The 57381-nt window shown below is 72.2% G+C and carries 49 protein-coding genes (2 of these 49 only partly in view); 14 read left to right on the forward strand and 35 right to left on the reverse strand.

Features of this window, described 5'->3' with window-relative positions; translation table 11 throughout:
* Window positions 1-283, reverse strand: partial view of a glutamine synthetase family protein gene (locus ACSU6Z_RS04900; RefSeq protein ID WP_437043203.1) — the start only. It extends 1082 nt beyond the left edge of the window; the window shows 283 of its 1365 coding nt (coding positions 1-283); it begins with the start codon at window positions 281-283; the stop codon falls past the left edge of the window.
* A gap of 95 nt (window positions 284-378) precedes the next feature.
* Here ACSU6Z_RS04900 and ACSU6Z_RS04905 point away from each other — a divergent pair, with 95 nt between their 5' ends.
* Together ACSU6Z_RS04905 and ACSU6Z_RS04910 are read left to right on the forward strand one after the other, a co-directional pair.
* Window positions 379-1122, forward strand: coding sequence for a FadR/GntR family transcriptional regulator (locus ACSU6Z_RS04905; RefSeq protein ID WP_437043204.1), 744 nt, complete (start codon window positions 379-381; stop codon window positions 1120-1122).
* A gap of 100 nt (window positions 1123-1222) precedes the next feature.
* A complete protein-coding gene (locus ACSU6Z_RS04910) occupies window positions 1223-1924 on the forward strand; it encodes a gamma-glutamyl-gamma-aminobutyrate hydrolase family protein (RefSeq protein WP_437043206.1) in 702 nt (233 codons plus the stop codon).
* Between the two features lie 193 nt (window positions 1925-2117).
* On the opposite strand, the gene ACSU6Z_RS04915 is transcribed toward ACSU6Z_RS04910, so the two are convergent.
* From ACSU6Z_RS04915 to ACSU6Z_RS04935, 5 genes are all read right to left on the reverse strand, one after another.
* The gene (locus ACSU6Z_RS04915) at window positions 2118-3053 is read right to left on the reverse strand and encodes a LysR family transcriptional regulator (RefSeq protein ID WP_437043208.1); all 936 of its coding nucleotides are present in this window, start codon (window positions 3051-3053) and stop codon (window positions 2118-2120) included.
* A 231-nt stretch (window positions 3054-3284) separates the two neighbouring features.
* Entirely contained in the window at window positions 3285-4004 is a 720-nt protein-coding gene (locus ACSU6Z_RS04920; protein WP_437043210.1) for a helical backbone metal receptor, read from the reverse strand.
* Between the two features lie 11 nt (window positions 4005-4015).
* A complete protein-coding gene (locus ACSU6Z_RS04925; RefSeq protein WP_437043212.1) occupies window positions 4016-4585 on the reverse strand; it encodes a helix-turn-helix domain-containing protein in 570 nt (189 codons plus the stop codon).
* 401 nt (window positions 4586-4986) lie between these two features.
* Entirely contained in the window at window positions 4987-7602 is a 2616-nt protein-coding gene (locus ACSU6Z_RS04930; protein ID WP_437043214.1) for an ABC transporter permease/substrate binding protein, read from the reverse strand.
* Window positions 7595-8683: a quaternary amine ABC transporter ATP-binding protein gene (locus ACSU6Z_RS04935; RefSeq protein ID WP_437043216.1), complete on the reverse strand. Its 1089-nt coding sequence runs from the start codon at window positions 8681-8683 to the stop codon at window positions 7595-7597. Before ACSU6Z_RS04935 ends, ACSU6Z_RS04930 begins: the two co-directional genes overlap by 8 nt.
* 217 nt (window positions 8684-8900) lie before the next feature.
* Between ACSU6Z_RS04935 and ACSU6Z_RS04940 the strand changes: the two genes are divergently transcribed.
* From ACSU6Z_RS04940 to ACSU6Z_RS04950, 3 genes are all read left to right on the forward strand, one after another.
* Complete coding sequence (locus ACSU6Z_RS04940; RefSeq protein WP_437050181.1) at window positions 8901-9830, forward strand: 5'-3' exonuclease; 930 nt, start codon at window positions 8901-8903, stop codon at window positions 9828-9830.
* 103 nt (window positions 9831-9933) lie between these two features.
* On the forward strand, window positions 9934-10776 hold the full coding sequence (locus tag ACSU6Z_RS04945; RefSeq protein WP_437043218.1) for a siderophore-interacting protein: 843 nt from the start codon (window positions 9934-9936) through the stop codon (window positions 10774-10776).
* An 80-nt stretch (window positions 10777-10856) separates the two neighbouring features.
* Window positions 10857-11819, forward strand: a complete 963-nt coding sequence (locus tag ACSU6Z_RS04950) for an RluA family pseudouridine synthase (RefSeq protein WP_437043220.1) — start codon at window positions 10857-10859, stop codon at window positions 11817-11819.
* 87 nt (window positions 11820-11906) lie between these two features.
* Here ACSU6Z_RS04950 and ACSU6Z_RS04955 read toward each other — a convergent pair whose 3' ends face one another.
* The 16 genes from ACSU6Z_RS04955 to ACSU6Z_RS05030 form a co-directional block, all read right to left on the reverse strand.
* The gene (locus ACSU6Z_RS04955) at window positions 11907-13439 is read right to left on the reverse strand and encodes a cytochrome P450 (RefSeq protein ID WP_437043222.1); all 1533 of its coding nucleotides are present in this window, start codon (window positions 13437-13439) and stop codon (window positions 11907-11909) included.
* A gap of 62 nt (window positions 13440-13501) precedes the next feature.
* Window positions 13502-14122 carry a GTP-binding protein gene (locus tag ACSU6Z_RS04960; protein ID WP_437043224.1) on the reverse strand — a complete coding sequence of 207 codons (621 nt, stop codon included), beginning with the start codon at window positions 14120-14122 and terminating at the stop codon, window positions 13502-13504.
* On the reverse strand, window positions 14103-14525 hold the full coding sequence (locus ACSU6Z_RS04965) for a DUF742 domain-containing protein (protein WP_437043226.1): 423 nt from the start codon (window positions 14523-14525) through the stop codon (window positions 14103-14105). The genes ACSU6Z_RS04960 and ACSU6Z_RS04965 overlap by 20 nt, the downstream gene beginning before the upstream one ends.
* Entirely contained in the window at window positions 14522-14929 is a 408-nt protein-coding gene (locus tag ACSU6Z_RS04970) for a roadblock/LC7 domain-containing protein (protein ID WP_358783486.1), read from the reverse strand. Before ACSU6Z_RS04970 ends, ACSU6Z_RS04965 begins: the two co-directional genes overlap by 4 nt.
* Window positions 14926-16521: a sensor histidine kinase gene (locus ACSU6Z_RS04975; RefSeq protein ID WP_437043228.1), complete on the reverse strand. Its 1596-nt coding sequence runs from the start codon at window positions 16519-16521 to the stop codon at window positions 14926-14928. The genes ACSU6Z_RS04970 and ACSU6Z_RS04975 overlap by 4 nt, the downstream gene beginning before the upstream one ends.
* A 395-nt stretch (window positions 16522-16916) precedes the next feature.
* Window positions 16917-19769 carry a DEAD/DEAH box helicase gene (locus tag ACSU6Z_RS04980; protein WP_437043230.1) on the reverse strand — a complete coding sequence of 951 codons (2853 nt, stop codon included), beginning with the start codon at window positions 19767-19769 and terminating at the stop codon, window positions 16917-16919.
* A 106-nt stretch (window positions 19770-19875) separates the two neighbouring features.
* Window positions 19876-20820 carry a twin-arginine translocase subunit TatC gene (gene tatC, locus ACSU6Z_RS04985; protein WP_437043232.1) on the reverse strand — a complete coding sequence of 315 codons (945 nt, stop codon included), beginning with the start codon at window positions 20818-20820 and terminating at the stop codon, window positions 19876-19878.
* A 47-nt stretch (window positions 20821-20867) separates the two neighbouring features.
* The gene (gene tatA / locus ACSU6Z_RS04990; RefSeq protein ID WP_358783490.1) at window positions 20868-21152 is read right to left on the reverse strand and encodes a Sec-independent protein translocase subunit TatA; all 285 of its coding nucleotides are present in this window, start codon (window positions 21150-21152) and stop codon (window positions 20868-20870) included.
* 246 nt (window positions 21153-21398) lie between these two features.
* Window positions 21399-21629 carry a hypothetical protein gene (locus ACSU6Z_RS04995; protein WP_437043234.1) on the reverse strand — a complete coding sequence of 77 codons (231 nt, stop codon included), beginning with the start codon at window positions 21627-21629 and terminating at the stop codon, window positions 21399-21401.
* 88 nt (window positions 21630-21717) lie between these two features.
* Window positions 21718-22011: a hypothetical protein gene (locus ACSU6Z_RS05000; protein ID WP_437043236.1), complete on the reverse strand. Its 294-nt coding sequence runs from the start codon at window positions 22009-22011 to the stop codon at window positions 21718-21720.
* Window positions 22008-23108: a helix-turn-helix transcriptional regulator gene (locus tag ACSU6Z_RS05005; protein ID WP_437043238.1), complete on the reverse strand. Its 1101-nt coding sequence runs from the start codon at window positions 23106-23108 to the stop codon at window positions 22008-22010. The genes ACSU6Z_RS05000 and ACSU6Z_RS05005 overlap by 4 nt, the downstream gene beginning before the upstream one ends.
* A gap of 16 nt (window positions 23109-23124) precedes the next feature.
* On the reverse strand, window positions 23125-24102 hold the full coding sequence (locus ACSU6Z_RS05010) for a helix-turn-helix transcriptional regulator (protein WP_437043240.1): 978 nt from the start codon (window positions 24100-24102) through the stop codon (window positions 23125-23127).
* A gap of 178 nt (window positions 24103-24280) precedes the next feature.
* Window positions 24281-24652, reverse strand: a complete 372-nt coding sequence (locus ACSU6Z_RS05015) for an FKBP-type peptidyl-prolyl cis-trans isomerase (RefSeq protein WP_437043242.1) — start codon at window positions 24650-24652, stop codon at window positions 24281-24283.
* Window positions 24653-24712: 60 nt separating this feature from the next.
* Window positions 24713-25714 (reverse strand): FKBP-type peptidyl-prolyl cis-trans isomerase, encoded by a 1002-nt coding sequence (locus tag ACSU6Z_RS05020; RefSeq protein WP_437043244.1) that lies wholly within the window; start codon window positions 25712-25714, stop codon window positions 24713-24715.
* Between the two features lie 133 nt (window positions 25715-25847).
* Window positions 25848-27209, reverse strand: coding sequence for a Pup--protein ligase (pafA, locus tag ACSU6Z_RS05025; RefSeq protein ID WP_437043246.1), 1362 nt, complete (start codon window positions 27207-27209; stop codon window positions 25848-25850).
* A 9-nt stretch (window positions 27210-27218) separates the two neighbouring features.
* Window positions 27219-28472 (reverse strand): MFS transporter, encoded by a 1254-nt coding sequence (locus ACSU6Z_RS05030; protein WP_437043248.1) that lies wholly within the window; start codon window positions 28470-28472, stop codon window positions 27219-27221.
* Between the two features lie 67 nt (window positions 28473-28539).
* Here ACSU6Z_RS05030 and ACSU6Z_RS05035 point away from each other — a divergent pair, with 67 nt between their 5' ends.
* Complete coding sequence (locus ACSU6Z_RS05035) at window positions 28540-29601, forward strand: LacI family DNA-binding transcriptional regulator (protein WP_437043250.1); 1062 nt, start codon at window positions 28540-28542, stop codon at window positions 29599-29601.
* Between the two features lie 514 nt (window positions 29602-30115).
* Here the strand turns inward: ACSU6Z_RS05035 and prcA are convergent.
* The 5 genes from prcA to arc form a co-directional block, all read right to left on the reverse strand.
* Window positions 30116-30856 (reverse strand): proteasome subunit alpha, encoded by a 741-nt coding sequence (gene prcA, locus ACSU6Z_RS05040; protein ID WP_437043252.1) that lies wholly within the window; start codon window positions 30854-30856, stop codon window positions 30116-30118.
* Window positions 30857-30915: 59 nt separating this feature from the next.
* Window positions 30916-31761 (reverse strand): proteasome subunit beta, encoded by an 846-nt coding sequence (gene prcB / locus ACSU6Z_RS05045; RefSeq protein ID WP_437021053.1) that lies wholly within the window; start codon window positions 31759-31761, stop codon window positions 30916-30918.
* A gap of 271 nt (window positions 31762-32032) precedes the next feature.
* A complete protein-coding gene (locus ACSU6Z_RS05050; RefSeq protein ID WP_437050183.1) occupies window positions 32033-32251 on the reverse strand; it encodes a ubiquitin-like protein Pup in 219 nt (72 codons plus the stop codon).
* A 200-nt stretch (window positions 32252-32451) separates the two neighbouring features.
* Window positions 32452-33963 (reverse strand): depupylase/deamidase Dop, encoded by a 1512-nt coding sequence (gene dop, locus ACSU6Z_RS05055; protein ID WP_437043254.1) that lies wholly within the window; start codon window positions 33961-33963, stop codon window positions 32452-32454.
* Window positions 33964-34199: 236 nt separating this feature from the next.
* Entirely contained in the window at window positions 34200-35966 is a 1767-nt protein-coding gene (gene arc, locus ACSU6Z_RS05060; RefSeq protein WP_437021049.1) for a proteasome ATPase, read from the reverse strand.
* 243 nt (window positions 35967-36209) lie between these two features.
* On the opposite strand from arc, the gene ACSU6Z_RS05065 reads away from it, so the two are divergent.
* Entirely contained in the window at window positions 36210-36515 is a 306-nt protein-coding gene (locus ACSU6Z_RS05065) for a ferredoxin (RefSeq protein ID WP_358783503.1), read from the forward strand.
* Between the two features lie 36 nt (window positions 36516-36551).
* Here ACSU6Z_RS05065 and ACSU6Z_RS05070 read toward each other — a convergent pair whose 3' ends face one another.
* From ACSU6Z_RS05070 to ACSU6Z_RS05080, 3 genes are all read right to left on the reverse strand, one after another.
* Window positions 36552-37130 carry a hypothetical protein gene (locus ACSU6Z_RS05070; protein WP_437043257.1) on the reverse strand — a complete coding sequence of 193 codons (579 nt, stop codon included), beginning with the start codon at window positions 37128-37130 and terminating at the stop codon, window positions 36552-36554.
* Window positions 37131-37340: 210 nt separating this feature from the next.
* Window positions 37341-38243: a tRNA (adenine-N1)-methyltransferase gene (locus ACSU6Z_RS05075; protein ID WP_437043259.1), complete on the reverse strand. Its 903-nt coding sequence runs from the start codon at window positions 38241-38243 to the stop codon at window positions 37341-37343.
* Window positions 38244-38290: 47 nt separating this feature from the next.
* Window positions 38291-39943, reverse strand: coding sequence for a site-2 protease family protein (locus ACSU6Z_RS05080; RefSeq protein ID WP_437043261.1), 1653 nt, complete (start codon window positions 39941-39943; stop codon window positions 38291-38293).
* A gap of 172 nt (window positions 39944-40115) precedes the next feature.
* Between ACSU6Z_RS05080 and ACSU6Z_RS05085 the strand changes: the two genes are divergently transcribed.
* Together ACSU6Z_RS05085 and ACSU6Z_RS05090 are read left to right on the forward strand one after the other, a co-directional pair.
* A complete protein-coding gene (locus ACSU6Z_RS05085; protein WP_437043263.1) occupies window positions 40116-41090 on the forward strand; it encodes a RecB family exonuclease in 975 nt (324 codons plus the stop codon).
* A gap of 87 nt (window positions 41091-41177) precedes the next feature.
* Window positions 41178-41849: a response regulator gene (locus tag ACSU6Z_RS05090; RefSeq protein ID WP_437043265.1), complete on the forward strand. Its 672-nt coding sequence runs from the start codon at window positions 41178-41180 to the stop codon at window positions 41847-41849.
* Between the two features lie 72 nt (window positions 41850-41921).
* Here the strand turns inward: ACSU6Z_RS05090 and ACSU6Z_RS05095 are convergent, their stop codons facing one another.
* The 4 genes from ACSU6Z_RS05095 to metH form a co-directional block, all read right to left on the reverse strand.
* Window positions 41922-43502, reverse strand: a complete 1581-nt coding sequence (locus tag ACSU6Z_RS05095; RefSeq protein WP_437043267.1) for an ABC transporter substrate-binding protein — start codon at window positions 43500-43502, stop codon at window positions 41922-41924.
* 71 nt (window positions 43503-43573) lie between these two features.
* On the reverse strand, window positions 43574-45175 hold the full coding sequence (locus ACSU6Z_RS05100) for an ABC transporter substrate-binding protein (protein ID WP_437043269.1): 1602 nt from the start codon (window positions 45173-45175) through the stop codon (window positions 43574-43576).
* A 439-nt stretch (window positions 45176-45614) separates the two neighbouring features.
* Window positions 45615-46355, reverse strand: a complete 741-nt coding sequence (locus tag ACSU6Z_RS05105; RefSeq protein ID WP_437043271.1) for an HAD family hydrolase — start codon at window positions 46353-46355, stop codon at window positions 45615-45617.
* A gap of 161 nt (window positions 46356-46516) precedes the next feature.
* Window positions 46517-50032 carry a methionine synthase gene (metH, locus tag ACSU6Z_RS05110; protein WP_437043273.1) on the reverse strand — a complete coding sequence of 1172 codons (3516 nt, stop codon included), beginning with the start codon at window positions 50030-50032 and terminating at the stop codon, window positions 46517-46519.
* 756 nt (window positions 50033-50788) lie between these two features.
* Here metH and ACSU6Z_RS05115 point away from each other — a divergent pair.
* The 5 genes from ACSU6Z_RS05115 (at window position 50789) to ACSU6Z_RS05135 (ending at window position 57196) form a co-directional block, all read left to right on the forward strand.
* Window positions 50789-51553 carry an IclR family transcriptional regulator gene (locus ACSU6Z_RS05115; RefSeq protein WP_437043274.1) on the forward strand — a complete coding sequence of 255 codons (765 nt, stop codon included), beginning with the start codon at window positions 50789-50791 and terminating at the stop codon, window positions 51551-51553.
* A 296-nt stretch (window positions 51554-51849) separates the two neighbouring features.
* The gene (locus tag ACSU6Z_RS05120) at window positions 51850-52644 is read left to right on the forward strand and encodes an MIP/aquaporin family protein (RefSeq protein WP_437043276.1); all 795 of its coding nucleotides are present in this window, start codon (window positions 51850-51852) and stop codon (window positions 52642-52644) included.
* 133 nt (window positions 52645-52777) lie between these two features.
* Window positions 52778-54316: a glycerol kinase GlpK gene (gene glpK / locus ACSU6Z_RS05125; RefSeq protein ID WP_437043278.1), complete on the forward strand. Its 1539-nt coding sequence runs from the start codon at window positions 52778-52780 to the stop codon at window positions 54314-54316.
* Between the two features lie 29 nt (window positions 54317-54345).
* Window positions 54346-55962 carry an FAD-dependent oxidoreductase gene (locus ACSU6Z_RS05130; RefSeq protein ID WP_437043280.1) on the forward strand — a complete coding sequence of 539 codons (1617 nt, stop codon included), beginning with the start codon at window positions 54346-54348 and terminating at the stop codon, window positions 55960-55962.
* Between the two features lie 235 nt (window positions 55963-56197).
* Entirely contained in the window at window positions 56198-57196 is a 999-nt protein-coding gene (locus ACSU6Z_RS05135) for a PAC2 family protein (RefSeq protein ID WP_437043282.1), read from the forward strand.
* Window positions 57197-57261: 65 nt separating this feature from the next.
* Here the strand turns inward: ACSU6Z_RS05135 and mshC are convergent, their stop codons facing one another.
* Window positions 57262-57381: the 3' portion of a cysteine--1-D-myo-inosityl 2-amino-2-deoxy-alpha-D-glucopyranoside ligase gene (gene mshC, locus ACSU6Z_RS05140; RefSeq protein WP_437043284.1), read on the reverse strand. It continues 1110 nt past the right edge of the window; the window shows 120 of its 1230 coding nt (coding positions 1111-1230); its start codon lies beyond the right edge, outside the window; the stop codon is at window positions 57262-57264.

Consider the following 57381-nt stretch of genomic DNA (forward strand, 5'->3'; position numbering starts at 1 on the left):
GGGTGTCCGGGTCGGGGTGCAGGGCGAAGTCGCCGTAGCCGCGGTCCCAGGAGGACATGGCGTAGCCGTCGACGGTGTTCATCTCGGCGTCGACGGCGAGGAGGTAGTCGCAGCCCTCGGTGCCGTGGTGGAGGACCTCGTCGAGGAAGAAGCGCGCGGCGAACCGCTTGCCCTGGAGGCGTCCCTGCATGTCGGGGAAGGCCAGGACGACGGTGTCGATCTCCCCGCCGGCGACGAGGGCGTGCAGTTCCTCGACGCCGAGCGGCGCTGTGCGGTCTGCCACGGAGAGCCTCCTCGGGCCTGCTGCGCACTGGGCCGGCCGGCCAGGAGCCATAAGGTATTGCCGGGAACCATTGCTTGGGAAGGGGACGCGGCCGCATGGCGGAGGAGACCGGCGGCGGCACGGTGGCGGACCGGCTGGCGCCGGTGCTGCGGCCGGTGCGGGCGGGCAACGGCTTCGAGGAGGCGCTGGAGCAGATCCTCCAGGTCGTGCGGCTGGGGCTGGTGGCGGAGGGCGAGCGGCTGCCGGCCGAGCGGGAGCTGGCCGGGCGGCTGGGGGTCAGCCGGGTGACGCTGCGCGAGGTGCTGAGGGTGCTGCACGAGCAGGGGCTGGTGGAGTCGCGGCGCGGGCGGTACGGCGGAACGTTTGTGCTGCCGCGGGCGGACGCGGGCGGCGAGGACGAGCTGCGGCGCCGGGTCGCCGGGGTCGACCTGGAGGACGTGCTGCGCTTCCGGGAGGTGCTGGAGGTGGGCGCGGCCGGGCTGTGCGCCGCGCACGGCCTGGACGGGGGCCGGGCGAGGCGGCTGCGGCGGGCGCTGGCCGGGACGCGCGCGGCGCCGCCGGCCGGTTACCGCCGCGCGGACACGATGCTCCACCTCACCCTCGCCGAGCTGTGCGGATCGCCGACGCTGACCACGCAGTACGCGGCGGTGCGGGCGACGGTGAACGACCTCCTCGACTGCGTCCCCCTGCTGGTCCGCAACCTGGAGCACTCCCAGCGCCAGCACACCGCGCTGGTCGAGGCGGTGCTCGACGGGGACGAGGAGGGGGCGCGGGAGGCCATGCGGGAGCACTGCGCGGGGACGGCGGCGCTGCTGCGCGGGTTCCTGGCGGGAGCGTGAGCGCGAGGGCGGGTGCCGGGTGCTCCGCCACGCCGTGCGTCTTGCCGTGCCGCGGGCCCTTCGGTAAAGGTACGGGTCCGGTCCATTGCGGGGAGGGCGGATGACGGGCAGGCCGCTGATCGGCCTCAGTACGTACCTGGAGTCCGGGACGCGCTGGGGGGTGTGGGAGCTGGAGGCGGCGCTGCTGCCCGTCGGGTACCCGCGGATGGTGCAGCGGGCGGGCGGCCTGGCGGCGATGCTCCCGCCGGACGCGCCGGAGCACGCCGCCGCGGCCGTGGCCCGGCTGGACGGGCTGGTGATCACGGGCGGCCCGGACGTCGAGCCGGCCCGCTACGGCGCCGTACCCGGCCCGCGCACCGGCCCGCCCGACCGCGCCCGGGACACCTGGGAGCTGGCCCTGATCGACGCGGCCCTGGCACGGGGCGTCCCGCTGCTGGGCATCTGCCGGGGCATGCAACTGCTGAACGTCGCCCTCGGCGGCACCCTCGTCCAGCATCTCGACGGCCACGCCGGGACCCCGGGCGTCTTCGGCCGTCACCCCGTCGAGCCGGTCCCGGGCACGCGGTACGCCGCTGCCGTCCCGGAGGAGATCTCCGTGCCGGTCTTCCACCACCAGGCGGTGGACCGCCTCGGCACGGGCCTGGTGGTGTCGGCGCGCGCGGCGGACGGAACGGTGGAGGCCGTGGAACTGCCGTCCGGTCCCTGGGTGCTGGGGGTGCAGTGGCACCCGGAGATGGGTGAGGACGCACGGGTGGTGCGGGCGCTGGTGGAGGCGACCGGGGCGTCCCGGGTCCCGCGCTGAGGCCGCGCCCCTGCGCGGGCACCGCGTCCGCGCGCGGGCGCCACGGGCAGGCGCGGCGCCCGGCACCGCCCGCGGTCCGCTCCCGGCGCCGCCCGCGCCCCGCACCCGGCGCCGCCCACGACCCGCGCCCGCGCGGACCGCACGAGCCCCGACGCGAGTGGCGGACGCCATCCGCCGTCCCGCGTGCCGGTCCTCACCCGCGGGTCAGGGACAGCAGTTCCCGGGCCGGGCCCGCCGGCCGGTGGCCCGCCGGCCAGACGGCGCGCAGGTCGCGGGCGAGGGAGACGTCCGCCACGGGGACGCTCACCAGGCGCCGCATCGCCAGTTCCTCGCCGACGGCGAGTTCGCTGAGGACGGCCGGGCCGGCGCCGCCGACCGCCGCCGCCTTCACGGCGGTGGTCGAGGAGAGTTCGATCAGCGGGCGGGCGAGGCCGCCCAGGGCGGCGTCGAGGACCTGGCGGGTACCGGAGCCCTTCTCCCTGAGGATCAGCGGGGTCGACGCGAGCTCCTCGGCCGCCAGCGGGCGCCGGCGGCGGGCCCAGGCGTGGGTGGGGGCGGTGACGACGATCAGCCGGTCGTGGCCGATGACCGCGGAGTCCAGGCCGGAGGGGACGCTGAGCCCCTCCACGAACCCGAGGTCGGCCTCGTCGGCCAGCAGCCGCTTCGCCACCGCCGTCGAGTTCCCGGCCAGCAGCGACACCGCCGTGTCCGGCCGCTGGGCGCGCAGCGCGAGCAGCCAGCCCGGCAGCAGGTATTCGGCGATGGTCATGCTCGCCGCCACCCGCAGCCGCGAGTCCCTGCGGTCCTTGAGCGCCTGCGCCCCCGCGTCGAACGCCTCCGCCGCCTCCACGATCCGCCGCGCCCAGTCCGTGACCAGCGCACCGGCGTCGGTGAGCCGGGACCCGCGCGGCGAGCGGTCCACCAGGGCGACGCCCAGCTGGCGCTCCATGGAGCGGACGCGGCTGCTGGCGGCCGGCTGGGTGATGCCGAGCTCGCGCGCCGCACCGCCGAGGCTGCCCAGCCGCGCCACCGCCAGCAGCAGCTCCAGGGCTCCGAGGTCGGGCACCCGGTGGGCCAGCGAACCGGCGGGCGTCTGCGCGGAATCCTCCCGTTCTCCCGTGTCGCTCATAACTCCAGCTTATGCCCCGATGGGAACATGCTCCCTGCTCAGGAGGCCGGGAATCCGACACGGTGGGGTATGGCCACCGCAGTTCAGCCCCTCCCCGCCGCGGCGCGCCCGGCCCGTGCGGCGGCCGTCCGCCGTCTCGGCCCCAACCGGTACGCGCCTCGGCCGTCGGCCTGTACGCCGTCCTGGTCGCCGCGTGGGCCGCCGCGGCCGCGTGCACCGTGCGCGGCCCGGTCAGCGGCGCGCTGCTCGCAGCGCCCGCCCCAGCACCCGCGGCGCCTCGGCCAGCGACGGCCCGTACCACGTGAGGTGCCGTCCGCCGACCAGTGCGCAGGGCAGTGCGGGAAAGGCCTCGGGGCCGTCGGCGGCGGTGAAGCGGTACGGCTCGTCGGGGAGCACCACCAGGTCCGGGCGGGCCGCCCGCATCTCCTCGACGGGGACCTTCGGGTAGCGGTCGGGATGGCCGGCGTACAGGTGGTCGACACCGAGGCGGGCCAGGACGTCGCCCGCGAAGGTGTCCCGGCCCAGCACCATCCACGGCCGGCGCCAGATCGGCACCACCGCCGTCGTCCGGCGCGCGGGCGGCGCGAGGGCCGACCAGGTCTCCTCCGCCTCGTCCAGCCAGCGCGGCCGGGAGCGGGCGCCGCACGCCGCCAGCACCCGGGCCAGCTCCCCGAACGCCTGCGGCACGGTACGCACCTCGGTGACCAGCACCTCGATGCCCGCCGCGCGCAGGGCGTCCAGGTCCGGGGCGCGGTTCTCCTCCTCGTTGGCGATCACCAGGTCGGGGGCGAGGGCGACGATCCGTTCCACCTGCGGGTTCTTGGTGCCGCCGACGCGTACGGCGTCCAGGCCGGCCGGGTGCGTGCACCAGTCCGTGACACCGGCGAGCGCTCCGGGGACCGTGCGGGCCACGGCCTCGGTCAGGGAGGGCACCAGGGAGACGGCCCTCACGGGCGCGGCCTTCACGGGCGGGGCCGGTTGCGCACCGCTTCGATGTGCTCGGCGACCGCGACGACGATCAGCCGGGTCTCGGGCACCGTCGCCCGCCAGCGGTGCCGCACCCCGCCGGTGAGGTACAGGGTGTCACCGCGGCCCAGCCGGTAGGCGCGGCCCTCGGCCTCGATCTCCACGGCGCCCTCGGCGACGTACATCAACTGGTCGTTGCGGTACTGCAGTTCACGGCCCGCGTCGTGGTCCCCGGTGAACTCCGAGGCGTGCATCTGGTGGTGTCCGCGCACCAGGGACCGCACCTTGGGCTCGAACGGCGGCTCGGGGTCCTCGCCCCGCACCACGTCCACGCTGCACGCGGGGTCGGCGGCGGCCAGGAGCTCCACGGCGGTGGTGCGCAGGGCGTCGGCCACCTTCTCCAGCGAACCGGTGCTGGGGCGGGCCCGGTCGTTCTCGATCTGGCTGAGGAAGGGCACGGACAGGCCGCTGCGCTCGGCCACGACGGCGAGCGTCAGCTCCAGGGCCCGGCGCCGCCGCCGGACGGCCGCGCCCACCCGCAGGGGCTGCTCTTTGTGATCGCCCATCGCTCGGCTCCCTCCTCCGCCCGTCGCCGCGCTGCCGCCGCCCGCTGCCGGGCGGTCTCCTTCTGCCGGCTTCTCTGCACCCTACGCATGTTCGGCAAACCGTTTCATGCGCCCGTCACATCGACGTCACATCGCGGCGACCGGTACCTCACGGTTTCGCGCCACCCGATCGCCGTTCCGGCGCGGCACCGGGCACGCCCCCGGTTCAAGGAGCGGGCGGTCCCGTGTGTTCCCGCCCGCTCCGCGGACCCGGCGGCGCTCCGGTCCGGGTGGTGGCACGGCGCTTCGCGGTTGTCCGGATCCTTGCCGTGTCCCGCACCCGGTGGCCGTACGACGAAGGGTGGACCCCCCCATGCTCTCGCGGCACGGGCGGATCCACCCCTCGGGGCGGTCGGGCGGTGTTACCGGGGGGTCATCCGGTCCACCATGCCCGGGTGCTCCTCCAGCCAGGCGGCCACGGCCTCCTGCTCGTGCCCCTGGCCGTGGTCCTCGATCTCGCTCTCCAGGCTGCCGAGCTCCTCCTCGCTCATCCGGAAGTTCTTGATCCACTCCGTGAGCTGCGGGTACCGCTCGGGGAACTCCTCGCTGGCGATGGTGCGGATGGTGTTGCCCTCGCCCCAGAGCTTCTTCGGGTCCTTCAGCTTGGTGAGCTCGTACTTGCTGTACGCCCAGTGCGGCGACCACAGCGCGACCGCGACCGGCTTCCTCTCGGCGTAGGCCCGCTTGAGCTCGGCCAGCATCGCCGGGGTGGAACCGTCGACGACCTCGTACTCCTCGTCCAGGCCGTAGCCCGGCAGGACCTCGTCCTTGAGGATGCTCATCTGGCCGGTGCCCGGCTCGATGCCGATGATCTTCCCGTCGAACCGGTCGGCCTTGCCCCTGAGGTCCGCCATGGACTTCACGTCCTTGACGTAGGAGGGCACGGCGATCTCCAGCGAGGTCGGCTCGTACCAGGTGCCGAGGTCGGTCAGGCTGTCCTTGTGCTGGTCCCAGTAGTTCTTCTGGGCGTGCGGCAGCCAGGCGTCGAAGTTGAGGTCGATGTCGCCGGAGGCGAGGCCGGTGTAGACCGGGCCGATCTCCATCTGCTTCAGGTTCAGCTTGTAGCCGCGTCGCTGGAGGACGTTCTTCCACAGGTGGGTGACGGCGATGTCCTCGTCCCAGGGGAACCAGGCCACGTTCAGGGGCCGCTCGGCCTCGGCGGGGGCGGCACCGGCGCCGGAGGGGACCGGGGCGAGCTCGTCGACGAGGCCGGGGCGGTCCTTCAGCCAGGTGCGCACGGCGTCCTGCCGGTGGCCCTTGCCGACCTTGTTGATCTCGGCCTCCAGGCTGGTGAGCTGCTTCTCGTCCAGCTCGAAGTCCTTCAGCCACCCGGCCACGACCGGGTCGTCCTGCGCGAAACCCTTGCGGGACAGCGTGTGCACGCCGTCGCCCTCGCCCCAGGCGCCCTTGGGGTCCTTCAGCTTCTTCAGGTCGTAGTCGTTGTACGCCCAGTGCGGCGACCAGAGCGTGACGACGATCGGTTCCTTCTTGTCGTAGGCCCGCTTCAGCTCGGCCAGCATCGCCGGGGTGGAGCTGTCGACGACCTCGTACTCCCGGTCCAGGCCGTACTCCTTGAGGACCTTGCCCTTGAGCAGGCCCATCTCGCCGGCGCTGGGCTCGATGCCGGTGATCCTCCCGTCGAAGAGAGCGGCCTTGCCCTTGAGGTCGTCCAGGGAGTCGATGTCCTCCACGTACGACGGGACGCTCAGCTCCAGGGAGGTGGGGCCGTACCAGGTGCCGAGGTCGTCGAGCCGGTCGCCGTACTTCTTCCAGTACTGGGAGTGGGTCGTCGGCAGCCAGCCGACGGTCTGGAAGTCGACGCTGCCCTGGGCGAGGGAGGTGTAGAGCGGGCCGGCCTCGAACTGCTTGGCCTCGACCCGGTAGCCGCGCCGTTCGAGGATCTCCTTCCACAGGAAGGTGGAGGCGACGCCCTCGTCCCACGGGATGTAGCCGATGCTGACCTTCTTGCCGCGGCCGACGTCCCCGCCGTCGGCGGCGCCGTCCGGGTCCGAGCCGCCGCCGGACAGGCCCATGCCGCCCGCGACGAGCGCGAGGACCACGACGGCGACGACGGCGATCTGCGGGCGCGGCCGGTAGGACCAGAACTTCAGGCCCTGCGCGGCCCGGGCGCGGGCGGCGGCACGGCGGCCGAGCGGCGAGACCTGGGTGCCGAGGGCACCGGTCATCCGGTCCAGGTAGATCGCGAGGATCACGATGGCGACACCGGCCTCGGAGCCGAGACCGACGTTGAGCTGGCCGATGGCCTCGTTGACGTCGCCGCCGAGGCCGCCGGTGCCGACCATGCCGGCGATCGCGGCCATGGACAGGCCGAGCATGATCACCTGGTTGACGCCCGCCATCACGGTGGGCAGCGCGAGCGGCAGCTGGACGCGCAGCAGGGTGTTGCGGCGGGTGGTGCCGAACGCCTCGGCCGCCTCGACCAGTTCCCTGTCGACCTGGCGGATGCCGAGCTCGGTCATGCGCACGCCGGGGGCGAGCGCGAAGATCAGGGTGGCGACGATGCCCGCGGAGGCACCGGTGCCGAAGAAGAGGATCGCCGGGATGAGGTAGATCATCGCGGGCAGCGTCTGCATGAAGTCCAGCACCGGCCGGACCAGGCCGCTGACGCGGTCCGAACGGGCCGCCCAGATGCCCACGGGCACCGCGACGACCAGGGCGATGATCGTGGCGACGAGGACCAGCGACAGGGTCACCATCGCGTCCTCCCACAGTTCGAGGGAGTCGATGAACGCGAATCCCGCGAAGGCGAGGACACCGGCGAGCGTGCCGCGCAGCCAGAAGGCCAGCACCGCGAAGATGCCGGCGAGCAGCAAGGGCTCGGGCGCCTGGAGGACGGCGTTGATGCCCTCGTAGGCGCCGGTGAAGAGGGACTTGAGGAAGTCGAAGAGCCAGGAGACGTGGGCGAGCAGCCAGTCGACCGCGTCGTTGACCCAGTCGCCGAGCGGGATCCTAGGCACGGGCCATCACCTTCCCGCCGCCCCGGCGCCGGGTGGAGTCACAGGTGCCCGGGACGGCCCGCTCGTCCCCGAGGAAGCCGACCAGACGCTGTCGCGGGACCACTCCGACGAGTTCGCCGCCCTCGTCCAGTACGGCCACGGGGTGCGGCAGGCGGGCGCTGATGGCGCACAGCTCGACGAACGGGGTGGCCGGGGTGGCGGTCTCGCAGTCGCAGTCGGCCTCGTCACCGCGTACGTCGCGGTCCATGACGGCGCCGGCCGTCAGGACGCGGGAGCGGTCGACGTCCTGGGTGAAGGAGGCGACGTAGTCGTCGGCGGGGCGCATCAGGATGTCCTGCGCGGTGCCCAGCTGCACGATCCGGCCGTCGCGCATGACGGCGACGCGGTCGCCCAGGCGCATGGCCTCGTTGAGGTCGTGGGTGATGAAGACGATCGTCTTCTTCAGCGTCTTCTGCAGCTCCAGCAGCTGGTCCTGCATGTCGCGGCGGATCAGCGGGTCGAGCGCGCTGAAGGACTCGTCCATCAGCAGCAGGTCGGCGTCGGTGGCGAGCGCGCGGGCGAGGCCCACGCGCTGCTGCATGCCGCCCGACAGCTCGTCCGGCCAGGACTTCTCCCAGCCGGCCAGGCCGCACAGGGCGAGCGCCTCGTCGGCGCGGCGTTCACGCTCGGCGCGGGGCACGCCCTGCACTTCCAGGCCGTAGGCGGCGTTGTCGCGGACGCTGCGGTGCGGGAAGAGCGCGAAGTGCTGGAAGACCATGCTGATCTTCTTCGAGCGGACCTCGCGCAGCCCGCGGTCGCCGAGTTCGGTGAGGTCCTGGCCGCCGAAGCGGACGTGCCCCGCGGTGGGCTCCAGGAGCCCGTTGAGCATGCGCAGCAGCGTGGACTTGCCGGAGCCGGACAGGCCCATCACGACGAAGATCTCACCCGGCTCCACGGTGAAGGAGGCGTCGATGACGGCGGCCGTGGTCCCGTCGGCGCGCAGTTCCTCCCGGTCGGCGCCCTGGCGCAGCCGTTCGACTGCCTGGTCCGGTTTTCTGCCGAACACCTTGTACAGGTGCTCGGCCTCAAGCCTCGCTGACACGCTTACCTCTTGCCTCGGGGACAGGGACAGGGATACGAAGCCAGAGCAAAAGTTGAAACCTGCAACAAGCTTTGATCCGGGAGCGCGCCTGCCCCATCGCCCCCACCCCAAACACTCAAGTGATCCGGCTCACACTCCCCTCGCGCCCCGGGTCCCCACTCCCGGCCGGGCCCGCGCCTTCGCCCCGCGACCGGGACCGGCGTCCGCCTGCGGCATGATGCGTGGCGTGACCGGACGACTGATGCTCCTCGACACCCCGTCCCTCTACTTCCGCGCCTACTTCGGCGTCCCGGAGTCCGTGAAGGCCCCGGACGGCACGCCGGTGAACGCCGTGCGCGGCCTGCTGGACTTCATCGACCGGCTGGTGCGGGACCACCGCCCCGACCACCTGGTGGCCTGCATGGACGCCGACTGGCGCCCGCGGTGGCGGGTGGAGCTGATCCCCACCTACAAGGCGCACCGCGTCGCCGAGGAGCGCGCCGCGGGCCCGGACCGGGAGCAGGTGCCCGACACGCTGTCCCCGCAGGTGCCGGTCATCGAGGCCGTTCTCGACGCGCTCGGCATCGCGCGCGTGGGCGTGCCGGGGTACGAGGCCGACGACGTCATCGGCACCTTCACCGCCCGCGCCCGGGGCCCGGTCGACATCGTCACCGGCGACCGCGACCTGTACCAGCTGGTCGACGACGGGCGCGGTGTCCGCGTGCTGTACCCGGTCAAGGGCGTCGGCACCCTCCAGCTCACCGACGAGGCCGTGCTGCGCGGGAAGTACGGCGTCGACGGCCGCGGTTACGCCGACCTGGCACTGCTTCGGGGCGACCCGAGCGACGGGCTGCCGGGGGTGGCCGGCATCGGCGAGAAGACGGCCGCCAGGCTGCTCGCCGAATTCGGTGACCTGGCCGGGATCATGGCCGCGGTCGACGACCCGGCGGCGAGGCTCACACCGGCGCAGCGCAGGCGCCTGACCGAGGCCCGGCCGTATCTCGCCGTCGCCCCGAAGGTCGTCCGGGTCGCCGACGACGCACCGCTGCCGGACGTCGGCACCGCCCTGCCGCGCGCCCCGCGCGACCCCGCGGCCCTGGAGGCGCTGACGGCCCGCTGGGGACTGGGCGGGTCGCTGGAGCGGCTGCTGGCGACCCTCACCGCATAGGCGACCGGGGAGGGGTACACGAACCCTGTGGTTCCTGCGGCGCCCCACGGGCGGGAGATGCTAACTTAGGTAAACCTAAGTCCAGGGGAGCAGGGAGGCCGTCATGGCAGATCGACCGGTACGCAAGCCGCGGAAGCCCCACTCCGCGCAGGTCGTCCGCACCGAGCGGCTGACCCCGCACATGCAGCGCGTCGTCCTCGGCGGCGAAGGCCTCGCCGGCTTCTCGGCGGACACCTGCACCGACCACTACGTGAAGCTGCTCTTCCCCGCCGAGGGCGTCACCTACCCGGAGCCCTTCGACATGGAGCGGATCCGGGAGGAGTTCCCGCGCGACCGGTGGCCGGTGACCCGGACGTACACGGTCCGCCAGTGGGACGCCGAGCACCGGGAGCTGACCTTGGACTTCGTCATCCACGGCGACGAGGGGCTGGCCGGCCCCTGGGCGCTGCGCGTCCGGCCGGGCGAGACCGTGCGCTTCATGGGCCCCGGTGGCGCCTACGCCCCCGACCCCGCCGCCGACTGGCACCTGTTCGCCGGTGACGAGAGCGCGCTGCCCGCGATCGCCCGTTCCCTGGAGGCACTGCCCGGCGGCGCACGCGCGCACGCCTTCGTGGAGGTCGCCGGTCCGGAGGAGGAGCAGAAGATCGACTCCGATGTGGAGGTGGTCTGGCTGCACCGCGGGGACCGGCCCGTCGGCCAGGCCCTGGTCGAGGCCGTACGCGCCCTGGAGTTCCCCCCGGGGCGGGTGCACGCGTTCGTGCACGGCGAGGCGGGCTGCGTGAAGGAGCTGCGCAGGCTGCTCCGTGTGGAGCGCGCGATTCCCCGCGAGGACCTGTCCATCTCCGGCTACTGGCGCCTCGGTCACGACGAGGACGGCTGGCAGGCCTCGAAGCGGGAGTGGAACGCCCGGGTCGAGGCGGAGCAGGAGAGCGCGCCCGCGGCGTAGGGCACCACGGCGCCGTCCGGCGCGCGGTTCCGCGCACGTCCCGCCCGCCGCCGTCCGACGGCCTCGTACCCTTGCTCGCGATGAGACGCCGTACCCCTCCCCCGCCCTCCCCCCTCCCCCAGCGCCACGGGGTGGACCCCGTACGGGTACGGCTGCCCGCGGCCGGGCGGTGGGCCACGGTGCGCGAACACCTGGTGGAGCGGCTGTCCGGCGCGGGCGCCGGGGTCGTCGACGGGATGTTCGACGCCGGCCTGGTCGTCGGCGCGGACGGCCGGCCGGTGGCGGCGGACGCGCCGTACGAGCCGGGCCTGTTCGTGTGGTTCCACCGGGAGCTGCCCGCCGAGGTGCCGGTGCCGTTCCCGCTGGAGGTCGTCCACCGCGACGAGCACATCGTCGTCGCCGACAAGCCGCACTTCCTGGCCACCACCCCGCGCGGCGGCCATGTCGCCGAGACCGCGCTCGCGCGGCTGCGCCGGGAGCTGGGCCTTCCGGCGCTGACCGCCGCGCACCGTCTGGACCGGCTCACCGCGGGGCTGGTGCTGTTCACGGTGCGGCCCGAGGAGCGCGGCGCGTACCAGACGCTCTTTCGCGACCGGCGGGTGCGCAAGGAGTACGAGGCCGTCGCCCCGTACGACCCGTCGCTCGCGCTGCCGCGGACCGTGCGCAGCAGGATCGTGAAGGAGCGGGGGGTGCTGACCGCCCGGGAGGTCGCGGGCGAGCCGAACGCCGTCACCCGCGTCGAGCTGATCGGGCACCGCCCGGAACGGGGTACCGCACTGGGCCGGTACCGGCTGGTGCCCGCCACCGGCCAGACGCACCAGCTGCGCGTGCACATGAACGCCCTCGGCGTGCCGATCCTCGGTGACCCCCTCTATCCGGAGGTGGCCGCGCCCGCGCCGGCCGGCGACTTCCGTCGGCCGCTCCAGCTCCTGGCGCGGGAGCTGGAGTTCACCGATCCGGTCACGGGGCGGCAGCACCGGTTCCGCAGCGGGCGGACGCTGGACGCCTGGGTGGCGTACGACCGCTGGGCCGCACAGCGCTGACCGGCCCGGCGGCACGGCCGCGGGGAGCGTCCGCGCACCGCTGCCCGGGCCCCGCCGGCCGGGATGCCGTACTCTCCGGCCCGCGCGTCAGTGACCGCGCCACCGGCTCAGCGCGCGCTGCCACACCCCTGGCGGACGGTCCGCGGACGGCGCCGGCTGTGGCGGGGCGGCCACCCCGGGGTGCGGAGGAACGGGCGCGGGCTGCGGTTGCGGCTGTCCCCCGCTCGACGGCCCCGGCGGAACCGGCACGGCCGGCGGACCCACGGCGTCCGGCACGGCCGGCGGCCGCTCCGTCCCGACCTGCCAGGAGGCGCGCTGCGCCGGGATCGGGCGGTGGCTCGGCTGCTCCCGCACGCTCTGCTGCGGCTTCGGTTCGAAACGCACCGGCAGTTCCACCAGGTGGCGTGACGCGATCGACGACCGCCAGCGCAGCTCGTCCTCGTCGCAGTCGAGCTGCACGTCCGGCAGCCGCATGAGCAGCGCGTCGACGCCGGTGTCGGCGATGGCCCGGCCGATGTCCTGGCCGGGGCACTCGTGCGGGCCTCCGCCGAAGGCGAGGTGGGAACGGTTGCCCTGCATGTCGGCGTGCCGGTCGGGCCGCACCCGGGGGTCGACGTTGCCCGGCGCGATGCCGAGGAGCAGTCCGTCGCCCCGGCGGATGCGCCGGCCGCCCAGCTCCGTGTCCTGCTTGGCGAAGTAGGCGAAGATGGTGCTGAACGGCGGTTCGTCCCACAGGGACTGCTCGACCGCCTGGGGCACGGTCATCTGGCCGCCGCTGAGCTGGGCGCGGAACCGCGGGTCGGTGAGCACCACGCGCAGCACGTTGGAGATGAGGTTGGCGGTGTTCTCGTAGGCGGCGAAGAGGACCAGGCGCAGGTGCTCGCGGACCTCGTCGTCGGTCAGCCGGGCCGGGTGGGTGATGAGGTGGCTGGCGAAGTCCTCGGCCGGCTCGGCGCGGCGGCGCGCGGTGAGCCGCTCCAGGGCGTCCATGACGTAGGCGTGGCTGGCGATGGCGGTGTCGGTGCCCTTGAGCGCGTCGCGGGTGGCCTCCACCAGCCGGTCGTCGTACTCGCCCGTCATGCCGAGGATCTCGCACATGACGCCCATCGGCAGGTGCTCGGCGAACTGCCCGACGAGGTCGGCGCGGCCCTCCTGGCAGAACCGGTTGACGAGCCGCTGGGTGTGCCGGTTGATGTGGCGGCGCAGGTCCCGGAAGTCGATCGCGGAGATGGCGCCGGCGACCGCGCCGCGCAGCCGCTTGTGCTCGTCCCCTTCGGCGTGGGAGCAGATGGGCTGCCAGGCGATGTGCGGCATGAGCGGGTGGTCGGGCCGGACCATGCCCTCCTTGAGCGGGGTCCAGATGCGGCTGTCCCGGCAGAAGTGCGCGGGCGCGCGCACCATGTGCAGGTTCTCCGCGTGCCCGAGGACCACCCAGACGGGCACGTCGTCGTGGAGCAGCGCGGGTGCGACGGGGCCGTGCTCCGCCCGGAGTCTCTCGTACAGCTCTTCCAGGTCCTCCGCCGTGTGGAGCCGGTGCGGGTCCCCGTGCGCGGGGCAGCCGGGGGGCGGTGCGGGTGCGGGGTCGCCCGTTCCGGTCGGGGCGTGGGGTTCAGGCGTCACAGTGGTCGCTCCGAAACTGAAGGGGTCGGGGGAAGTCGGGGGCGCGCACGGGGCGTGCGGAGTCAGGCGGGCGCGCCCGTCAGGGAGAGCGAGTGCAGGAAGCGCATCAGGGTCATCAGGACGTCCCGGCTGGAGGCCCGGCGGCGCACGTCGCACTCCACGATCGGGATCTCCTCGGGCAGGTCGAGCGCCGTGCGCAGCTCCGGCAGGGGGTGACGGGGCGCGTCCGGGAAGGAGTTGACGGCGACCACGAACGGCACGCCGCGTTCCTCCAGCCGTCCCATGACGTCGAAGCTGACCTCCAGCCGGCGGGTGTCGACCAGCACCACCGCGCCGAGCGCCCCCTCGAACAGGCCGTTCCACAGGAACCAGAAGCGTTCCTGGCCGGGTGTGCCGAAGAGGTAGAGCACCAGTTGGTCGGTGATGCTGATGCGGCCGAAGTCCATGGCCACGGTGGTGGCCGTCTTGGACGGGGAGCCGAAGTCGTCGTCGACCCCGACGCCGGCCTGCGTCATGGTCTCCTCGGTGGTCAGTGGCCTGATCTCGCTGACGGAGCCGACCATCGTGGTCTTGCCGACCCCGAAGCCGCCCGCGACGATGATCTTCACGGCGGATTCGGCCGTGTGCGGCAGCCGGTCCTCCGTCCGTGGGCCGGGGATCCGGTCAGAGCTTTTGAAGTCCATGCATCACCGCTTCGAGGAGGGATCGGTCGGCGACCTTCTGGCGGACGATCGGGGCACGCGCCTGCACCAGGCCCATCGTCAGCAGCTCGGTGAGCAGGACGGTCACCACGCTGAACGGCAGGTTCAGGTAGGCCGACAGCTCCGCCACGGACAGCGGGGCGGTGCACAGCCGCAGGACGGCGGCCTGCTCCGGGGTGGCGGAGGCCGGCGGGTCGTCGGCGCGCGCCACGATCAGCGTCACGAGGTCGAGTTCGGCGCGTTCGCCGTCGGCGTCCCCACCGCCGATCACGTACAGCCGTTCGGGGTTCTTCTTCTCGCCCTCCTGCGGTGGTGCGTCCGGTGCGGAGGGCCGGGTGGGCGGCTGGGATCCGGGGAGTCGCCGCCGGCGTCGCGGAGGCGTCATACGGTCTGCCCGTCGTGCCGGGCCGGGCTGGTCAGGTGGGGTCCGATGCGGGCGACCAGGTCGCGCATGCTGTTGCTCATCCGCCCGGGCTCGCAGACGACGTCGGAGAGCACCGCCAGATAGGCGTTGGGGCCCGCGGCCATCAGGTAGAAGTAGCCGCCGTCGATCTCGATGATGACCAGTTTCATCCGGCCGTCGCTGTCCGGGATCTCCTGGGCGACGGCGCCCGCCAGGCTCTGCAGGCCCGCGCAGGCGGCGGCGACGCGGTCGGCGGCGTCGGGGTCTCCGGCGTAGCGGGCGATGCGCAGCCCGTCCGCGGAGAGCACCACGATCATCTCGATGCCGGGGACACCGTCGTAGAGCTGCTTGAGCATCCAGTCGAAGTTGCCTCGCTGCTGGATCACTTGGGGTCTCCCTCGTCATCGGCCGGAGTGTGGGCCGGCTCGTTGGGCGGCTGGGTGAACGCGTTCGGGTCCGGATCGCCTTTCAGGCCCTCCCAGAAGGCCTCGACCCACAGCCCCGGCGGGGGCTCCTCCTCGGCGGCCGGTCCGGGCTCGGGCCGGGACGTGGACCACGCGCCGTTGCGGGCCGCGCGTTCGGCCTCCTCCCGCTCGGCGGCGGCCTGTTCGGCGATCCGCCGGCTGAGCGGGGTCCTGACCCGGCTGCGGCGCTGCGGCAGGCCGCCGGCGGTCCACTCGGTGACGACGGGGAGGTCGTCCTCCAGGGAGACCGTGGCCGGGATGCGGGGGTTGGTGGGGCGGCGCTTCTTCGGCGGGCGCTTGGGACCCTCCAGTTCGTCGGGTCCTCGCGTGGGCACCGAGACGGCGCCGATGCCGTGGGCGAGTCCGACACCGGGCTCTTCGGTGAGCATCCGGCTCGGTACGACGAGGATGGCGCGGACGCCGCCGTAGGCGGAGGCGCGCAGCGAGACCTGCATGTCGAAGGCCGTGCAGAGCCGGCCGACGACGGACAGGCCCAGGCGCGGGCTGTCCCCGAGGTCCTGGAGGTCGGCACCGGCCTTGGCGCGCTCCAGCATGCCCTCGATCCGGGCGCGGGCCTCCTCGCTGAGGCTGACGCCGGCGTCCTCGATCTCGATGGCCACGCCGGTCTGCACCTCGGTCGCGGTGACGTGCACCTTGGTGTTGGGCGGGGAGTAACGGGTGGCGTTGTCGAGGAGTTCGGCGGCGGCGTGGATGATCGGCTCGACCGCGGTGCCCTTGACGTTGACCTTGGCGATGGAGGCCAGGTGGATGCGGCGGTACTCCAGGATCCGGGACATGGCGCCGCGCAGCACGCTGTACAGCGCGACCGGCTCGGGCCACTGACGGCCCGGCCGGCCGCCGCCGAGGACGGAGATGGAGTCGGCCAGGCGGCCGATCAGCGCGTTGCCGTGGTCGATGCGCAGCAGGTCGTCGAAGACCTCGGGGTTGCGGCCGTGGTCCTCCTCCATCTCGCGCAGTTCGCTGGCCTGCTGGTGGACGATCGCCTGGACCCGGCGGGCGATGCTGACGAAGGAGCGCTCGGTCGAGTCACGCAGGGTGTCCTCGCGGTCGATGATCTCCAGCATGATCCGCAACAGGCGCCGCTGCGGCTCGCCGAGCTGTCCGTAGGAGGGATCGATGGCCGTGAGGTTCAGCATCGTCTCCCGGGGGGTCTGCCCCCGGCGCATGTAGCGCAGCGCGGTGGGCAGGATCTCGCCGCCCAGGCGGGCCACCTCCTCCTCCTGGGTGGCGATCCGTCGTTCCAGGCGGGCGGTCTCACGGGCGTGCTCCGCGCGCAGGGCGCGTACGACGCGGCCACGGCGTACCGCTTCGGCGGCCGTCGCGGCCACGAGGAGCGTGGCGACGGCACCGCACCCGCCGACGGCGATCCGGGCCGGCTCCGTCACCAGCGCGGTGGCGGCCCCGGTCGCCGCGGCCATCAGTATGGCGGGCAGCAACAGCAGCGTCGCGGCGGGAAGTCCGCGGCGGCCGGGAGGGGAATCGACACTCACCATGTAGGCCCTCTGAGAACGAATCGGCTGGGATGGGGAAGCTTGCAGGGGGGTATGTCATGAGGTTGCCTGGATCTTCCGCACATTGGGAACAAACGCGCGAATTCACCTCAACTCGGCGCGCTGCGGGCGAGCTTAGTCCGACCGGATCATCGCCGTGTCATATTCGGCATCCCCCTGAAACGGGCACCGGTACGGGAGTACGCTCGGCTTATTTACACGTAAAGCCATCGATCGAACACGCTTCGTCAGCGCAAACGGGCACACGGAAATCGCTCCCCGGGCCGAGTGAACGGGGAGTCTGCTCCGTGGCCGGTCGGCCGGCCCGGCACGCGAAACGGGGCCGGACCGGCTGACCGGTCCGGCCCCGCGAGGGGTCGCTCGAAAGGGGCGGGGCGCTATCCCACCGAGGAGTAGGCCACCACGCCGCGCAGCAGCCCGTCGACGGCCTTGCGCGCGTTCCTCGGCACCGTGGAGCCCTCGGCGGGCGCGGCGGCCGCGATCTGGCCGAGGACGTCGATCACCTGCTTGCACCAGCGCACGAAGTCGCCGGCCGGCATCTCCGCCTCCCGCAGCACCTCGTCCAGGCCCTTGCCGGACGCCCACATGTACGCGGCCCAGGCGAACCCGAGGTCGGGCTCGCGCTGGCCCACCCCCTCGCTCTGGCTGATCCGGAACTCCTCCTCCAGGGCGTCGAGACGGCCCCAGATCCGCACCATCTCGCCGAGCGCGGCCTTCGCCTTCCCCGAGGGCAGCTTCGGCGCCATCGCGTCGTCGGCGACCCTGGCCTCGAACACCAGTGCCGAAACGCAGGCGGCCAGTTCGGCCGGGGCGAGCCCTTCCCACACGCCCTCGCGCAGGCACTCGCTGGCGAGCAGGTCCAGTTCGCCGTACAGCCGCGCGAGCCGCTTGCCGTGCTCGGTGACCTCGTCGGCGCGCAGGTAGTCCAGTTCCGTCAGCAGCGCCACGATCCGGTCGAAGGTGCGGGCGATGGTGTTCGTCCGGCCCTCGATACGGCGCTCCAGCTGCGAGGTGTCGCGCAGCAGCCGGTAGTACCGCTCCGCCCAGCGCGCGTGGTCCTCGCGGTCGCTGCACCCGTGGCAGGGATGGGCGCGCAGCGCCTTGCGCAGCCGGGCGATCTCCCGGTCGTCGACCGCCTGGGAGCGCCGCTTGCGGTGCCGCTCCGGCTCGATGTGCCCGGCCTTGGTGCGCAGCGCGGAGGCGAGGTCGCGGCGGGACTGCGGCGAGCGCGGGTTGAAGGACTTGGGGATCCGCATCCGCTCCAGCGGCTCGACGGGCACCGGGAAGTCGATCGACGCCAGCCGCTTGACCTGCCGCTCGGCGGTCAGCACCAGCGGGCGCGGGCCGTCCTGGTACTCCAGGGCGCGGTGGCCGTTGGTGCGGCCCGCGGGCAGGCCCGGGTCCAGGACCAGCGCCAGGCCCGCGTACTTGCCCGTGGGCACGTGGATGACGTCACCGGGCTTGAGCCTCTCCAGCGCGACGGCCGCCTCGGCCCGCCGCTGGGCGGCGCCCTGCCGGGCCAGCTCGGTCTCGCGGTCCTTCAGCTCGCGGCGCAGCCGCGCGTACTCCTCGAAGTCGCCGAGGTGGCAGGTCATGGAGGCCTTGTAGCCCTCCAGCCCCTCCTCGTTGCGCTGCACCTGCCGGGAGATCCCGACGACCGACTTGTCGGCCTGGAACTGCGCGAACGACGTCTCCAGCAGCTCGCGCGAGCGGTGCCGGCCGAACTGCTCCACCAGGTTGACCGCCATGTTGTAGGACGGTTTGAAGCTGGAGCGCAGCGGATACGTGCGCGTGCCCGCGAGCCCGGCCAGGTGCTCGGGGTTCATGCCGCGCTGCCACAGCACCACGGCGTGCCCCTCGACATCGATGCCGCGGCGGCCCGCCCGGCCGGTGAGCTGCGTGAACTCGCCGGGGGTGATGTCGGCGTGCTGCTCGCCGTTCCACTTGACGAGCTTCTCCAGCACCACCGAGCGGGCCGGCATGTTGATGCCGAGGGCGAGGGTCTCGGTGGCGAAGACGGCCTTGACCAGGCCGCGCACGAACAGCTCCTCGACGACCTCCTTGAAGGTCGGCAGCATGCCCGCGTGGTGGGCGGCGATGCCGCGCTCCAGGCCCTCCAGCCACTCGTAGTAGCCGAGGACGTGCAGGTCCTCGGCCGGGATGGAGGAGGTGCGCTCCTCGACCAGGGCGCGGACCCGTTCCCGCGCGTCCTCGTCGTTGAGCCGCAGGCCCGCGTACAGGCACTGCTGGACGGCGGCCTCGCAGGCGGCGCGGCTGAAGATGAAGGTGATCGCGGGCAGCAGCCCCTCGGCGTCGAGCCGTTCGATGACCTCGGGCCGGCTCGGCGTCCACACCCGCGAGCGCTGCCTGCGCTCCCGCTCCCGGTCGGCCTCGCGCATGGCCCGGCCGCGCCGCCGGTCCGGGTAGGACGGGCGGCTCGCCTCCATCCGCGCCATCCGCATCAGGTCGGGGTTGACGGCCTTCCGGTGGCCCTCGCCCTCCTCGAACAGGTCGTACATCCGGCGGCCGGCGAGCACGTGCTGGAACAGCGGCACGGGCCGGTGCTCGGAGACGATCACCTCGGTGTCACCGCGGACGGTGTCGAGCCAGTCGCCGAACTCCTCGGCGTTGGAGACGGTCGCCGACAGCGAGACCAGGGTCACGGACTCGGGAAGGTGGATGATCACCTCTTCCCACACGGCGCCCCGGAAGCGGTCGGAGAGGTAGTGCACCTCGTCCATGACCACGTAGCCGAGGCCGAGGAGGGTCTGGGAGCCCGCGTACAGCATGTTCCGCAGCACCTCGGTGGTCATCACGATCACCGGGGCGTCGGAGTTCACGCTGTTGTCGCCGGTGAGCAGGCCCACCTTGCCGGCGCCGTAGCGGCGGCACAGATCGGCGTACTTCTGGTTCGACAGCGCCTTGATGGGGGTCGTGTAGAAGCACTTCTTGCCCTGCCGGAGGGCGAGGTGGACGGCGAACTCGCCCACGATCGTCTTGCCGGAGCCGGTGGGCGCGGCGACCAGCACGCCCTTGCCCGCCTCCAGGGCCCGGCAGGCCTCTATCTGGAACGGGTCGAGGCCGAAGTCGTACATCTCGCGGAAGGAGGCGAGCGCGGTGGCCTGCTCGGCAGCGCGCCTGCGGGCCGCCGCGTACCGCTCGGCCGGTGAGAGATCCTCTGTCATCGTACTTTCGAGCGTACCGGGCACCACCGACAACACGACGATCATTAAGGGATCCGTCCCGGAGCCCCAGCGCCCCCAGGGCTCCGGCGGACGGCTCACCGGCCGGCCTCGGGGCCGGCCGGGCGGGGCGTCCGTGCCCCGCCCCACGGCCTCAGGTCACGTCGTCGTACCCCTCGACCCGGTCCCTGGTCGCCTGCTCGGGCAGGGCCGGGCTGGTGGCGACGGGCTCGATCTCGCCGATGTCCTCGGGCGTGAGGTCCAGCTCGGACGCCTCGTCGTCGGCGGGTCCGAGCGCCTCGCGGCGAGCCCTGCGGCGGTCGTTCAGCAGCGAGAAGGCGACCGCGACGAAGTACAGGACCCAGATCGGACCGGCCAGCCCGAGCATGGACACCGGGTCCGTGCTCGGCGTGGCGATGGCGGCGAACAGCGTGATGCCCATGATCATCGCGCGCCACCAGCCGAGCATGCGCTTGCCGCTGAGCACCCCGGTGAGATTCAGCATGATCAGCAGCAGCGGCAGTTCGAAGGAGAGGCCGAAGACGACCACCATGCGCGTGACGAGGTCGAGCAGGTCGTCCAGCGGCAGCAGGTTGTCGACGCCGACCGGCGTGAACTCCAGCAGCACCTGCGCGGTGGTGGGCAGCAGGTGGTAAGCGAAGAAGGCGCCGCCGAGGAAGAGCGGGACGCCCGTGCCCACGAACGCATAGGCGTACTTCTTCTCGTGCCGGTGCAGGCCCGGCGCGACGAACGCCCACAGCTGGTACAGCCAGACCGGCGAGGCCAGGACGACACCGGCCATCAGGGAGACCTTCAACGCGAGTGTGAAGGGTGTCAGCAGGCCGTTGACCGTGATCCTCGCGCACTGGTCGTGGGACGCCTCGGCCAGTTCCTCGAACGTCTTGGTGCAGCCGACGGAGTCGAGGATCGGCCGGGTGAAGAAGTTGATGATGTCGTTGTAGAAGAAGGCGGCGACGACCGTGACGACGACGATGGCCAGCAGCGCCTTCGCGAGCCGGTTGCGGAGCTCACGGAGGTGTTCCGCGAGAGGCATCCGCCCCTCGGGGTCCTTCTCCTTCTTGCGGGCAGGCTTCAGCAACCCACGTTCCCATCTCGTGCGGCGGGCCGGAGGTCACCGGCCCTGCGTCAGCGCTTGGTCGTGTCCGTCGGCTCGGTGACCGGGCGGGAGCTGGTCACGTCGCCGGGGGCGGCCTGGATGGTGCGCTGCGCGGGCGTCTCCTCGCCGTTCGGCGGACCCGCCGGGGCGGAGGACTTGCCGTCCTCCTTCATCGCCTTGGCCTCGCTCTTGAGAATGCGCGCGGACTTGCCCAGGGACCGTGCCATGTCAGGAAGCTTCTTCGCGCCGAACAGCAGGAGGATGACGACGAGAATGAGAATGATCTCGGGCGCTCCGAGCTTTCCACCGAACATAAGTCTTTAACCTTCTCACCGAGGCGGCTGGGGGGCGCTGTCCGACCGGCCGGACATTTGTCCGGTCGGTCGTGCTGTGCGGCGATCGTAACGCTCAGGGGTAAACGTGAGGCAATCCCCGTGCGTACTCCTGTCCGCGCCCGGGCCTCGTTTTCCGGACGCGTTCAGCAGCGTACCTGTCCGAACCTGCGCCATGACAAGACGGAGCGAACCGAAAACGCATCTCACAGGCGTCCGATATGTCACTCACAGCGTGTCCGCGCAGCGGGCCGCACCGGCCGCCGCACTCGTGGCCGCGCTGGTCGCCGCGCTGGTCGCCGCGCGTTCCAGATCCTCCGCGGCCCGGTTGATCCGGCGTGCCGCGTCCGTCACCTGCCTGCCCAGCCGCCGCGCCTCCACGAACACCCGTACGGCGAACACCGCCAGCACGGCGAGACCCAGGAATCCCACGGCAACCGCGAACATCGGCCAGAACATGACACCGAGCCTAGACGGTCGCGGCGGGAGCGTCCTAAACGGCCGGGGCGCTCCGAGCGGCCGGGGGGCGCCGGAGGGCCGGGGCCCCCTAAGCGGTGGAGTGCAGCCGCAGCGTCCGGACCCCGCCGCCCGTGAGCAGTTCCACGATCCGCTCCCCCGCCGGCTTGCGGACGGCGGCGCCGCACCCGGGGCAGGTGAACGAGTAGAACGTGGTGCGGCGGGTGGCGCCGATGGCGAGGCGCAGGGCGCTCGCGGCGAGCTCGAAGCGGCCCCGGCAGTCGGGGCAGCCGGCCCGGAACACCACCGGGGAGACGCTCCTCATCCCGGCGAACGCGGACGCCGCCGTCATCTCCCGCGCACCCGGCCCCGCCGACTCGCTCAAAGCCCTCGCTCCTGCCCGTCGTGGTGTCCGTCACCCGGCACGCCGTGCGCCCGCGGACCCGAGGGCACCGCCTGGGGCGCGCCGGTCCCCGCGGCCTCCTCCGCTTCCCCCGCCTCGATGCCGTCGTACGCCGCCAGCGCCTCGCGGGCCGCCCGGCGGGCGCTGTCGGCGAGCTCGCGCGGCGAGACGATCCGGCCGTCGCGCCCCAGGCGCAGCGCCAGGCGCCGCAGCGACGCCGGGTCGGGGGTGCGCAGGGTGATCCGGAGCCCGCCGTCCGCGAGCTCCTCCGCGCTGTCGTGCGGGTAGTACTCGGCGACCCACCGCCCGCCCGGGCCGACCTCGACGACGACCTCGGGGTCCTCGGCGGCGGGCTGCACGAGCCCTTCCGACAGATCCCGCAGCTCCGTCTCCGGCGGCGCGGACGGCGCGTCGAGGACCCTGATCTCGGCGACCCGGTCGAGCCGGAAGGTCCGCCGCGCCTCGGAGCGGCGGCACCAGGCCTCGACGTAGGTGTGGCCGACGCTGACCAGGCGGATCGGGTCGATCTCGCGTTCGGTGAGCTCGTCGCGGGCCGGCGAGTAGTAGCGGATCCACAGGCGGCGCCGCTCGGAGATCGCCCGGTCGACGTCGGCGAAGACGCCGCCCTCGGACTCGAAGGTCACCGACAGCCGGGAGCTGGCCCCGGCCGCCTCCCCGGCCGCGGCCTCCACCTTGGCCGTCGCCCGCAGCAGCGCCTGCCGGTCGCTCTCGCGCAGGCCGGGCAGGGTGGCCACGGCGCGCGCGGCGACCAGCAGCGCGGTGGCCTCGTCGGCGGCCAGCCGCAGCGGTTCGGCCGCCTCCGCCCCGAGGGCGGCGGGGTTGTGCCACCAGATGCGCTCGCCGTCGGTGTCGATGTCGAGCAGGTCGCCGCCGCGGAAGCTGGTGCCGCACATGGGCAGTACGTCGAGATCGGAGACCAGCTCCTCCTCGGAGATGCCGAAGGCGCGCGCGACGTCGGCGATCCGGGCGCCGGGACGTTCCTTGAGGTACGTCACCAGCGACAGCATCCGCCGGGTCTGGTCGATGGCGTTCACGGGCCGGGCCGGTTTGCCTGCCATGCTTGTCCGCTCCTCCTCAGCCCTTGGCCACGGCACGCAGCCGGTCCACCACGTCGGCCCGCAGCTCGGCGGGTTCCAGGACCACCACGTCGGGCCCGAACTCCACCAGCCAGGCGTCCAGCCCGTGCCCGTACGGGATCTCCAGCTCGTCCCAGCCGTCACCGAGCTCCCGCACCGCGGTCGCCCTCGCCCGCAGCGGGTAGCCGGCGCCCGAGCGCAGCCGGATCCGCGCGGAGCGGTCGGCGGTCTCCCCGGCCCAGCTCGCGACGGTCTCCCGGACGGTGACCACGTCGGGCACGGGGACGGTGTACCTGCCGCCCCGCGAGCGCACCTTGCCGGTGATCCGGGAGAGGCGGAAGACCCGCTCGGCACCGCGGTCGCGGTCGAAGCCGGCCAGGTACCAGTGGCCCCGCCAGCACTCCAGCGCCCACGGCTCGACGTGCCGCTGCTCGGGGCGGGCGGCGTTGGACTTGCGGTAGTCGAAGACGACCGGGCGGCGGTCCCGGCAGGCCAGCATCAGCGGTTCGAAGGCGGCCTCGTGCACCGGGATGCGGGGTTCGAGGGCGCCGTGGGCCTCGTAGGGGTCGACGTCCTCGGGCAGTCCGGCCGCGCGCAGCTTCTGCAGCGCGCCGCTGGCCGCGCCCGCGAGCCGCGCCTGCTGCCACACCTTGGCGGCCAGCCCCAGTGCGGCGGCCTCCTCGGCGTCGAGGGTGATGGGCGGGAGGCGGTTGCTGTCCCGGCGGGCCAGGTAGCCGACCTCGCCGTCGACGCTCTCGACGGTCTCGATGACCAGTCCGAGCTCGCGCAGGTCGTCCTTGTCCCGCTCGAACATGCGGTTGAAGGAGTCGTCCGAGCCCGCCGCGCCCTTCCCCGGTCCGAAGGCCTCGACGTAGGCCTCGATGGAGTCACGCAGCTCGCGCTTGCTGAGCGGGCGCCGCGTCCCGAGCAGACACAGCGCCAGATTCATCAGCCGCTCGGCCTTGGCAATGGCCATCGACGCCCTTCGCCTTCCCTATGGTGCTTCCGACCGATGACCGTACCGCTCCGCGGCGCCGTGGCAAAAGCCGAGGGCCCATGCCGGACAGGCATGGGCCCCAGGCGGTCGGCTCCGGTCGGATCCGGCACGCGGGACGCGGCGGACCGTCACGACCGTACGCCGGTTCCTGCGGTGATCAGACCCCGAGCAGGTCGACCACGAAGATCAGCGTCTCGCCGGGCTTGATCGCGGGGGTCGGGCTCTGGTCGCCGTAGGCGAGGTGCGCCGGGATGGTCAGCTGGCGACGGCCGCCGACCTTCATGCCCTGCACGCCGAGGTCCCAGCCCTTGATGACGCGGCCCCCGCCGAGCGGGAAGCGGAAGGGGGTGCCCCGGTTCCAGCTGGCGTCGAACTCCTCGCCCGTGCTGAAGGCGACACCCACGTAGTGGACGGTGACGGTCTGGCCCGCCTGCGCCACCGGGCCGTCGCCCTCCCAGATGTCCTTGATCTCGAGGTCCGCCGGGGGCTCGCCGCCCGGGAAGTCGATCTCGGGCTTGTCGATGCTCACGTGTTCAGCTCCTGCTCGTCTTGCGGAAAGGCGACGGGACCAGTCTTACATCCCGGCGGATCACATCTTCGCCAGGATGTCCACGGAGAACACCAGTGTGGCGCCCTTCCCGATGCCGCTGCCCTGCGGCGGGTTGTCGCCGTAGCCCAGGTCCGGCGGGACGACGATGAGGACGCGGCTGCCGACCTTCTTGCCGGTCAGGCCCTGCGACCAGCCCTTGACGACCTGTTCCAGCGAGAACGACGTCAGCTGCCCCCGCCCGTACGTGGAGTCGAACTCCTTGCCGTTCGCCCACTGCACGCCCTTGTACTGCACGAGCACGCTGTCGTCGGCGGCGACCTCGGCGCCGTCGCCCTCGATGACGTAGTTCGCCACGAGCTTCCCGGGGGCGTCGGACTTGGGGACCTCGATGGAGGGCGCCTTGCCGTCGGTGTTGGTTCCGACCTCGGGCAGGCCCTTGTCCTCCTGGGCGACCACGGTCCCCTTGGCGGAGCTCCTGGCGCCGAACGTGTCCTTCACGTCGACCAGGAACACCAGCGTGTCGTCGCCCCCGATGCCCGCCCGTTCGTTGCCCTGCGTGCCGTAGCCCCAGGTGGGCGGCACCGAGAACAGAACCCGGCTGCCGGTCTTCCTCCCGGTGAGCGCGTACCGCCAGCCGTCGATGATGGTGCCCTGGGCGAGCTGGACGGCCAGCGGGGTCTTGCGGTCGTAGGAGTTGTCGAAGACCTTCGCGGTGCTCCAGATCTGGCCCAGGTAGTCCGCCACGACGTAGTCGTTCTCCGCGACCGTCTTGCCGCCGCCGGCCACGACCGTCTTCACCGCGAGCTGCTTCGACGGCTCGCCGCTCCCCTTGGCGATCGTCGGCTTCTGCCCGAACCCCGTACCCGCGGTGATCGCCGGCAGCGGACCGTCGACGATCTTCGGCGTCGGCGCGGCGGAGGTGGCCGGTGCCGAGGGCGCCGCGCTGTCACCGGTTTCGCTCGTGCCGGACTCGTCGTCACCGCATGCGGCGAGCGTGACCAGTCCGGTGGGTACGGCGATGAGAAGTGAGCGTCGGCGCACGGTGGGGGCCTCGTAATCGGTCGATCCTGCGGATGGCGTGCGCGCAACTCTACGGCGTGAGAAGGGCGCCGCACGGTAAACGTACGGCGCCCGTGTTGCGTTCCGGCATTCCCTCGCGCGGTGGTGCGGAGCGTCACATGCCGGCGATCAGTTTCTCCACCCGGTCGTCCACGGAACGGAACGGGTCCTTGCACAGCACCGTGCGCTGAGCCTGGTCGTTGAGCTTGAGGTGGACCCAGTCGACGGTGAAGTCCCGGCGCTGCTCCTGGGCCCGGCGGATGAAGTCGCCGCGCAGCCGGGCCCGAGTGGTCTGCGGCGGAACGGACTTGCCCTCGAAGATCTTCAAGTCGTTGCAGACCCGGGCGGCCTGGCCTTTCCTCTCCAGCAGGTAGTACAGGCCACGACGGCGGTGGATGTCGTGGTAGGCGAGGTCTATCTGGGCGACCCGCGGATGCGACATGGTCATGTTGTGCTTGGTCCGGTACCGCTCGATGAGCTTGTACTTCATGACCCAGTCGATCTCGGTGTCGATGCGGTCGAGGTCCTCGGTCTCGATCGCGTCCAGGGTGCGGCCCCACAGCTCCAGCACCCGCTCGACGGTGCCGGTGCGGATGCCCCGGCGCTCGCAGAAGTCCACGGCCTTCTCGTAGTACTCCCGCTGCACCTCCAGCGCGGAGGCCTCCCGCCCGCTCGCCAGCCGGACCTTGCGGCGGCCGGTGATGTCGTGGCTGACCTCGCGGATCGCCCGGATGGGGTTCTCCAGGGTGAGGTCGCGCATCACCGTGCCGGCCTCGATCATGCGCAGCACCAGGTCGGTGGCGCCGACCTTGAGCAGCGTGGTCGTCTCGGACATGTTCGAGTCGCCCACGATGACGTGCAGGCGGCGGTAGCGCTCGGCGTCCGCGTGCGGCTCGTCGCGCGTGTTGATGATCGGCCGGGAGCGGGTCGTCGCCGAGGAGACGCCCTCCCAGATGTGCTCGGCGCGCTGGCTGACGCAGTACACGGCGCCGCGCGGCGTCTGGAGGACCTTGCCGGCGCCGCAGAGCAGCTGCCTGGTCACCAGGAACGGGATGAGGATGTCCGCGAGCCGCGAGAACTCCCCGTGCCGGGCCACCAGGTAGTTCTCGTGACAGCCGTAGGAGTTGCCCGCCGAGTCGGTGTTGTTCTTGAAGAGGTAGACGTCGCCCGCGATTCCCTCCTCGTGCAGGCGTCGTTCCGCGTCCACCAGGAGTCCTTCCAGAATGCGCTCGCCCGCCTTGTCGTGGGTGACGAGTTCGATCACGTCGTCACATTCGGGTGTGGCGTATTCCGGATGCGACCCCACGTCGAGATAGAGGCGGGCTCCGTTGCGCAGAAAGACATTGCTGCTGCGGCCCCATGACACGACACGGCGGAAGAGGTACCGCGCCACCTCGTCAGGCGACAGGCGGCGCTGTCCCCTGAACGTGCACGTGACGCCGTACTCGTTCTCCAGCCCGAAAATGCGGCGGTCCATGAGGGAACATTACGCCCGATCCCCCGAACTGAAACGGGGTTCGACAGCACGGTTCGGATCATTTTCCGAATCGGCCGCGATCACCGCGGTCGGCACGGGAGCCGCCAGTACCCGCCCGGTGGCGATCAGAACCAGCAGGGAGGCCGCCCCCGCCATACCCGGCACGGCGAACCCCCACACCGTGCCGCCCGCCTCGACGACCGGCCCCGCCAGCCCCGTGCCCACCGAGGCGCCCACGGTGAACGTCGTCACCAGCCAGGAGAACGCCTCCGTGACCGTGCCCCGCGGCGCGTGCCGGTCGACCAGGACGAACGCGCAGGCGATGGCCGGCGCGAGGAAGACGCCCGCGACCACGGTGAGCAACACCATGCCGACCGGGCCCGGCATCAGCAGCAGCGGCAGGTAGCACACTGCCAGAAGCGCCACCAGCGCCGTCAGCCGCCGGGCGGGCTCCCCGGCCCACCGCCGGGCCCCGTAGACGGCGCCGCCGATCAGCGCCCCGAGTCCCAGGGCTGCCATCAGCCAGCCGTACACGGCGTCACCGCCGTGCTCGTCCGCGTACGACACGGCGGCCACCGTGATCGACCCCAGGGCGCCGCCCACGAACAGGAACGCGGCCAGCAGCGCCAGCAGCCCCGGCGAGCGCAGCGCGCCCAGCCAGTGCGCCTCGCGCGGAGCCGACCGCCACGCGCGTGAGGGCGGCGACACCACCACGGACAGGGCGCCCAGGACGCCCACCGCGTTCAGCACCAGCAGCGCCACCTGCGCCGACCACAGCGACACGCACAGCGTCACGAGCAGCGGCCCGACGGTGAACATCACCTCCTGCGCCACGGCGTCCATGGCGTACGCCGTGTGCACCTGCCCCTCCTTGCGCAGCACGCTGGGCCACAGGGCCCGCAGCCCGCCCTCCAGCGGCGGCGTGAACAGCCCGGCGGCCGCCACCGCCGCGTAGGCGACCGGCAGCGCCCCGGCCCCGGCGAAGGCGAAGACCCCCATGGCCAGCCCCGACAGTACCGCGGCGGGCAGTTGCACCCGCGGCTGTCCGTACAGGTCCACCAGCCGCCCCAGCACCGGCTGTCCCACGGCGTTGGCGACGCCGTACACCGCCGCCAGCGCCCCCGCGAGGCTGTACGTGCCGCCCTCGGCCCGCACGAACAGCACGATCGCGATGGCGGCGGTGGCGTTGGGCAACCGTCCCACCAGCGTGCCGACGAGCAGCCGGGTGGCATGCTTCGCCCGGAGGATCTCCAGGTACCCCATGACCGGCCCCGCCTTCCCCCCGCCGACACGCGAGGTTTTACGTATAACTACCTCGCTCATACGTACCATGGCCGCTGTTCGCCAGTCCAGACGAGAGAGCAGGCCGACGGTGGCACGAGGCAGTACCCGCCCCACCAGCCGGGACGTCGCGCAGGCCGCCGGTGTCTCCCAGGCAGCGGTCTCCCTGGTGCTGGGCGACAAGTGGCGCGGGCGCGTGTCGGAGACCACGGCGCAACGCGTCCGCGAGGCGGCGCACGACCTCGGTTACCGCCCCAACCTCGCCGCGCGCAATCTGCGCCTGGGCCGCACCCGCACCGTCCTCCTCGTCGTCCCGGCCCTGACCACGGAGTTCTTCGCCGGCGTCTACACGGGCGCCGCGCGAGTCGCGGCCGAGCACGGCTTCGGAGTCGTCCTCTACCCCTCCCCCGAGGGCATCGGCCCCGCCCGCGACCCCTTCGCCTCCGCGCAGGCCGCCCTGGACGGCGTCATCGCCTCCTCCATGGCCGCCGACGCCCTCACCGCCATCCGCGGCGACCAGCTGCCGCTGGTGATGCTGGACAGCGACCCCGAGGGCAGCCTGGGCGCCGCCACGGTCAACCTGGACATCGCGGACGGCATCCGGCAGGCCACCGGTCATCTGCTCGCCCTCGGCCACCGCCGCTTCCTCCACCTCGCCGCGGACGTGGCCTCCTGGACCTTCGAGGTCCGCGCCCGGGAACTGGCGACGCGCCTGGCCGCCGTCGCGGACACCCGGCTCGACACGGTCCGCGCCCCCATCTCCATCGAGGGCGCCCGCACCGCCGCGGAGACCGCCCTCGGCCGCCCCGGTCCCCGTCCCACCGCCGTGGTCTGCGACGACGACCAACTGGCGGCCGGCGCCTACAAGGCGATCCGCCGCCTGGGGCTGCGCGTTCCCGACGACATCTCCGTCACCGGCGTGGACGACCTGGCGCTCGCCACCGCGATCGATCCCGAGCTCACCACGGTCCGCCTGGACGCGGAACTGTTCGGGGAGCGGGGCATGCTCGCCCTCCTGTCCGTCTTGGAGGGCCGCTCCCCCGAGGCCGGCGACATCCCGGTGCGTCTGGTGCTGCGGGGCTCCACGGCCCCGCCGAGGCGGGAGGGCTGACCGGGCGCCCGCGTGTCGCCCGGCACCGGGGCGAGCGACCGGGGCGCCGCTTCCCGGCCCCTGCGGGCAGGGGCGTCCACAGCGGTCACCCGTGTGCCGTCCCGAGGGGAACCTCCCGGGCCGGTCAGACGCCGAGGGCACGGGAACCACGCGGCACGGGCAGGGCTTTCCCGCGCCCGGACGACCGGTCGCACCCGCCGGCCCCGACCGGGGCGGAGCCGCGGCCGCCCAGGGGGAAAGCGATGTGCCGGAGGGGGTGTTCGCCCGCGGTGGTCGGCACGTCGCCCCGGACGCCTCGGCGAACGACCGATTCCGCGCCGTCCCGGGGACGGACACCCCCGGCACGACCCGGCCCACCCCCGGGGGAGGCGCTACGCGCACCCCGGCCAGGGCCGCGCAGGCGCCGCGGGGCACTCCCAGCCCCACCGGCCCGCACAGGCCGCCGCAGGCACCCGCGCCGCCACCGGACGGCACCCCGGCAGGCGCCGCAGGCGCCCCGAGACCGCTGCTCCCCCTACTCCTGCTCCTCCTCCGGCGCGGGCGTCCGGCCCGCGGCCCCCTGCTCCAGCAGCCGCGACAGCTGACTCCCCGTGATCCGCTTGAACTTCCGCTTCTGCGGACGCGTCCGGTCCAGCACCGCCACCTCCAGCCGTTCGGCGGGGATCTCCCGCTGACTGCCGTTGGTGTCCCGCGACAATGCCTGCACGGCCAGCTGCAACGCCTCCGCGAGCGTCATCCCGTCCCGGTGCCGCTGGTCGAGATAGCTGCTGATCTGCTCGGCGTTGCCGCCCACCGCCACCGAACCGTGCTCATCGACGATCGAGCCGTCGTGCGGCAGCCGGTAGATCTGGTCCTGCTCCGGGGCCTCCCCCACCTCGGCGACGACCAGCTCCACCTCGTAGGGCTTCTCCCCCGCACTGGAGAAGATCGTGCCGAGCGTCTGCGCGTAGACGTTGGCGAGCCCCCGCGCGGTCACATCGTTACGGTCGTAGGTGTAACCGCGCAGGTCCGCGTAGCGCACCCCGCCGATGCGCAGGTTCTCGTACTCGTTGTACTTGCCGGCGGCCGCGAAACCGATCCGGTCGTAGATCTCGCTGAACTTGTGCAGCGCACGGGACGGGTTCTCCCCGACGAACACGATGCCGTCGGTGTACTGCAGCACGACCAGGCTGCGGCCACGGGCGATGCCCTTGCGGGCGTACTCCGCCCGGTCGGCCATGGCCTGCTGGGGTGAGACATAGAACGGCGTCGACACCGGTTATCCGTCCCTTTCAATCGAAGTCACTGGATCACCTGACAACAACAAGGCGCCCACTACAGCAGCGCCGCCCGCGGCCCGTCCGGCTGCTCCAGCCGCCGTTCCAGGATCGACCGGGCGATCTCGGACGCCTCGTCGTCGGTGAGCCGGCGGAAGCCGTCCTCGGTGATCACGGTGACGATCGGGTAGATCCGGCGGGCGACGTCGGGACCACCGGTCGCCGAGTCGTCGTCGGCCGCGTCGTACAGGGCCTGGACCACCAGCGTCGTGGCCTCGGCCTCGCTCAGGTCGTCGCGGAAGAGCTTCTTCATGGCGCCGCGCGCGAAGATCGAACCGGAGCCCGTCGCCGCGTAACCCCGCTCCTCCGACCGCCCGCCCGTCACGTCGTACGAGAAGATGCGGCCCTCGCCGCGGTCCACGTCGTACCCGGCGAACAGCGGCACCACGGCCAGCCCCTGCATGGCCATGCCGAGGTTGGAACGGATCATGGTGGACAGCCGGTTCGCCTTGCCCTCCAGCGACAGCTGCGTGCCCTCGACCTTCTCGAAGTGCTCCAGCTCCAGCTGGAAGAGCTTCACCATCTCCACGGCCAGACCCGCCGTACCGGCGATGCCCACCGCCGAGTACTCGTCGGCCGGGAAGACCTTCTCGATGTCCCGCTGCGCGATGACGTTGCCCATGGTGGCGCGCCGGTCGCCGGCGAGGACCACTCCGCCGGGGAACGTCACGGCCACGATGGTCGTGCCGTGCGGCGCCTCGACGACCCCCTGCACCGGCGGCAGCTGCCGGTTGCCCGGCAGCAGCTCCGGCTGGTGCTCGGCGAGGAAGTCCATGAACGAGGAGGACCCCGGCGTCAGGAAGGCAGCCGGCAGACGCCCGGTGCTACGAGTGTTGGCTTCCACGCGATTCCTTCCACGTATGCAGCAGCCCGCCTTGTGACGTCGGGCCGATGGTTGAGAACTGCCCCAGCACGGCGTGCGGCTGGAGCACGGTACGCCACGGACCCTACCCCCCTTGCGGCAGTGGTCCACATACTCGGCGGGAACCCCGGGAAGGGGGCGCGGCGGGCCCCGGACGCGGTGCCGCGCGCGGCACGGTCCCACCGCACCGCGCGCGGCACCCCACGCACCACTCGCCCACCCGGCCGTCCGCCGGCCCGAAGGCCGGACCGGCCTACTGGCCGCCCTTTTGCACGAAGGACCGCACGAAGTCCTCGGCGTTCTCCTCGAGCACGTCGTCGATCTCGTCCAGCACGGAGTCCACGTCGTCGCTGAGCTTCTCGTGGCGCTCCTTGAGGTCCTCCGACGCCTGCGCGTCCTGCGCCTGCTCCTCGGCCTCCTCGGTGGACCGGGTGGCCTTCTGCTGTCCGCCGCCGGTGTCCTTGGTCGACATAACCCTCACCCCGCTCGGTTCGCCCGACACAGTTCGCTCGGTCAAGATCAGACCCTACAAGCCGGGTCTGACATCGGCCCCGCGGTCTCCCGACGCGCGGGGCCTACCTTCATGATTCCCAGCCACCGGGTTTTCCACCCCGTCCGGCCGTCCTCTCCTGGCATCCGCGTCCCCGCCCACCCGCGGGCACGCGCCTTCGCTCAGCTCCCGGACAGGACCCTGACCAGGTCCTCGGCCGTGCGGCAGCGGTCCAGGAGCTCCTTGACGTGGTGACGCGTCCCGCGAAGCGGCTCCAGGGTGGGCACCCGCTGGAGCGAGTCGCGGCCCGGCAGATCGAAGATCACCGAGTCCCAGGAGGCCGCGGCGACGTCGTCCGCGTACTGCTCCAGGCAGCGCCCGCGGAAGTACGCGCGGGTGTCCTCCGGCGGCTTCGTACGGGCCCGCTCGACCTCCGCCTCGTCCAGCAGCCGCTTCATCCGGCCCCGGGCCACCAGGCGGTTGTACAGGCCCTTCTCGGGGCGTACGTCGGCGTACTGGAGGTCGACCAGGTGCAGCCGCGCCGCGTCCCAGTCGAGGTCGTCACGGCGCCGGTAGCCCTCCATGAGCTCCCGCTTGGCGACCCAGTCCAGCTCGCCGGCCAGGCTCATCGGGTCGTTCTCCAGGCGGGTGAGCGTGTCCTCCCAGCGGCTCAGGACGTCCATGGTCTGGTCGTCGGCGTCCGCCCCGAACCGCTCCTCCACGTACTTGCGCGCCAGCTCGTAGTACTCCATCTGGAGCTGGACCGCGGTGAGTGTGCGGCCGCTGCGGAGCGTGACCAGGTGCTTGAGCGACGGGTCGTGCGAGACCTGGTGGAGGGTGCGGACGGGCTGGTCCACGGCGAGATCGACGGCGATGAAGCCGTCCTCGATCATCGACAGCACCAGGGAGGTCGTGCCCAGCTTCAGGTAGGTCGAGATCTCGGACAGGTTCGCGTCACCGATGATCACGTGCAGCCGGCGGTACTTCTCTGCGTCCGCGTGCGGCTCGTCGCGCGTGTTGATGATCGGGCGCTTCAGCGTCGTCTCCAGTCCGACCTCGACCTCGAAGTAGTCGGCGCGCTGGCTGAGCTGGAAGCCGTGCTCGTGCCCGTCCTGGCCGATGCCGACCCGGCCGGCGCCGGCGAAGACCTGGCGGGAGACGAAGAAGGGCGTCAGGTGGCGCACGATGTCCGAGAAGGGGGTCTCCCGCTTCATCAGGTAGTTCTCGTGCGTGCCGTAGGAGGCGCCCTTGTTGTCGGTGTTGTTCTTGTAGAGGTGGATCGGCTGGGCACCGGGAAGCTGGGCGGCCCGTTCCGCGGCCTCGGCCATGATCCGCTCGCCGGCCTTGTCCCAGAGGACCGCGTCCCGGGGGTTGGTGACCTCGGGGGCGCTGTACTCGGGATGGGCGTGGTCGACGTACAGCCGGGCACCGTTGGTGAGGATCACGTTGGCCAGGCCGATGTCCTCGTCGGTGAGCTGGCTGGAGTCGGCGGCCTCGCGGGCGAGGTCGAAGCCTCGTGCGTCCCGCAGCGGATTCTCCTCCTCGAAGTCCCAGCGGGCCCGGCGGGCCCGGTGCATCGCCGCCGCGTAGGCGTTGACGATCTGGGACGAGGTGAGCATGGCATTGGCGTTGGGGTGGCCGGGGACGGAGATCCCGTACTCCGTCTCGATGCCCATTACTCGCCGTACGGTCATGCGGCCCTCCTTGCCCGGCGGCGCCCTCGGTCGTGGGCGTCGCGCAGATACCGCTGGCGCTCGGTCGCGCGTGCGGTGCCCGTCCCCGCACCGCGCGACTCGGCGATACGGAAGAGCCTAGAACGCCTTTGCGCCGGTGGGGAGATCATTTGCGTCATTGCCTGCTCCAGCCGCGGGCCCCGAAAAAACAGTCGGCTGCGGGTACCCGGTGTGGGCACCCGCAGCCGCCCTGTGTTTTACAGGTACTGACCGGTGTTCGCCACCGTGTCGATGGAGCGTCCGGTGTCCGCACCCTGCTTTCCGGTGACGAGGGTGCGGATGTAAACGATCCGCTCGCCCTTCTTTCCGGAGATCCGGGCCCAGTCGTCCGGGTTGGTGGTGTTGGGCAGGTCCTCGTTCTCCTTGAACTCGTCCACGCACGCCTGGAGGAGGTGGGAGACCCGAAGGCCCTTCTGGTTCTTCTCGAGGAAGTCCTTGATCGCCATCTTCTTGGCGCGGCCCACGATGTTCTCGATCATGGCGCCGGAATTGAAGTCCTTGAAGTAGAGGACTTCCTTGTCGCCGTTGGCGTAGGTGACCTCCAGGAAGCGGTTCTCCTCCGATTCGGCGTACATTTGTTCCACCGCGGTCTGGATCATGTTCTGGACCGTGGCCGCCTTGTCGCCGCCGTGCTCCCTGAGGTCTTCCTCGTGCAGCGGGAGGCGCTCGGTGAGGTACTTCCCGAAGATGTCCTTGGCCGCCTCGGCGTCCGGACGCTCGATCTTGATCTTCACGTCGAGCCGGCCGGGCCGCAGGATGGCGGGGTCGATCATGTCCTCGCGGTTGGAGGCGCCGATCACGACCACGTTCTGCAGGCCCTCCACGCCGTCGATCTCGGCGAGCAGCTGCGGGACGATGGTGTTCTCCACGTCCGAGCTGACCCCGGAGCCGCGGGTGCGGAAGAGGGACTCCATCTCGTCGAAGAAGACGATGACGGGGGTGCCCTCGCTGGCCTTCTCCCTCGCCCGCTGGAAGACCAGGCGGATCTGCCGCTCGGTCTCGCCGACGTACTTGTTCAGCAGCTCGGGACCCTTGATGTTGAGGAAGAAGCTCTTGCCGGCCGCCTGGCCGGTGACCTCCGCGACCTTCTTGGCCAGCGAGTTCGCCACGGCCTTGGCGATCAGCGTCTTGCCGCATCCGGGGGGCCCGTAGAGCAGGACGCCCTTGGGGGGACGCAGCTCGTGCTCCTTGAACAGGTCCGGGTAGAGGTAGGGGAGCTCGACCGCGTCGCGGATCATCTCGATCTGGTTGCCGAGGCCACCGATCTGCTCGTAGCCGATGTCGGGGACCTCTTCGAGGACGAGTTCCTCGACCTCGCTCTTGGGGACGACCTCGTAGACGTACCCGGAGCGGGGCTCCAGCAGCAGGGCGTCGCCGGGACGGATGGTGACGTCCAGCAGCGGCTCGGCGAGCCGTACCACCCGTTCCTCGTCGGTGTGCCCCAGCACCAGGGCGCGCTCGCCGTCCTCGAGGATCTCCTTGAGGGTGACGATGTCGCCGACGCGCTCGAACTCCATGGCCTCGACCACGTTGAGCGCCTCGTTGAGCATCACTTCCTGGCCGCGCCTGAGCTCGTCGAGCTCGACGCTCGGGCTGACGTTCACCCGGAGCTTGCGGCCCCCGGTGAAGATGTCGGCGGTGCCGTCCTCGTTCGCCTGCAGGAAGACACCGAAGCCGGCCGGCGGCTGGGCGAGGCGGTCGACCTCCTCCTTGAGGGCCACGATCTGGTCGCGGGCCTCACGGAGCGTGTTGGCGAGTCGCTCGTTCTGGGCGGACACGCCGGCCAGGTTGGTCTGCAGCTCGACGATCCGCTCTTCGAGAATCCTCGTGTGTCGCGGAGAGTCGGCGAGCTTGCGTCGCAGGACGGCGATCTCCTGCTCAAGGTAGGCAATCTGCCCGGCCGGGTCGTCGGACCCGCGTCCCGGGCGGATGCCGCGGTTCATGTCGTCGTCGTGGGCTGCCACGGTCCTCACCTCCTCCAAGGGGAGCTGGACGCTTCCAGACCCTACCTGGGTGGGTGTCGATTGAAACCCCTAGATCACAAAGACGGTCGGGGTGTGTCCGATCTTCACCCTTGCGCTCTCCCTCACGCCAGGGGAATACCCACGGAACACGGTTGAAAAGCAGGCGGAGGTAGGGTCGAACCGTTCAACACCCGTCAGAGCTGGCCGGATTCCGTACGGCTCGACGCAGAAACGGCAGGAGAGATGAGCGTGCAGCAGGAGGCCGGAGTCGACGGCGAGGCCTTGGAGGTCTGGATCGACCAGGACCTGTGTACCGGCGACGGCATCTGTGCCCAGTACGCGCCCGAGGTGTTCGAGCTGGACATCGACGGTCTGGCGTACGTCAAGGGCGCGGACGAGGAGCTTCTGCAGGAGAAGGGGGCGACAACGCCCGTACCGCTGCCGCTTCTCACGGATGTGGTCGACTCGGCGAAGGAGTGTCCGGGCGAGTGCATTCACGTGCGTCGCGTTTCGGACAAGGTCGAGGTGTTCGGTCCCGACGCAGAGTGAGGGGATGCGGACGGACGGCGACCGATGTCTGTTCCCTCACACCGTCCGGGCCTGGGAGGGCGCCGAGCGGACGAACGCCCCGTCCTTCCACCGCCACTTCACGTCGTCCGTCACGTCCGGGCAGCAACTGGGCACGTCGGCCGACGAGTAGCCGAGCAGCGTGGCGAGGACGGCGCCGTCGCGCACCGCGAAGTCGGTGACCGTCCGGCGTTCCCGGGGACCGACGAGGGTGGCCACCACGCGGGGCCTGCCGTCGGCGCCGTGCGTGAGGACGTACACACCGTCGGGCGGGGTGCCCATGGGAGCGTCGCAGTGGACCACGGCCACCGTCTCGGGCCGGCCGTCGCCGTCGAGGTCGCCGGTGGCCTTCTTCTGCACGACCGCCTCGACCGGGCCGCACTCCAGGGGGAAGGCGGCCGCCGCCGGGTCGGGCGGCGCGGCGTCCGCCCGGGCGGCCTTCGCCTCCGGACCGGCGGCCGTCTGCGCCGCCGTCGCGGCGCCGGTCGGCAGGAGCGAGGAGAGGGCCACGACACCGGCGACGGCGGCGGCGGTGAGGATCCAGTGGACGGGGCGGGCGTGCGTGTGCGCCAGGTCCGGAACGGCGGAGTGCTGCACGAGGAGTGTCTCCTGTGAGGGCTGTGCCGGTGGGGTGGCCAGCATCGTGCCACACGTCACAGTGCGGCGGGACGGCGGGGTGGGCACCCGGCCCGGTTCACCGCTCCTCGTCCGGTGCCGAACCAACGCGACGACGCCGTGGCCCAGTTCCCGCATCCCTCGGGGAACTGGGCCACGGCGTCGTCGCGTTGGCCGCGGCGGAGGGCCGGCTCAGCGGCCGGCGCCTCCGTCGGCGTTGGGGCCGGCGTAGTCCTCGCCGTAGGCGCCCTTGGCGGGGCGGCGGCGGCGCATCGGCGGCTCGACGCCGTCGGCGAGGCGACGGGCGGTGAGCAGGAAGCCGGTGTGGCCGATCATGCGGTGGTCCGGGCGGACGGCCAGCCCCTCGATGTGCCAGTTGCGGATCATGGTCTCCCAGGCGGTCGGCTCGTTGAAGCAGCCGATCTCGCGGATGGACTCCACGGTCCGGGCGAGCTGGGTGGTGGTCGCGACGTAGCAGCACAGGATGCCGCCGGGGACGAGCGCCTTGGAGACGGCCTCCAGACACTCCCACGGGGCGAGCATGTCGAGGATGACCCGGTCGACGTCGGTGTCGGACAGGTTGTCCTGGAGGTCGCCGACGGTGAGCCGCCAGGCGGGGTGCGGACCGCCGAAGTAGCGCTCCACGTTGGCCTGGGCGATCTCGGCGAAGTCGGCGCGGCGCTCGTAGGAGTGCAGCATGCCCTGGTCGCCGATGGCGCGCAGCAGGAAGCTGCTGAGCGAGCCGGAGCCGACGCCGGCCTCCACGACGCGCGCGCCGGGGAAGATGTCGGCGAAGGCGAGGATCTGCCCCGCGTCCTTGGGGTAGACGACGGCTGCCCCGCGGGGCATGGACAGGACGTAGTCGGGGAGCAGGGGGCGCAGCGCGAGATAGGCGACGTTCCCGGTGGTGCGGACAACGCTGCCCTCGGGAGCGCCGATCAGTTCGTCGTGGGGGAAGGAACCCTTGTGGGTGTGGAAGTTCTTCCCGGCCTCGAGCGTGAACGTGTAGTGGCGGCCCTTGGGGTCGGTCAGCTGTACCTGGTCCCCGACCTTGAAGGGCCCGCGCCTGCGGGCGGCACCGGTCGGTTCGGACATGTGACCAGCCTACCGGCCTTCGGCGGGGCCGCCGACCACGGGCGCTCTCACGCGGGCGGGCGGGCCATGGCCCTGACGAAGGCGCGCTCGACGTCGGCCGCGGCCAGCACGCCGTAGATCGCGCCGGTCTCCTCCACCACCAGGTACTCGGTGGCCGGGGTGGCGCGCAGGACGTCGAGGAGTTCCTCGCCGGCCAGCTCGGCCGAGACGCGCATGCCGTCGGTGAGCTCCTGGGCGAGGCCGCCGACCGCGACCCAGGGGCGGCGGTGTTCGGGTACGCCGACGATGGCGGCCTCGCGGACGATCGACAGGGGGTCGCCCTCGGCGTCGACGACGACCAGGGCGCGGGCCCCGGCGGCGTTGGCGCGGCGCAGGGCCTCGGAGAGGGGGGTGTCGCTCTCGACGGGGACGGCGCGGCGGGTGAGGGTGCGGGCGCGCAGTTCGGGCAGGTGCTCGCGCAGGCGGGCCATGCGCAGGCTGTTGCCGGCACCGGTCCAGATGATCGCGGCGAGGATGGCGGCGAGCAGGGCGTCCATGACGGTGTCCATGCCGACGTTGTCCGCGGCGTCGGAGCCGAGCGCGCCGGACCGGGTGAACAGCGGCAGGCCGATGAGGACGCAGACGGCGAGGGCGCGGCCGACCCACGCGGCGGCGACGGTGCCGCTCATGGGCCTGCCCGTGAGCTTCCAGACGACCGCGCGGAGCATCCGGCCGCCGTCGAGGGGAAGGCCGGGCAGGAGGTTGAAGGCGGCCACGATGAGGTTGGAGATCATCAGGCCGGCGAGCAGGACGCCGGGGACGGTGCCTGGTTCCACCGCCTGCAGGGCGAGGTGGAAGACGCCGGCGAGGACGAGGGAGAGCAGCGGGCCGACGAAGGCGAGGACGAACTCGCGGCCGGGGGTCTCGGCTTCCTTCTCGATCTCGGAGACGCCGCCGAAGAACTGGAGCTGGATGCGGCGGACCGGCAGCTTGAAGCGCAGGGCGGCGATGGTGTGGGCGAGCTCGTGGACCAGGACGGAGGCGTAGAAGGCGACCGCGAAGAAGAGGGAGACCAGGTAGCGGGCGGCACCGAGCTCGGGCAGGACGCGGTCGAGCTGGCCGCCGAAGACCCAGGTGATCAGGACGGCGACGAGGAACCAGCTCGGCGCGACGTACACGGGGACGCCGAAGGGCCGCCCCATCAGCAGCCCGCCACCGGGCTCCGGGGGGCGCCGCGGCCCGGGCGCGGCTCCGGCGCCGGTGCGGCCGGTTTCGGGACCGGTGCCGGGCTCCGCGGGAGCGCGGCGTCCGCCGCCGGGGGCCCGGTCCGCCGGGTGGGCGCCGCTGTCCGCCGGCTCCCGCCGGGGCGCGCCGTCCGTGTCGTGCCCGGCGCTGCCGGGGAGCCCGTGTCCGGCCCCGGTCCCGCCGCGCGCGGCACCGTCCCGACCGGCTTCCCGCGGCGGCTCTCCGCCGTGCGGGGTGCCGGCGGGCGTCTGGTCCCCGTGCCCGGCGGCACCGCCTCCGGTGCGGGGTGTGTCGTCACCGGGCCGTCCACCGGCCGGGGCGGGGCCGGGTGGGACGGGCTCCGGACGGGTGGTTCCGTCGTCCGGGGCCGGGCCGGGGCGTGCGGGGTCGGCGGCCGGGACCGTCGGCCCCGCGTGGTGCTCGGCCGGTTCCTCGCTGCCGGACCGCGGCTGCCCGCTCGCGCCGCTCACGTCCACGGTGTCCCCTCGTTCGAAGCGTCTCCCGCGCCTGCCGGGCAGGAGGGTCTCGAGTCGATGGTATGCGGCCCTCGCGGCCCGTTCCGCCCCGGCACCCCTCGGATTTCCCCCGGCGCAGGCGTCACGGCCGCGGCTGGGCCGCTGTCGGTGGCGGGCCGTAAGGTCTGTGGTCATGGAGACGAGCAGCGAGGGTGCCGTGGACGGGGCGGGGAGCGCCGCCGCTCCCGCCCCGCAGGCGGAGCCGCCCGAGACGGCCGGGACGGCGGCGGCGGACGCGGGCGGGGGCGGCGCGGGGGCGGCCGCCGCGGGGTCCGCCGCCGTACCGCCCGCGACGCTCTCCCCCTCGCGCGCGGGTGACTTCATGCAGTGCCCGCTGCTGTACCGGTTCCGGGTGATCGACCGCCTGCCGGAGAAGCCGAGCGAGGCGGCGACCCGCGGCACCCTGGTCCACGCGGTGCTGGAGCGGCTCTTCGACGTCCCGCCGGCCGAGCGCACGGTGCCGCGCGCGAAGGCGCTGGTCCCCGGCCAGTGGGACCGGCTGCGCGAGAGCCGGCCCGAGGTCGCGGAGCTGTTCGCGGACGATCCGGAAGGCGAGCGGCTGGCGCGCTGGCTGGGCGAGGCGGAGCGGCTGGTCGAGCGCTGGTTCAGCCTGGAGGACCCGAGCCGGCTGGAGCCGGCCGAGCGGGAGCTGTTCGTCGAGGCGGAGCTGGACTCCGGGCTGCGGCTGCGCGGCATCATCGACCGGGTCGACGTGGCGCCCACGGGCGAGGTGCGGATCGTCGACTACAAGACGGGCAAGGCGCCCCGGCCGGAGTACGCCGAGGGCGCGCTGTTCCAGATGAAGTTCTACGCCCTGGTGGTGTGGCGGCTGAGGAAGGTGGTCCCCAGGCGGCTGCAGCTGGTCTACCTGGGCAGCGGTGACGTGCTGACGTACGATCCGGTCCTCGCCGACCTGGAGCGGGTCGAGCGCAAGCTGCTGGCGCTGTGGGACGCGATCCGGGTGGCGACCGAGACCGGCGACTGGCGGCCGCGGCCCACCAGGCTCTGCGGCTGGTGCGACCACCGGGCGCACTGTCCGGAGTTCGGCGGCACTCCCCCGCCGTACCCGCTGCCCGTGCGCGCGCCTGCCGCCGGTGCGGGCGGCTGAGTCCGGCGGGAGCGGCCGGGTGCCCCGGCGGGAAACCCGATCGGGCGCTCAGGGCAGAATGGGGCCGGACTAGCGAAGGAGACTCACGTGGCCATCCGCGTCCTACTGGTCGACGACCAGCCGCTGCTGCGCACGGGCTTCCGGATGATCCTGGAGGCGGAGCAGGACATCGCGGTCGTCGGCGAGGCCGGGGACGGTCTCCAGGCCCTCGACCAGGTGCGGGCCCTGCAACCCGATGTGGTCCTGATGGACATCCGCATGCCGCGGATGGACGGGGTGGAGGCGACCCGGCAGATCACCGGGCCCGGGCGGGACGGCCCGGCCAAGGTGCTGGTACTGACCACCTTCGACCTCGACGAGTACGTGGTGGAGGCGCTGCGCGCCGGTGCCAGCGGCTTCCTGCTGAAGGACGCCCCGGCGGTGGAGCTGGTGCAGGCGATCCGCGTGGTGGCCGCCGGTGAGGCGATGCTCGCGCCGAGCGTCACCAGGCGGCTGCTCGACAAGTACGCCACGCACCTGCCCTCGGGTGACGAGCCGGTGCCGGACACCCTGCACACGCTCACCGAGCGTGAGGTGGAGGTGCTGAAGCTGGTGGCGCGCGGTCTGTCCAACGCCGAGATCGCCGCCGACCTGTTCGTCAGCGAGACCACCGTCAAGACGCACGTGGGGCATGTGCTGACCAAGCTGGGGCTGCGCGACCGTGTGCAGGCCGCGGTGTACGCGTACGAGAGCGGGCTGGTGCGCCCCGGCGCGCAGTAGGTCCCGCACGACGGCGAAGGGCGCCCCCGACCGGCGGGGGCGCCCTTCGCCGTCGTGCGGCCGCTCGCCGGCTCAGTCCTTGTTGAGTTCCCAGAACCGGAACACGGTGGAGGCGTCGAGGCAGTACTCCAGGCCGTAGACCCGGTCGTGGGCGACCGCGTACTGCTTGGCCTGCCAGACCGGGAGGACGGGGACTTCCTCGGCGACGATGTCCTGCAGCCGGCCGAATTCCTCCTCGGTCGCGGAGCGGTCGCTCTCGGCGGCGGTGTGCGGCAGGAGGGTGCCGGTGATCGTGTCGTTGGTGTACTTGTTGCCCAGCACGTTGCCCTTGCCGAAGAAGGGGGCCGTGAAGTTGTCGGGATCCGGGTAGTCGGGGATCCAGCCCTTCACGTACACGCCGTACTTGCCCGCGGCGATGTCCTTCTCGTACTGCTCGAAGGGCACGGACTCCATCCGGGCGTCGAACAGCCCGCTCGCGTTGAGCTGGCCGGCGATCGCCTGGAGCTCCTGGTCGGTGGCCGGGCCGTAGCGGGACGGGGTCGACCAGAGGGTCAGCTTCACCTTGCCGGTGATGCCGTCGGCGCGCAGGGCGGCGGCGGCCTCGTCCTTGGAGGGGTGGGCGCCGTAGGTGTCGAAGAAGGCCGTGTTGTGGCCGGCGATACCGACCGGGATGATCGAGTACAGCGGGGTGGCCGTGCCCTGGTAGACGTCCCGGACGAGGGCCTCGCGGTCCAGCAGGTGGGCGATGGCCTTGCGGACGCCGGGCTTGCCGGCCACCGGGTCGTCCATGTTGAAGACCAGGTGCTGCACTTCGGCGCTGCTGCCCTCGACGACCTCGATGCCGGAGCCGTCGTCGGCCTTCTCGATGCCGGCGATGTCGGTCGCCGACAGGCCCCGGTAGGCGACGTCGACCTCGCCGTCCATGAGGGACTGCTTCAGCTTGCCCTGGTCGCCTTGGAAGAACTTGAGCGTCACGCCCGCGTTCCGCACCTCGGCGTTGCCCTTGTAATGCTTGTTGACCGAGAAGACGGCCTCGTCCTCACCGAACGAGTCCAGCTGGTAGGGGCCGGAGCCGACCGCCTTGCCGTCCTTGCGCAGCGCGTCGGCGTCGTACTGCCGGTGGTCGACGATGGAGCCGGCGCTGGAGGCGACCTTGCTGGGGAAGGTGGCGTCCGACCTGTTGAGGTGGAAGACGACCGTCTTGTCGTCCGGTGTCTCGACCCTGTCCAGCGTGGTGAACATGACGGCGGGGCCGGCGGCGTCGTTGATCTTCAGTACGCGGTCGAAGGAGAACTTCACGTCCTTCGAGGTGAGCGGGTCGCCGTTGCTGAACTTCAGTCCGTCCTTCAGCGTGCACCGGTACACCTGGGCCTGCGTGTCCGTGAAACCGCACGCCTCGGCGGCCTCCGGTTCCGGCTGCGTGCCTCCCTTGGGGAAACTCAGCAGCGACTGGAAGACGTTGTTGAACAGCAGCCAGGAGCCGGGGTCGTAACCGGAGGCGGGGTCGGTGGCCAGGACGTCGTCGGACATGCCGACGACGACCCGGTTTCCCTCGGTGGCGGTGTCGCCGTTCTCCGTACCGCAGCCGGTCAGCAGGCCGGAGGCGAGTCCCGCCACGAGCGGCAGGACCGGCCAGTGGTTGCGCAGGTTCACGTGCTGTGCCTTGTCGTCGGTGAGTCGGGTCGCCGGGGCCGCCCGTCCAGGGCCCCGGCCGCGGGAAGGCGTCAGCCGCTCACTCCGCGGCCGAGCTCCCACAACTGAAGGGTGGAGGAGGAGTTCAGGGCGTACGCGGTGCCCGTGATGTCGTCCCGCGCCGCGACGTACTGCTTGCCCTGCCACAGCGGCAGCACCGGTACTTCGTCGGCGACGATGTCCTGCATCTTCGTCACGCTCTCCGCGGCGGACAGCCGGTCGGCCTCGCGCCGGGACTCCGGGATGAGGATGTCGCGGATCTTGCTGTTGGTGTAGGGGGAGTTGAGGAAGTTGTCCTCGTCGAAGAAGGGGGCGAGGAAGTTGTCGGCGTCGGGGAAGTCCGGGAACCAGCCGAGGCCGTAGACCTCGTACTCGCCCTTCAGCTGGGCCGGGCGGAAGGTGTCCCAGGGAACGCCCTCGATGGTGACCTCGAACAGGCCGCTGTCGTTGAGCTGCCTCTTCAGTTCCTCGAACTCCAGCGCGGTGGCCGAGCCGTAGTGGTCGGTGGTGTAGTGCAGCGTCAGCTTCACCGGGGTGGTGACGCCGGCCTTGGCCAGCAGGGACTTGGCCTCGTCCACGCTCGGGTCGCCGTACGTGTTGAAGAACGAGTTGGAGTGGCCGGTGACGGCGGCCGGCACCAGCGAGTACAGCGGCTCGGCCTGGGAACCGTAGACCTTGGAGACGAGTTCGCTGCGGTTGACGATCTGGGCCATGGCCTGGCGGACGGCCTTGTCCTTGACCTCCGGCGCGTTCGTGTTGAAGGCCAGGTAGCGGATCTCCAGACCGGGCATCTCCACGAGGTCGACGGTGTCGTCGGAGGCGTTGGAGAGCTCCCTGACCTGCTCCGGCGTCATCGCGCGCGTCATCAGGTCGATGTCGCCCCGGCTCAGGGCGGCGCCCATGGCCTCGGCGTCCTCGAACGACACCAGCTCGACCTTGTCGTTGTTCACCGTCAGCGCCCCCTTGTAGTTGGGGTTCCTGGTGAACACGGCCTTCACGAGTTCGTCGTCCTCCACCTCGGCCCGGAAGGTGTACGGACCCGAGCCGTCCACGTCGAAGCCGTCGCGGAACTCGCCCTTGGCGTAGTCGTCGGGGTTGACGATGCCCGCCACCGGGGTGGACAGCTTGAACGGGAAGGTGGCGTCGGCGGTCTTGAGGTGGAAGACGACCTCGCGGTCGCCCTGCGTCTCGACGGTGTCGATGGTGGACAGCAGGGCGGCCACACCGTTGTCGGCCTTGAGGGAGCGCGCGCGGTCGATCGAGTACTTCACGTCGGCGGCGGTGACGGGGTCGCCGTTCGCGAACTTCAGACCATCGCGCAGGGTGCACGCGTAGCGCTCGTTGCCGGTGTCGGTGAAGCCGCACTTCTCGGCGGCCTCGGGTACCGGCTCGCCCTCACCGCGTGGCTGGACCATCAGGGTCTGCACGGTCTGGCGGAGGATGTTCCAGCTGCCGACCTCGTAGGCGTAGGCCGGGTCGAGGGGCGCGGGGGCAGCCTTCGAAGCGGTGAACCGGTCCGTGGTGCCGACGACGATCGCGTCACCGCCGTCGCCGCCGTCCGATCCGCCGCACGCGGCGAGCACCGGGGCGAGCAGACCGATGACGGCCGGCAGCACCAAAGTCTTGCGGTTCATGCTCGGGTTACTCCAGGACTGTCGGGTCCGTGTATCCGGCATGCAGGGGTGGCGCAGCGGATCACGGGGTGGGAGCGATGTTCTCGCGACGAGATTAGTCCGCGCTCGCAGGACGGTTCGCGGGCACCGAAGTTGAGGCTCCATCACGGAGCGAAACCGGGCGCGGACAGACCGAAAACCCGACGAGGGAAGGATTAGTGCAGCATCTCCCCAATCAGGACACATGGGCACGCCGACAGTCCCCGGAAAGCGGCCCTCAGCACACACGCCCTTCCCTGTCGACCCCTTTGCGCGTGTCGAACGTCACAACCCGGCCGCCGGGCGATCGGTGGAATGCGTGCGTCCGGCAGGGGGAATTCTCCTTCCCGGCCCCTGCGCCGCCCCCGCGTACGGTTATCCCGGATCCCCGCCCCATCGCCTTCGCAGGCTGGGTGAACACCTAGCGCGTTTTCGTCATCAGACTACGGAGAAACGCCAGGTCGACCTCTTCGAGCGAGGTCACGACCGTGCGCCGGGGAGCCGGGGCGAGAGGGGCGACGGACGGCACGGCCACCACCTGGCAGCCCGCGGCTTCGGCGGCGGCGACCCCGGTGGCGGTGTCCTCGACGACCACGCAGCGGACCGGGTCGGCGCCGAATCCGGCCGCGGCGGTCAGGTAGGGGTCGGGGTGGGGCTTGGTGCGCGGCACCTCGTCGCCGGCGACCGACAGCGCGAAGTGGTGCGGGCCCAGGGTCTTCAGCACCCGGTCGATGATGCGCCGGTGCGAGGCGGACACCAGCGCGGTGGGGATCTCGTGCTCGTACAGCTCCGCCAGCAGCCGGGCGGCTCCCGGCATCAGCGGCAGGTCCTGCTCGATGCGTTCCTCGAAGCCCTCGTTGAGCAGCACCGTGAGTTCCGGGAGGGTGATGTCGGCCCCGGTGGCCTCGATCAGGAACCCCGCGCTGCGGCTCATGGGGCCGCCGACCACGACATGGCGCCAGGTCTCGTCGAGCGTGTGCCCGAGGGAGGCGAAGACCTCGACCTCGACGTCCCACCAGAAGCCCTCGGTGTCCACGAGGGTGCCGTCCATGTCGAGGAGCACCGCTTGCAGGGCGGAGCCGTCGGCGGCCGGGGCCTTCCCGGCCCGAGCGGGGCCGAGGGCCTGGGAAAGGGTTCCGCGCGCGGGGACCGTACTGGTCATCCACGTACCTCCTTGAGGGACGATCAGGCCGGCTCCCGTGAGGGAGCCGGCCTGCGGTGGACCGACCAGTGTACGACGCGCACGGACGGAACGCCCGGTGTGACGCGTGTGCCCCGGGGCACACCGGCGGACGTGCCGGGGCGGTCCCGCGTCCGGACGCCTCAGCGGGCGTTGAAGTACTTCGCCTCCGGGTGGTGGATCACGATGGCGTCGGTGGACTGCTCGGGGTGGAGCTGGAACTCCTCCGACAGGCGCACGCCGATGCGCTCGGGTTCGAGCAGGTCGGCGATCTTGGCGCGGTCCTCCAGGTCGGGGCAGGCGCCGTAGCCGAGGGAGAAGCGGGCACCGCGGTACTTCAGTTCGAACATCCCCTGCATCTCCTGCGGGTCCTCGCCGGCGAAGCCGAGTTCGGCGCGCACCCGCGCGTGCCAGTACTCGGCGAGGGCTTCGGCGAGCTGGACGGACAGGCCGTGCAGTTCGAGGTAGTCGCGGTAGGCGTTGGCCTCGAAGAGGCGGGCGGTCTCCTCGCCGATGCGGGAGCCGACGGTGACGACCTGGAAGCCGACGACATCGGTCTCGCCGGACTCCTCCGGGCGGAAGAAGTCGGCCAGGCACAGGCGCCGACCGCGCCGCTGGCGGGGGAAGGTGAAGCGGGTGCGCTCGTTGCCGGCCTCGTCCAGGACGATCAGGTCGTCGTCCTTGGAGACGCACGGGAAGTAGCCGTAGACCACGGCCGCCTCCAGCAGGTTCTCCGTCTGGAGCCGGTCCAGCAGGCCGCGCAGCCGGGGCCGGCCCTCGGTCTCGACCAGCTCCTCGTACGTCGGCCCCTCGCCGGTGCGGGCCTGCTTCAGGCCCCACTGGCCCTTGAACAACGCGCCCTCGTCCAGCCAGGACGCGTACTCCTTGAGCTGGATGCCCTTCACGACACGGGTGCCCCAGAACGGGGGCTCGGGAACCGGGTTGTCGGTGGCGACGTCGGAGCGGACGTGCCCGGTCTCGGGCCGTTCCTCGGCCACGGTCGTGGCCGCCGCCCTGACCCGGCGCTGCCTCAGCTCCGGCAGCTTGGCGCCGGGCACGCCGCGTTTGATGCCGATGAGGGCGTCCATCAGGCGCAGTCCCTCGAAGGCGTCGCGGGCGTAGCGGACTTCGCCTTCGTAGATCTCGTGGAGGTCCTGTTCGACGTAGGCGCGGGTGAGGGCGGCGCCGCCGAGGATGACCGGGAACCGGGTGGCCAGACCGCGCTGGTTGAGCTCCTCCAGGTTCTCCTTCATGATCACCGTGGACTTCACCAGCAGCCCGGACATGCCGATGACGTCGGCCTTGTGCTCCTCGGCGGCCTCCAGGATGGCGGAGACCGGCTGCTTGATGCCGAGGTTGACGACGTTGTAGCCGTTGTTGGACAGGATGATGTCGACGAGGTTCTTGCCGATGTCATGGACGTCGCCGCGGACGGTGGCCAGGACGATGGTGCCCTTGCCCGCCTCGTCGGTCTTCTCCATGTGCGGCTCCAGGTAGGCCACCGCGGTCTTCATGACCTCGGCGGACTGGAGCACGAACGGCAGCTGCATCTGGCCGGAGCCGAACAGCTCGCCGACCACCTTCATCCCGTCCAGCAGCGTCTCGTTGACGATGTCCAGAGCCGGACGCTCGGTCAGCGCCTCGTCCAGGTCGGCCTCCAGGCCGTTCTTCTCGCCGTCGATGATGCGGCGCTTGAGCCGCTCGTCCAGGGGCAGGGCGGCCAGTTCCTCGGCCTTGGACGCCTTCAGCGACTTGGCGGTGGCGCCCTCGAACAGCTCCATCAGCCTCTGCAGCGGGTCGTAGCCCTCGCTGCGGCGGTCGTAGATCAGGTCGAGGGCGGTCTTGACCTGCTCGTCGTCGAAGCGGGCGATCGGCAGGATCTTCGAGGCGTGGACGATCGCGGAGTCCAGGCCGGCCTTGACGCACTCGTCCAGGAAGACGGAGTTGAGCAGGATGCGGGCGGCCGGGTTGAGGCCGAAGGAGATGTTCGACAGGCCCAGCGTCGTCTGCACCCTGGGGTGGCGGCGCTTGAGCTCGCGGATCGCCTCGATGGTGGCGATGCCGTCGCCCCGGGACTCCTCCTGGCCGGTGCAGATGGTGAAGGTCAGGCAGTCGACGAGGATGTCCTCCTCGTGGATGCCCCAGTTGCCGGTGAGGTCGGCGATCAGGCGTTCGGCGATCTCGACCTTCTTCTCGGCGGTGCGGGCCTGGCCCTCCTCGTCGATGGTCAGCGCGATCAGCGCCGCGCCGTGCTCCTTGGCCAGTGCCGTGACCTTGGCGAACCGGGAGTCGGGGCCGTCGCCGTCCTCGTAGTTCACCGAGTTGATCACCGCGCGGCCGCCCAGCTTCTCCAGGCCCGCCCGCAACACCTCCACCTCGGTGGAGTCCAGCACGATCGGCAGGGTGGAGGCGGTGGCGAAGCGGCCGGCCAGTTCCTGCATGTCGGCCACGCCGTCGCGGCCCACGTAGTCCACGCACAGGTCGAGCATGTGCGCGCCCTCGCGGATCTGCTCCCGCGCCATCTCCACGCAGTCGTCCCAGCGGCCCTCCAGCATCGCCTCGCGGAACTTCTTCGACCCGTTCGCGTTCGTCCGCTCACCGATCGCCAGATACGACGTGTCCTGCCGGAACGGCACGCTCTGGTACAGGGAGGCGGCGCCCGGCTCGGGCTGCGGGTCCCGCGCCGGCGGGGTGACGCCGCGCACCCGCTCCACGACCTGCCGCAGGTGCTCCGGCGTCGTACCGCAGCAGCCGCCCACCAGGGACAGGCCGTACTCGCGGACGAACGTCTCCTGCGCGTCCGCCAGCTCCGGCGCCGTCAGCGGGTAGCGGGCGCCGTCCTTGCCCAGGACCGGCAGGCCGGCGTTGGGCATGCAGGACAGCGGGATACGGGAGTGGCGCGAGAGGAAGCGCAGGTGCTCGCTCATCTCCGCCGGGCCGGTCGCGCAGTTCAGGCCGATCATGTCGATGCCGAGCGGCTCCAGCGCGGTCAGCGCCGCGCCGATCTCCGAGCCCAGCAGCATGGTGCCGGTCGTCTCCACGGTCACCGACACGATCAGCGGCGCGTCCAGGCCGGCGGTCTCCAGGGCGCGGCGGGCCCCGATGACGGCGGCCTTGGTCTGGAGCAGGTCCTGGGTGGTCTCGACGAGCAGCGCGTCCGCGCCGCCCGCGAGGAGGCCCTCGGCGTTCTGCTGGTAGGCGTCGCGCAGGGTGGTGTAAGGGGCGTGGCCGAGCGTGGGCAGCTTGGTGCCGGGGCCCATGGAGCCCAGCACCCAGCGCGGGCGGCCGTCGCCGGCCGCGAACTCGTCGGCCACCTCGCGGGCCACCCGGGCACCGGCCTCGGACAGTTCGTACACGCGGTCGGCGATGTCGTACTCGCCCAGAGCCGAGTGGTTGGCGCCGAAGGTGTTGGTCTCGACGCAGTCGACGCCGACGGCGTAGTACGCCTCGTGGACCGAGCGGACGATGTCGGGCCGGGTCAGGTTCAGGACCTCGTTGCACCCCTCCAGTTGCCGGAAGTCGTCCAGCGAGGGGTTCTGCGCCTGGAGCATGGTGCCCATCGCCCCGTCGGCGACCACCACGCGGGTGGCGAGCGCCTCACGCAGGGCGGACACACGGGTCCGGCTGTCGGCGGAAGGGGTGGACGGCGACGAGGCCATGAAGGGGCTCCCTTGGGTGCGACGGCTGTCGGCTTTGCGCTTCCCGGAACACGCCCGCGGCGGGCGGCCCGGAGGAACGCGCACGCCGTCAGGGTAGCCGGGACCGCGAGCGGACGGTCAGGGCGTCCACGGGACGGACGGGACCGGGACGGAGCCGGAGGCGGATCACGGTGGACGGCAGCCCTGTGGACGGGGGCCTGGCGCACCGCGGTGACCTGCGCGGACGGGGCGGACGGGACGGACGGGAGCGGGGAGCGGAGCGCGCCGTGACCGGGCACGGCGGCGGTGACCCGTACGGGCGGAACGGGGGCGGAGCGCGCCGGGAGCGGTCCCGCCCACGACGGCCGGACACCGCGGCGGTGCTCCGTCCGGGCGGCGCGCGGCGCACGCGGGACGGCCCCGGCGGCACGGGCGGGAGGGGCGGGACGGCCCCGGCCGCGCAGGCCCGGAGTGCCGGGGCGTGCGCACGGCCTGGCCTACCCTTGCCCGGCGTCCGGTTTCCCGGGCGCCGGCCCGTGCGAGGAGGGACCGCGTCTTCCGGCCGGGCACGGAATCCGCCCCCGCGGGGTCCTCCGCCGCCGCCGGCCTGGCCGGCCGTGCGCCCGGGGCGGCGCCCGCCCCGGGCGCACGGCCGGCGCGACGGTGGCCGACCAACCATTGGCGGCGGGTCGGTGATCACCGGTAGTGTTCGGCAATGCCGAACAGCGGCAGCGACACCGCAGAGGCGGCAGTCGAAGGGACGGAGGCAGGACGGCGATGGCACGGAACATCCAGTCGCTCGAACGGGCGGCCGCGATGCTGCGGCTGCTCGCGGGCGGCGAGCGGCGGCTCGGCCTGTCGGACATCGCCTCCTCGCTGGGCCTGGCCAAGGGCACCGCGCACGGCATCCTGCGCACCCTCCAGCAGGAGGGCTTCGTCGAGCAGGACGACGCGTCCGGCCGCTACCAGCTGGGCGCCGAGCTGCTGCGGCTGGGCACGACCTATCTCGACGTGCACGAGCTGCGGGCGCGCGCCCTGGTGTGGACGGACGACCTGGCCCGCTCCAGCGGCGAGAGCGTCTACCTGGGCGTCCTGCACCAGCAGGGCGTGCTGATCGTGCACCACGTCTTCCGGCCCGACGACAGCCGGCAGGTGCTGGAGATCGGGGCGATGCAGCCGCTGCACTCCACGGCCCTGGGCAAGGTGCTGTCGGCGTACGACCCCGTGGCCCGCAGCGAGGCAGCCGAGTCCGAGCGCCGGGCGTTCACCGACCGGACCGTCTGCGACCTGGACGGCTTCGAGCGGATCCTGGACCTCACACGCGCGCGTGGCTACGCGGCGGACATCGAGGAGACCTGGGAGGGCGTCGCCTCCGTCGCGGCCCCCATCCACGACCGGCGGCGGATGCCGGTGGGCGCCGTCGGCGTCACCGGCGCCGTGGAGCGGCTGTGCCGGGGGGGCGAGCTGCGGCCCGAGCTGGTCGCGGCCGTGCGCGACTGCGCCCGCGCGGTCTCGCGGGACCTAGGCGCCGGACGGTTCTGAGGCCCGCCCGGCCCCGGCGCCCCGCCCGCGATCCCCGGACCGGTGCGCACACCTCGCGGGGCCGATCGACCGAACCGATCAATAACGATCGTGCTTTCGATAACAGAACCCTTGACGCACGAGTAACGCCGGAGCAAGACTCCCGTCCATCGGTCGGCATTGTCGAACACCTACCGGCAATACGCGTTAGAGTGTGGCAACGCCAAGGGCCGCCATCGCTCTCACCCCGAGAGCGCCGGAAGACCCGGAGGGACCCGGGTTCGGCATCCCCTGGACGAAGGACAAAGGAGTCGCGGGTGTCCAGCTCCGACATCTTCATCGGCGAGACCATCGGTACCGCCGTGCTCATCCTGCTCGGTGGCGGAGTCTGTGCCGCCGTCACGCTCAAGGCATCCAAGGCCCGCAACGCCGGCTGGGTCGCCATCGCCTTCGGGTGGGGTTTCGCCGTCATGACCGCGGCCTACATCTCCACACCGCTGTCCGGCGCCCACCTCAACCCGGCCGTGACGCTCGGCATCGCCCTCAAGGACGGCGAGTGGGGCGACGTCCCGACCTATCTGGCCGGGCAGCTCCTCGGCGCCATGATCGGCGCGGCCCTGGTCTGGATCGCCTACTACGGCCAGTTCCAGGCCCACCTCACCGACCGGGAGATCGTCGGCGACCCGGCCCCGCAGGACACCGCGGCCAAGGCCGTCGTGGCGCAGGAGAAGGGCGCCGGCCCGGTGCTGGGCATCTTCTCCACCGGCCCGGAGATCCGCCACGCGGCGCAGAACCTCGCCACGGAGATCATCGGCACCTTCGTCCTGCTGCTCGCCATCCTCACCCAGGGCCTGAACGCCGAGGGCGACGGCCTGGGCACCCTGGGCGTCCTGATCACCGCCTTCGTCGTCGTCTCGATCGGCCTGTCCCTGGGCGGGCCGACGGGTTACGCGATCAACCCCGCCCGTGACCTCGGCCCACGCATCGTGCACGCCCTCCTGCCCCTGCCCCACAAGGGCGGCTCCGACTGGGGGTACGCCTGGATCCCGATCGTCGGACCGCTGATCGGCGCGGCGGTCGCCGCGGGCGTGTACGACGTCGCGTTCGCTTGAGGGTGCTCACAGGAGTACCCCGCCCAGTGCCCCGGGAGCGCCGCCCAGCCCTCCCCCCGGGCACGGGCCCCGAGCCGCACGGCGCGCGCCGTACACGCAAGCCCCACCACCACGGAACCTCCAGGAGCACACAGTGACCGACGCCCACACCGCCGGCCCCTTCATCGCGGCGATCGACCAGGGCACGACCTCTTCCCGCTGCATCGTCTTCGACCGGGACGGGCGGATCGTCTCCGTCGACCAGAAGGAGCACGAGCAGATCTTCCCCAGGCCGGGCTGGGTCGAGCACGACGCCACCGAGATCTGGGCCAACGTCCAGGAGGTCGTCGCCGGCGCCGTCGCCAAGGCCGGCATCACCCGCGACGACATCAAGGCCATCGGCATCACCAACCAGCGCGAGACCACCCTCGTGTGGGACCGGCACACCGGTGAGCCCGTCCACAACGCCATCGTCTGGCAGGACACCCGCACCGACGCCCTGTGCCGGGAGCTGGCCCGCAACGTCGGCCAGGACCGCTTCCGCCGCGAGACCGGCCTGCCCCTGGCCTCCTACTTCGCCGGCCCCAAGGCTCGCTGGCTGCTCGACAACGTCGACGGCCTGCGCGAACGCGCCGAGGCCGGCGACCTGCTCTTCGGCACCATGGACAGCTGGGTCGTCTGGAACCTGACCGGTGGCACCGACGGCGGCCGGCACGTCACCGACGTCACCAACGCCTCCCGCACCCTGCTGATGAACCTGCGCACCCTCCAGTGGGACGAGCGGATCTGCGAGTCCATCGGCGTGCCGCCGCGGATGCTCCCCGAGATCCGCTCCTCCGCCGAGGTGTACGGCGAGATCAGGGGCGGCCGGCTGGGCGAGCTGCTCGGCGGCGTCCCGGTCGCCTCCGCGCTCGGCGACCAGCAGGCGGCCCTGTTCGGGCAGACCTGCTTCTCCGAGGGCGAGACCAAGTCGACGTACGGCACCGGCACCTTCATGCTGATGAACACCGGTGACAAGGTCATCAACTCCTACAGCGGGCTGGTGACCACCGTCGGCTACCAGATCGGCGACGACAAGCCGGTCTACGCGCTGGAGGGATCCATCGCCGTCACCGGCTCCCTGGTGCAGTGGATGCGCGACCAGATGGGCCTGATCTCCACCGCCGCCGAGATCGAGACGCTGGCGATGCAGGTCGAGGACAACGGCGGCGCGTACTTCGTACCGGCCTTCTCCGGCCTGTTCGCCCCGTACTGGCGCTCCGACGCCCGCGGCGTGATCGCCGGCCTGACCCGGTACGTCACCAAGGCGCACCTCGCGCGCGCCGTCCTGGAGGCCACCGCCTGGCAGACCCGGGAGATCGCCGACGCCATGACCAAGGACTCCGGCGTCGAGCTGACCGCCCTCAAGGTCGACGGCGGCATGACCTCCAACAACCTGCTGATGCAGACCCTCTCGGACTTCCTGGACGCCCCCGTGGTGCGCCCGATGGTCGCCGAGACGACCTGCCTCGGCGCCGCCTACGCCGCCGGCCTCGCCGTCGGCTTCTGGAACAGCACCGACGACCTGCGCGCCAACTGGCGGCGGGCCGCCGAGTGGACCCCCCGCATGGACGCGGTGACCCGCGACCGTGAGTACAAGAACTGGCTCAAGGCCGTCGAGCGGACCATGGGCTGGATCGACGACGAAGGCTGACACCAGCCGACGAGGAGCAAGAACCCGACATGACCACTCAGCCCACCCTGCAGTCCGTGCCTGCCCTGGGGACGCGCCCGGCCTCCGGCTCCAACCCGAGCCGCGCCGAGACCAGGGAGCAGCTCTCCAAAGCGTCGTACGACCTCCTCGTGATCGGCGGCGGCATCCTCGGCATCTCCACCGCCTGGCATGCCGCGCAGTCCGGTCTCAGGGTGGCCCTGGTCGACGCCGGCGACTTCGCCGGCGCCACCTCCTCCGCCTCCTCCAAGCTGCTCCACGGCGGCCTGCGCTACCTGCAGACCGGTGCGGTGAAGCTGGTGGCGGAGAACCACTTCGAGCGCCGCGCGGTCTCCCGCCAGGTGGCCCCCCACCTGGCGAACCCGCTCACCTTCTACCTGCCCGTGTACAAGGGCGGCCCGCACGGCGCGGCCAAGCTCGGAGCCGGCGTCTTCGCCTACTCGGCGCTGAGCGCCTTCGGCGACGGCGTCGGCCACCTGCTCTCCCCCGCCAGGGCGCAGGCCGACGTCCCCGAGCTGCGCACCGAGAACCTCAAGGCCGTGGCCGTCTACGGCGACGACCAGATGAACGACGCGCGGATGGCGCTGATGACGGTCCGCGCGGCCGTCGAGGCGGGCGCCGTCGTCCTCAACCACGCCGAGGTCACCGGGTTGCGCTTCACCCGGGGCCGCGTCACCGGCGCCGAGCTGAAGGACCGCCTGTCCGGCGAGGAGTTCGGGGTGAACGCCCGGCTGGTGCTGAACGCGACCGGCCCCTGGGTCGACCACCTGCGCCGCATGGAGGACCCGAACGCCGCGCCGTCCATCCGCCTGTCCAAGGGCGCGCACCTGGTGCTGAAGCGGACCTCGCCGTGGAAGGCCGCGCTGGCGACCCCCATCGACAAGTACCGCATCACCTTCGCCCTCCCCTGGGAGGACATGCTGCTGCTCGGCACCACCGACGAGGAGTACGAGGGCGACCCGGCCGACGTCGCCGTCAACGACAGGGACATAGCCCAGATCCTCGACGAGGCCGCCTTCTCCGTCCGCGACCGGCAGCTCGACCGGGACCTGATCACGTACGCCTTCGCGGGCCTGCGCGTGCTGCCGGGCGGTCCCGGCGACACCGCCAAGGCCAAGCGCGAGACGGTGGTCACCGAGGGCCGGGGCGGCATGCTGTCCGTCGCGGGCGGCAAGTGGACCACCTTCCGCCACATCGGCCGTACGGTGATGAGGAAGCTGGAGTCGCTGCCGGGCCACCCGCTGGGCGACGGCTTCGAGCCGGTCTCCTCCCTGCCGAGGAAGGTGCCGCTGCCCGGTGTCGCCAACCCCCGCGCGGTCGCCCACCGCCTCCTGGCCGACCACCCGGCGCCCGGCCCGCGGATGGCGGCGGACACCGCCCGGCACCTGGCCACCCACTACGGCTCACTGGCGTTCGACATCGCCCGCCTGGCCAACGACGATCCCCGGCTCGCCGAGCGCGTCCACCCCGACGCCCCGGAGATCTGGGCGCAGGTCGTCTGGGCCCGCGACCACGAATGGGCCGAGACCCCGGACGACGTGCTGCGCCGCCGCACCACGCTGACCATCCGCGGCCTGGCCACGGACGAGATCCGCGCGAAGGTGCGGGACCTGCTCGACAAGAAGTAACCACCGGCCGCCCCCCCGCCCGGAAGGGGCGGCTCCGCACCCCGGAGCCGCCCCTTCCGGTGTGCCCCCACCCGCCTCCCGCCCGTCTCCGGCCGCCCCCGCCCGCCCGGGTGTTCCGGGCTGGTTCCCGGGGCAGTGATGGGGGCACTCTCCCGCGCAAGGGGGCTGCGGGCGCCCTCGCGGCACGCCGTAAGGTTGGGACGTCAAGCGAGGGCACGTCGGAAGGAGGCGCTGGGTGATCGAGCTCGAGGGAGTTCCCGAGCTGATCGACCCGGTCATGGTGGCCGCGTTCGAGGGCTGGAACGATGCCGGCGACGCCGCCTCCACCGCGGTCGCGCATCTGGAGAGGGAGTGGAAGGGCGAGGTGTTCGCGGCGCTGGACGCCGAGGACTACTACGACTTCCAGGTGAACCGTCCCACGGTGTTCATGGACGGCGGCGTCCGCAAGATCATGTGGCCGACGACGAGGTTGTCGGTGGTCCGGGTCGGCGGTGACAGGCCGCGGGACCTGGTGCTGGTCCGGGGGATCGAGCCGTCCATGCGCTGGCGCTCGTTCTGCAACGAGCTGCTGGGCTTCGCCCACGAGCTGGGCGTGGAACTGGTGGTCGTCCTGGGCGCCCTGCTGGGGGACACCCCGCACACGCGTCCGGTCCCGATCAGCGGGACCACCTCGGACCCCGACCTGGCGCGCCGCATGGACCTGGAGGAGACCAAGTACGAGGGCCCGACGGGCATCGTCGGCGTCCTGCAGGAGGCGTGCACGCACGCCGGTGTACCCGCGGTGTCGCTGTGGGCCGCGGTGCCGCACTACGTGTCGCAGCCGCCGAACCCGAAGGCGACGCTGGCCCTCCTCAACCGCCTGGAGGACCTGATCGACGTGCCCATCCCGCTGGGCGAGCTGCCCGAGGACGCGCGTGCCTGGCAGGTGGGCGTGGATCAGCTGGCCGCCGAGGACAGCGAGGTCGCCGAGTACGTGCAGGCGCTGGAGGAGGCCCGGGACACCGCGGAGCTGCCGGAGGCGTCGGGCGAGGCGATCGCCCGCGAGTTCGAGCGGTACCTGCGGCGCCGGGACGGGGGCGGCGGGCCGTCCGGCGGGCACGCCACGGCGGACGGCGGCGACGCCGCCCCGGGTCCGTCCGGCACTCCGTACCTGCGGGACAATCCCGGCGGCCGGACCCGGCCGCCGAAGCCGCCGGCGGCGGGCGGGGACGACGAGGAGTCGTCGGAGGACTGACGGCGCGGCCGGGCGGAGCGTACGCTCCGCCCGGCCGCCGGGTCGGACGAGACCCTGCCGTGCCTCTACAGGGCGACGCCCAGCAGCGCGTCGACGGCGCGCGACACCAGGCCGGGCGCGCCCGTGTCCGTACCGCCGGTCTCCTCCTGGAGGGCCGCCCAGCGGTCGACCGCGGCGAGCGCGGC

Source organism: Streptomyces sp. enrichment culture (assembly GCF_964273145.1).
Lineage (GTDB): Bacteria > Actinomycetota > Actinomycetes > Streptomycetales > Streptomycetaceae > Streptomyces.

Excerpts from the sequence above, each read along its gene's own strand:
- ACSU6Z_RS04905 (WP_437043204.1), top strand. The coding sequence starts at position 379 with ATGGCGGAGGAGACCGGCGGCGGCACGGTGGCGGACCGGCTGGCGCCG.
- ACSU6Z_RS04910 (WP_437043206.1), top strand. The coding sequence starts at position 1,223 with ATGACGGGCAGGCCGCTGATCGGCCTCAGTACGTACCTGGAGTCCGGG.
- ACSU6Z_RS04915 (WP_437043208.1), bottom strand. The coding sequence starts at position 3,053 with ATGAGCGACACGGGAGAACGGGAGGATTCCGCGCAGACGCCCGCCGGT.
- ACSU6Z_RS04925 (WP_437043212.1), bottom strand. The coding sequence starts at position 4,585 with ATGGGCGATCACAAAGAGCAGCCCCTGCGGGTGGGCGCGGCCGTCCGG.
- ACSU6Z_RS04940 (WP_437050181.1), top strand. The coding sequence starts at position 8,901 with ATGCGTGGCGTGACCGGACGACTGATGCTCCTCGACACCCCGTCCCTC.
- ACSU6Z_RS04945 (WP_437043218.1), top strand. The coding sequence starts at position 9,934 with ATGGCAGATCGACCGGTACGCAAGCCGCGGAAGCCCCACTCCGCGCAG.
- ACSU6Z_RS04950 (WP_437043220.1), top strand. The coding sequence starts at position 10,857 with ATGAGACGCCGTACCCCTCCCCCGCCCTCCCCCCTCCCCCAGCGCCAC.
- ACSU6Z_RS04960 (WP_437043224.1), bottom strand. The coding sequence starts at position 14,122 with ATGGACTTCAAAAGCTCTGACCGGATCCCCGGCCCACGGACGGAGGAC.
- ACSU6Z_RS04965 (WP_437043226.1), bottom strand. The coding sequence starts at position 14,525 with ATGACGCCTCCGCGACGCCGGCGGCGACTCCCCGGATCCCAGCCGCCC.
- ACSU6Z_RS04975 (WP_437043228.1), bottom strand. The coding sequence starts at position 16,521 with ATGGTGAGTGTCGATTCCCCTCCCGGCCGCCGCGGACTTCCCGCCGCG.
- ACSU6Z_RS04980 (WP_437043230.1), bottom strand. The coding sequence starts at position 19,769 with ATGATCGTCGTGTTGTCGGTGGTGCCCGGTACGCTCGAAAGTACGATG.
- tatA (WP_358783490.1), bottom strand. The coding sequence starts at position 21,152 with ATGTTCGGTGGAAAGCTCGGAGCGCCCGAGATCATTCTCATTCTCGTC.
- ACSU6Z_RS04995 (WP_437043234.1), bottom strand. The coding sequence starts at position 21,629 with ATGTTCTGGCCGATGTTCGCGGTTGCCGTGGGATTCCTGGGTCTCGCC.
- ACSU6Z_RS05005 (WP_437043238.1), bottom strand. The coding sequence starts at position 23,108 with ATGGCAGGCAAACCGGCCCGGCCCGTGAACGCCATCGACCAGACCCGG.
- ACSU6Z_RS05010 (WP_437043240.1), bottom strand. The coding sequence starts at position 24,102 with ATGGCCATTGCCAAGGCCGAGCGGCTGATGAATCTGGCGCTGTGTCTG.
- pafA (WP_437043246.1), bottom strand. The coding sequence starts at position 27,209 with ATGGACCGCCGCATTTTCGGGCTGGAGAACGAGTACGGCGTCACGTGC.
- ACSU6Z_RS05030 (WP_437043248.1), bottom strand. The coding sequence starts at position 28,472 with ATGGGGTACCTGGAGATCCTCCGGGCGAAGCATGCCACCCGGCTGCTC.
- ACSU6Z_RS05035 (WP_437043250.1), top strand. The coding sequence starts at position 28,540 with ATGGCCGCTGTTCGCCAGTCCAGACGAGAGAGCAGGCCGACGGTGGCA.
- ACSU6Z_RS05050 (WP_437050183.1), bottom strand. The coding sequence starts at position 32,251 with ATGTCGACCAAGGACACCGGCGGCGGACAGCAGAAGGCCACCCGGTCC.
- dop (WP_437043254.1), bottom strand. The coding sequence starts at position 33,963 with ATGACCGTACGGCGAGTAATGGGCATCGAGACGGAGTACGGGATCTCC.
- ACSU6Z_RS05065 (WP_358783503.1), top strand. The coding sequence starts at position 36,210 with ATGAGCGTGCAGCAGGAGGCCGGAGTCGACGGCGAGGCCTTGGAGGTC.
- ACSU6Z_RS05075 (WP_437043259.1), bottom strand. The coding sequence starts at position 38,243 with ATGTCCGAACCGACCGGTGCCGCCCGCAGGCGCGGGCCCTTCAAGGTC.
- ACSU6Z_RS05085 (WP_437043263.1), top strand. The coding sequence starts at position 40,116 with ATGGAGACGAGCAGCGAGGGTGCCGTGGACGGGGCGGGGAGCGCCGCC.
- ACSU6Z_RS05100 (WP_437043269.1), bottom strand. The coding sequence starts at position 45,175 with ATGAACCGCAAGACTTTGGTGCTGCCGGCCGTCATCGGTCTGCTCGCC.
- ACSU6Z_RS05105 (WP_437043271.1), bottom strand. The coding sequence starts at position 46,355 with ATGACCAGTACGGTCCCCGCGCGCGGAACCCTTTCCCAGGCCCTCGGC.
- metH (WP_437043273.1), bottom strand. The coding sequence starts at position 50,032 with ATGGCCTCGTCGCCGTCCACCCCTTCCGCCGACAGCCGGACCCGTGTG.
- ACSU6Z_RS05115 (WP_437043274.1), top strand. The coding sequence starts at position 50,789 with ATGGCACGGAACATCCAGTCGCTCGAACGGGCGGCCGCGATGCTGCGG.
- ACSU6Z_RS05130 (WP_437043280.1), top strand. The coding sequence starts at position 54,346 with ATGACCACTCAGCCCACCCTGCAGTCCGTGCCTGCCCTGGGGACGCGC.